Below are 56,335 nucleotides of genomic sequence, written 5' to 3' on the forward strand. Positions count from 1 at the left end.
CGCGACGGGCTTGTCGGTTTGCGTCCCCTGCGTGCGGCAGGCGCAGAACCAGCAGAGCCGCCGGCAGAAGGGCACATGGACATATAGCGATATCCTCGCCCCCGGCGCGATGGCGCCGATCCAGCTTGCGAACCGATCCGATCCCACGTCCCGCCCGAAATGGGGGGCGGTGGGATAGCTTGTGTAGCGTGGCACCTTAGCGTCAAAAAGACCCAGTCTGCCCAGTTGAGATTTCGTAACCATGGAATTACCCTTAGAGGAGGTCAACGAGACGATCTTTGACGCAGATCAACCTTCTGGCGCGTGTGAGCACCCATGCTGAATGAAACCTTGAAAGCTGTCCCGCGGGAGTGCGGGGATTGCCCGATCAGGCATCGGGCGGTCTGTGCGCGCTGCGAGGCGGATGAGCTGGAGCAGCTCGACCGGATCAAGTATTACCGCAGCTTCGAGGCCGGCCAGACGGTGATCTGGGCCGGGGACAAGATGGATTTCGTGGGCTCGGTCGTCACCGGCATCGCCACGCTGACGCAGGCGATGGAGGACGGGCGCACGCAGATGGTTGGCCTGTTGCTGCCGAGCGATTTCGTCGGGCGGCCGGGGCGCGAGACAGCGGCTTATGACGTGGTCGCGACCACCGACATGGTGATGTGCTGTTTCCGCCGGAAGCCGTTCGAGGAGATGATGGCGGTGACGCCGCACATCGCCCAGCGGTTGCTGGAGATGACGCTCGACGAGCTGGACGCGGCGCGGGAGTGGATGCTGGTGCTGGGCCGCAAGACGGCGCGGGAGAAGATCGCCTCGCTTTTGGCGATCATCGCGCGGCGCAATGCCTCGCTGACGGTCGGCAAGACGTCGGGGCCGATGGTGTTCGACCTGCCGCTGACGCGGGAGGCGATGGCCGATTACCTCGGGCTGACGCTGGAGACGGTGAGCCGGCAGATCTCGGCGCTGCGCAAGGACGGGGTGATCGTGCTGGAAGGCAAGCGGCACGTGACGGTGCCGGACTTCAACCGCCTGATGGAAGAGGCGGGCGACGACAGCGATGGCGGATTGCTGGCCTGAACCGGGCCGCGACCGGGTTGATCCGAACAGGGTTGAACGTGGCGCCCGCCCCGGGGATTGGGGCGGGATGTGTTGCGTCAGTGGGCCATCAGCACCGGTAGCGTGGCCTCTTCCAGCATCGAGCGGGTGGCGCCGCCGAAGATCGCCTCGCGGAAGCGGGAATGGCCGTAGGCCCCCATCACCATCAGGTCGGCATCCATGTCGGTGGCGTGGCGGACGAGGATGTCCGAGACCTTGGGCAGGGTCTTCGACAGCACGTCGATCTCGACCTTCACGCCGTGGCGGGACAGGTATTGCGACAGCATGCCGCCGGGGTCCGAGCGGGTCGGCCCGTGGGTGGGCGGATCGATGATGGCGAGGTTGACGTCTTCGGCCGCCGCCAGGAGCGGCATCGCGGCGCGCACCGCCGCCAGCGCCTCGGCGCTTTCGTTCCAGGCCACGACGATCCGCCGGGGCGTGGCGACGGGCGCGGCCGAAGGCGGCACGACCAGCGCCGGCGTGCGACCGTCGAAGAGCACCGATTCGGTGGCCGGCTCGAGCTCGGCGCCGCGACCTTCGCCGTAGGGTTGCGGCAGGATCGCAAGGTCCGAGAACCGGGCCCGGGTGGCCACGTGGCGGGCGAGATCGGCAAGCTGGCAGACGCCCTTCTCGCTGGCCCAGAGGACGCCCTCGCGGCCAAGCCGCTGGCGCACCCGGGCGTCGATTTCCTCGGCTTCCTCCTGGGCACGGGTGATGGTGTCCTGCAGCACGACGGCGCTGGCGCCGGCGTAGTAATAGCCGGTCTGGCTGCGGTCGACGCCGAGGCAGAGCAGGTCGAGATGCGCGTCATGCGCGGCCGCCATGGCGATGGCGTGGTCGAGGGTTTCGTCGACCAGCGCGGTATCCGTCAGGACGGAAAACAGGCAGTTGTAGGACATATCACCTCTCCTTCACAGAGCTTTCCTGATCCGATGCTAGGGCGGACCGGGCGGCCCTGCCTTGATGCGTGTCAAATGGGCCGGACGTTTGGGGCGAATGTCGGCGGGGCAGGTTTCATTGATGTAGATCAAGGCGGGTAATCGGCGGGCGCAGCATTACGGCACCAGTACAACGCGCCTGCGCGGTGATTCCATTTCCCCGCAGACGAGGACGAAGGGACGTAGAGTTATGGCGAACTACATCAAGCTGATCGCGCTTGGCGTCATCGTGCTTCTGGCATTGATGGCGGCGAACTTTGCGCGCGATCTGGCCTATCTGGTCAATGCGCTGACCGTGGCGCTGGCCGCCGGGGGGCTGTTCATATGGGTGCTGCGAAACACCGACGAACCGGTGATCCGGCGGGACCTGTCCGGGGAATACATGGACGAGGTGATCCGCTATGGCGTGATCGCGACGGCGCTCTGGGGGGTCGTCGGTTTCCTGGTGGGGACGTTCATCGCCTTTCAGCTGGCCTTTCCGCAGCTGAACTTCGAGTGGTCGCAGGGATTGCTCAACTTCGGCCGGCTGCGGCCGCTGCATACCAGCGCGGTGATCTTCGCCTTTGGCGGCAACGCCCTGATCTGCACGTCCTTCTACGTGGTCCAGCGCACCAGCGCGGCGCGGCTTTGGGGCGGTAACCTGGCGTGGTTCGTGTTCTGGGGCTACCAGCTTGTCATCGTGCTGGCCGCGGTGGGCTACCTGCTGGGCGCGACGCAGGGCAAGGAATATGCCGAGCCGGAATGGTATGTCGACTGGTGGCTGACCGTCGTCTGGGTCGCCTACCTGCTGGTCTTCGCCGGTACGCTGATGAAGCGGAAAGAGCCGCATATCTACGTGGCGAACTGGTTCTACCTGTCGTTCATCCTGACCGTGGCGATGCTGCATATCGTCAACAACCTGAGCATCCCGGTGTCGATCTTCGGGTCGAAATCGGTGCAGGTCTTCTCGGGCGTGCAGGATGCGATGACGCAGTGGTGGTACGGTCATAACGCCGTGGGCTTCTTCCTGACCGCCGGCTTCCTGGGCATGATGTACTATTTCGTGCCGAAACAGGCCGAGCGGCCGGTCTTCAGCTACAAGCTGTCGATCGTCCACTTCTGGGCGCTGATCTTCATCTATATCTGGGCCGGCCCGCACCACCTGCACTATACCGCGCTGCCCGACTGGGCCTCGACGCTGGGCATGGTGTTCTCGGTCATCCTGTGGATGCCGTCCTGGGGTGGCATGATCAACGGCCTGATGACGCTGTCGGGCGCGTGGGACAAGCTGCGCACCGACCCGGTGATCCGGATGATGGTGATCTCGATCGGCTTCTACGGGATGTCGACCTTCGAGGGGCCGATGATGTCGATCCGCGCCGTCAACTCGCTGTCGCACTATACCGACTGGACGATCGGGCACGTGCATTCCGGCGCGCTTGGCTGGAACGGCATGATCACCTTCGGCGCGCTCTACTTCCTTGTGCCCAAGCTGTGGAACAAGGAGCGGCTTTACAGCCTGAGCATGGTGAGCTGGCACTTCTGGCTCGCGACGATCGGGATCATCCTCTACGCCGCCGCCATGTGGGTGACGGGCATCATGGAGGGCCTGATGTGGCGCGAAGTCGATGCCAACGGTTTCCTCGTGAACTCGTTCGCCGACACCGTGGCCGCCAAGTTCCCCATGTACGTGGTGCGTGGCCTGGGAGGGGTGCTCTACATCAGCGGCGCAATCATCATGTGCTACAACCTTTACATGACCATTCGGCGGAGCCCGGCCACCCAAGCGGCTGCAAGTTCCGCGGTCCCGGCTGAATAAGGAGGGCCGGACAATGGCAAACGAAACCAACAAGAAACCCCCTATGCCGGCCTCGGCCACGGGTGTCGGCGACCGGCCGAAGAAGAAGACCTTCCTCGACCGTCACCAGATCCTCGAACGGAACGTCACGCTGCTGGCGGTGCTGTCGCTGATCGTGGTGTCGATCGGCGGGATCGTCCAGATCGCCCCGCTGTTCTGGCTTGAGAACACGATCGAGGATGTGGAGGGCATGCGCCCCTATACCCCGCTCGAGATGGCCGGGCGCAACATCTACATCCGCGAAGGGTGCTACGTGTGCCACAGCCAGATGATCCGGCCGATGCGGGACGAGGTGGAGCGCTATGGCCATTACAGCCTTGCCGCGGAAAGCCAGTATGACCACCCGTTCCAGTGGGGCTCGAAGCGGACGGGGCCCGACCTTGCCCGCGTCGGCGGCCGGTACTCGGACGAGTGGCATGTCGACCACCTGCGCGACCCGCAGGCCGTGGTGCCGGAATCGGTGATGCCCAAGTACGGCTATCTCGAGGATCGGCTGATCGAGGGTGAGCATATCGGCGACGTGCTGGCTACGAACGCGATGGTGGGCGTGCCCTATACCGAGGAGATGATCGAGAACGCGCAGGCGGATTTCGTGGCGCAGACCGATCCTTTCGGTGACATCGACGGGCTGATGGAGCGCTATGGCGAGACGGTCAACGTGCGCAACTTCGACGGGGCGGCCGGCATATCCGAGGCCGACGCGCTGATCGCCTATCTGCAGATGCTGGGCACGCTGGTCGACTTCTCGACCTTCACGCCCGTGGCCAGCCGGTAAGGGAGGATATCATGGAAACCTATTCCCTGCTCCGCGAGTTCGCCGACAGCTGGATGCTTCTGTTCCTGTTCCTCTTCTTCATGGGGGTCGTTGTCTGGGTGTTCCGGCCCGGCGCCTCGAAGACCTACAGCGACACGGCCAGCATTCCCTTCCGGCATGAAGACAAGCCCGCGCCCGACAGCGCGGAGAGCGCCAAGGAGGCGTGAGGACAATGGCAAAAGAACCGCAAATCCAGGACAACGATCCGGAAACCACCGGTCACGAGTGGGACGGCATCCGCGAGTTCAACAACCCGCTGCCGCGCTGGTGGGTGTGGGTGTTCTACCTCACCATCATCTGGGGCATCTGGTACTCTGTCGCCTACCCGGCATGGCCCGGTATCAAGGAGGCCACCGCCGGCTACATGGGCTGGTCGACCCGCGCCAACGTGGCCGAGGAGATTGCCGCGGCTGAGGCGGCCAATGCCGGGATCAACGAGAAGCTGGCCTCGGTCGAGCTGGCGGCGATCCAGGGCGATGACGAGTTGCAGGGCTATGCCACCTCGGCCGGGGCCGCCGTGTTCCGCACGTGGTGCGCGCAGTGCCACGGATCGGGCGCCGCCGGGGCCAAGGGCTATCCCAACCTGCAGGACGATGCATGGCTCTGGGGCGGCACGATGGAGGAGATCCACACGACCGTCACCCACGGGATCCGCAACGAGGAAGACCCCGACGCGCGGTATTCGCAGATGCCCGCCTTTGGCGAGCTCCTCGAAAAGGAAGAGATCGGCCAGGTGGTCAACTATGTCATGGCCCTGTCGGGCCAGGAGCCACGCAATGCCGAGGCTGCCACGGCCGGGGAGCAGGTGTTCGTCGACAATTGTGCGGCCTGCCACGGCGACGACGGCACCGGCGACCGGACGCAGGGAGCGCCGAACCTGACCGACGCGATCTGGCTGTATGGCGGGGATTACGACACCCTGCACGACACCGTGACCTACAGCCGGTTCGGCGTGATGCCGCCGTGGAACCAGCGCCTCTCCGAGGCCGAGATCCGCGCCGTCACGACCTATGTCCACCAGTTGGGCGGCGGCGAGTAGGCCGCAGACGAGAAACTCGCGGGCGGAGTGAGTGCTGCCCGCGAGCCCTGGCACCGGCCGTTCCGTCCTGTTCGCGCGTTTCCTGGAACGGTCGGTGCCTTTTTACCAGAGATCGAGGTGAACGGAAGTCCGGCCGGTGGCCGGGCCTGTGCCGTTTCAGGGGTCGAGATACCCGGTGAGCGCTTGCAGCACGGCCTCGGGCGCTTCGAGCTGGGGCAGGTGGCCGATGCCGGGCAGGGTCGTGAACCCGGCCCCGGGCATCAGCCCGTGCAGGGCGCGGCCGCGGGCGAGCGGGATCCACGGATCGGCCTCGCCCCAGAGGATTTGCACCGGACAGCGGACATCACCGAACATCGGCTCGACCTCGGCGGTGAAGATTTCGTCGGCCTGGGCGAACTGCCGGTAGAAGCTGGTGCGCCCGGCCTCGTCGAGCCACGGGGCGACCAGCGCCTCGGTATCCTCGGGGGGCAGGGCCGTGACCAGCGCGCCGCCGATATAGGCGCGGACGATGGCCTCGTGGATATGCGGGGGCAGGGCGGTGAAGGCGTCGACATGGCGGCCGACATGGTCGAAGAACGCCGACCCCCAGGGCCGCATCGCCACCACGTTCATAAGAACCAGGCGGTCGAATTCCGCCCCGTGGAGGAGATGCGCGCGCAGCGTGGTCGCGCCACCGAAATCATGTGCCACCACGCGTGGACGGTCGAGGTTCCAGTGGGTCAGCATGTGGGCGAAGATCTCGCCCTGTATGTCGAGGCCGGTGGGCTGGTCGGGGCGCTTTTCGGAGCGGCCATAGCCCGGCATGTCGTACCAGTAGACGGTATGGCTGCGGGCGAGGGCGGGGATGATCCGGTGCCACGAGACGGACGACCACGGCCAGCCATGCGCGAGCACCAGCGGCGGGCCGTCGCCGGCGCTGCCCCAGGCGACGGTGCCGGCGGGGGTGTCGGCGGTGTGGGTCAGGTGCCATTCCATGAGGGGCCTTTCGGTACGGTCAAAAAAAGCCCGTGGCGCGGCGATGATGCCGGGGCCACGGGCCAGTCAGGGGAGAGACCGGGGCGTGCGGGGCGCGCGCCCCTATTCGGGATCAGCGAAGGCGGTGCGGCCGACGCCGCCCGCGCCACGGCCAGCGCTGGGTCTGGCGTTCGCGAGCGGCGAGGCCGGGGTGGAACAGGAGCGTGTCCATCAGAAGCGGCGGCCGGCGAGATGGGCCTCGATCTCGGCGTTGCGGCGGTTGTCGAAGCGTTCGCCGCGGATCCAGTGCGACGGGGCGCTCCAGTGATCGCGGGGTTCATTACGGGTGGCAGTTCTGAAAGTATTTGCGAAGATATGGAACATGGCGTTTCCTTTCTTTAGTCTGCTGCATGCCTTGGAATATGGGGTAATCCGGGTCATGATGCGACTCAGGAAAAATTGGTTTATGTAAGGTGGGATTACATGATTGACTGGATCGCCCTGCCGCCCCTTTCGGCGCTGCGCGCCTTTGCTGCCCTGGCGGAAAGCCGGTCGGTGACGAAGGCGGGCGAGCGGCTGAACGTGAGCCACGCCGCCGTCAGCCAGCAGATCCGTACGCTCGAGACGCATCTGGGCCTGTCGCTGGTCGACCGGTCGGGCCGGCGGCTGGAACTGACACCGGAGGGCGCGCAGCTGGCCGAGGCGCTGACCGAGGGGTTCGGCACGATCCATCGCACCGTCCAGCTGCTGACCGGGGCCGATGCAGCGCGGCCGCTGCAGATTTCCACGACCCAGCTTTTCGCGAGCACCTGGCTGATGCCCCGGCTGCTGGATTTCCAGACCCTGCATCCGGGCGTCGACCTGATGGTGCATCCCACTGCCGAGATCAGTGACCCGGCGCCGGGCGGGATCGACCTTTGCCTGCGGTTCGGCGACGGTAACTGGCCGGGGCTGGAGGCCGAGATGCTGGTGCCGGCGGATATCGTCATCACCGCAGCGCCGTCGCTGGTGGGGGAATGCGACGTGGTTGAGCCGGCGGACCTCTTGCGGTTTCCGTGGCTGCAGGAGCTGGGCACCAACGAATCGATGGACTGGCTGCGCTCGCACGGGGTGACGGAGGGGTGCGTGAAAAGCCTGACCCATGTGCCCGGCAACCTGATGCTGGAAGGTGCAAGGGCCGGGCAGGGGGTGATCTGCACCGCGATGTCGTCGGTCGAGGAGGACGTGCGGACCGGGCGCCTTCGCATCCTGTTCCGGGATGCGGGCGAAACGGGCTATCACGTCGTGACCCGCCCCGGCATCCTGCGCCCGCCGGCGAAGGCGTTCGTTCAGTGGCTGAGGCGGCAGGGCAAGGAGGCGGTGGCGCTGGCGGAGGTGTAGCCGGGCGGGGTGCCGTGGGCGGGAATTGATCACTTTCAGAGTCAGAAATTGATGCAGGTCAAAGCCCGGCCCCGGCCGGTCTGGGAGAAGAGTGGAAAACCCGCCACAACCAGTGGAGTGATTCCCCTTGGCAGACTCCCAGCCGAGCGCACCGCCCAGCCTTTATGCCGCGCGCGAGCCGATCTTTCCCAAACGGGTCTACGGCAAGTTCCGCAACCTGAAATGGGTGATCATGATCGTCACCCTGGGCATCTATTACCTGACCCCGTGGATTCGCTGGGATCGCGGGCCGGAACTGCCCGACCAGGCGGTCCTGGTCGATCTGGCGCATCGGCGGTTCTTTTTCTTCTGGATCGAGATCTGGCCGCACGAGTTCTATTTCGTGGCCGGCCTGCTGGTGATGGCGGGGCTGGGGCTTTTCCTGTTCACCTCGGCACTGGGCCGGGTGTGGTGCGGCTATGCCTGCCCGCAGACGGTGTGGACCGACCTTTTCATCCTTGTCGAACGCTGGATCGAGGGCGACCGCAACGCCCGCCTGCGCCTGCATCGGCAGAAGAAGCTGGACGGGCGCAAGGTGCGGCTGCGGCTGACCAAGTGGGCGGTGTGGCTGCTGATCGCGGTGGCGACCGGCGGGGCCTGGGTGTTCTATTTCACCGACGCGCCGACGCTGCTGGTCGATCTGTTCACGCTTCAGGCGCATCCGATCGCCTATACGACCATCGCCATCCTGACCGGCACCACCTTCTTCTTCGGCGGCTTCGCGCGGGAGCAGATCTGTATCTACGCCTGCCCGTGGCCGCGCATCCAGGCGGCGATGATGGACGAGGACACGCTGACCGTGGGCTACCGCGAATGGCGGGGCGAGCCGCGCAAGCATTCCGAGGCGGTGAAGGCGGGCGAGCCGCAGGGCGACTGCATCGACTGCATGGCCTGCGTGAATGTCTGCCCGATGGGGATCGACATTCGCGACGGGCAGCAGATGGAATGCATCACCTGCGCGCTGTGCATCGACGCCTGCGACGACATCATGGCCAAGATCGGCAAGCCGCGCGGGCTGATCGACTACATGGCGCTGACCGACGAGCAGCGCGAGCGCGAGGGTCAGCCGCCCAAGCCGGTGATCAAGCACATCCTGCGGCCGCGCACGATCCTTTACACGTCGCTGTGGTCGCTGGTGGGCGTGGGGCTTCTGTTCGCGCTGTTCATCCGGGCCGAAATCGATATGACCGTGGCGCCGGTGCGCAACCCGACCTTCGTGATGCTGTCGGACGGTTCGGTGCGGAATACCTACGAGGTGCGGCTGCGCAACAAGCATGGCGAAACGCGGCCATTCACCCTTTCGGTGCGGGGGGAGGAGCCGATCCGGCTGGAGCTTGAAGGGACGGAGGATACAACGGTGGACGTGGGCGCGAACGCCCAGCGGCTTCAGCGTGTCTACCTGATCGCGCCCGCCGGATCGGAGGCGGCCCAGGCCGAGCGCAGCGACGTGCGCCTGTGGGTCGAGGACGAGATCAACGGCGACCGGGTCTACAAGGACACCATCTTCAACGGAAAGGCGAACCAGTGATGGCTGAAAGACAGATCACGGGGAAACACGTGCTGATCGGCTTCGTCATGGCCTTCGGCGTGATCATCGGGGTGAACATCCTGCTGGCGGTGTCGGCGGTTCGGACCTTTCCGGGGCTGGAGGTGAAGAACTCCTACATCGCCAGCCAGACGTTCGACGATCGCAAGGCGGCGCAGGAGGCGCTGGGCTGGACGATCGGGGCGCACCACCACGAGGGTGTCCTGACCCTGTCGATCACCGACGAGACCGGCGCGCCGGTGCGCGTGGCCAAGCTGGATGCGACGGTGGGCCGGGCCACGAGCGTGGCGCAGGACGTGACGCCGGAATTCCGGTTCGACGGCAACGCCTATGTGGCGCCGGTCGAACTGGGTGGCGGCAACTGGAATATACGGATGGAGGCGATTGCCGGCGACGGCACGCCGTTTCAACAGCGCGTCGTGCTGATCAAGGACTGACGGGGATGACTGGAATATCGGCAATGCTGGTAATACGCGCTCCGGGCATGACCCGGGGCCTTGCGGCTGGCGGGGAGGGCCCGGCGCGGGGGCCGGGACGGGTGGCACCATGACCGCCACGATGCGCCCCTCCGCCTCGGCCTGTCCGGCCTGTTCGGCCGCGCCCGCCGCCGAGGCGCTCGCCCGGGCGGGGGCAGACGAGGCGCAGATCGCGCTGAGCCTGCCGACGATCCATTGTTCGGCCTGTATCACCAAGATCGAGAAGGCGCTGAACGCCGATCCGCGGGTCCATTCGGCGCGGGTGAACCTGACGCTGAAACGGGCCAGCATCGCGGCCGACGAGGACGTGACCGCGCAGGAGATGCAGGCGCTGGTCGAGGGGCTGGGTTACGAGGCACACGAGCTGGACCCCGGCACGCTGAACGCCACGGCCAATGACCGGGTCGGGCGCAACCTCTTGATGCGGCTGGCGGTTTCGGGATTCGCCTCGATGAACGTGATGCTGCTGTCGGTGTCGGTCTGGTCGGGGGCGGAGGATGCGACGCGGGACATGTTCCACTGGATCTCGGCCGCGATCGCCCTTCCGACGATTGCGTTCGCGGCCCAGCCGTTCTTTGCCAATGCCTGGGCTGCGCTGAAGAATTGGCAGCTCAACATGGACGTGCCGATCACGCTGGCGATCCTGTTGGCGGTGGTGACATCGCTGTGGGAGACGTCGCTGTCAGGGGAGCACGCCTATTTCGACGCGGCGGTGGCGCTGACGTTCTTTTTGCTGGCGGGGCGGTATCTCGATCATCGGACGCGGGCGATTGCGCGCTCGGCGGCCGAGGAGCTGACGGCGCTGGAGGTGCCGCGTGCGGTGCGGTTGAGTGACGGGGCCGAGCAGACGGTGGCGGTGGCCGAGCTCGCCGTGGGAGACATGGTGCTGGTGCGCCCCGGCGGGCGGATGCCGGTCGATGGCGAGATTGTCGAAGGCACGTCGGAGATCGACCGGTCCCTGCTGACGGGCGAGACGGTGCCGGTGTTCGCGGACACGGGGCAGGCCGTGTCGGCGGGGGAGGTGAACCTGACCGGGCCGCTGACGGTGCGGGCGACGGCGGTGGGTGGCGATACCTCGCTGCACCGGATGGCGGACCTTGTGGCCATCGCCGAGTCGGGGCGGTCGCGTTATACGTCGCTGGCCGACAAGGCGGCGAAGCTCTACGCGCCGGGGGTGCATATCCTGTCGGCCTTCGCCTTCCTCGGCTGGTACCTCTACACATTGGACGTGCGCACGGCGATCAACATCGCGGCGGCGGTGCTGATCATCACCTGCCCCTGTGCGCTGGGGCTGGCCGTGCCGGCGGTGACCACGGCGGCAAGCGGGCGTTTGTTCCGGCGCGGCATGCTGATCAAGCACGAGACGGCGCTGGAGCGGCTGGCCGAGGTCGACGCGGTGGTGTTCGACAAGACCGGGACGCTGACGGAGGGGACGCCGGAGCTGACCAATATGGCCGACCTGAAACGGGCGGATGTGGAGCTTGCGCTGGCGCTGGCACAGGGCTCGTCGCACCCGCTTGCGCAGGCGATCACGCGGGCGGCGCGGGCCGGGGGCTATGCGCCGGCGCATGTGAGCGCGATAGCCGAGGTGCCGGGCTACGGCACGCGGGCCACGGTCGACGGGCAGGAGGTGCGGCTGGGCCGGGCAAGCTGGACCGGGGCAGAGGGGCTCGCGGTGACGGCGACCTTCCTTCGGCGAGGCGATGCCGCGCCGGTGTGTTTCGTCTTTGCCGACCGGCTGCGCGCCGGGGCAGAGGCAGCCGTGGCGGAGCTGCAGGCGGCGGGCAAGCAGGTTTACCTGATATCGGGCGACACCACCGCGGCGGTCGAATCGTTGGCGCAGAGGCTGGGCATCGAACGCTGGATGGCCGAGGCGCTTCCGGCGGACAAGGCCGCGCGGGTGCGGGCGTTGACCGAAGAGGGCCGCAAGGTTCTGATGGTGGGCGACGGGCTCAACGACACCGCGGCGCTGGCGGCAGCGCATGTGTCGATATCGCCCGCCTCGGCACTGGATGCCGCGCGGGTGGCCAGCGACATCGTGCTGTTGGGTCGTGACCTTTCGCCCATCCCGGCGGCCTGTGGCACGGCGATTTCCGCGACCCGGCGGATTAGGGAGAACTTCCGCATCGCCACGGTCTACAACATCGTCGCGGTGCCACTGGCGGTGGCGGGGCTCTGCTCGCCCTTGATCGCGGCCTTGGCCATGTCGGTCTCGTCGATTACCGTTTCCCTGAACGCATTGCGCCTGAGGTAGCCATGACCATTCTCGCCTATCTCATTCCGATCTCGCTGATCATGGGCGGGCTGGGGCTGGCCTTTTTCGTGTGGACGGTGAAGACCAACCAGTATGACGACCCCGAAGGCGACGCCCGGCGCATCCTGTCGGACGAGTATGACGACAAGCCGAAGCAGTAGGGGAAGGCCATGACCGTCAAGCGGATCGTCGCCAACATCGCCACGGAGCGGGTGGCGGAGGTGCGCGCGTTCTATGCCGAGCTGCTGGGGCTGGAGACGGCGATGGACATGGGCTGGATCGCGACGCTGGCCTCGGGCGAGAATGCGCTGACGCAGGTGAGCATCATGTCGGAGGGCGGGTCGGGGACGCCGGTGCCGGATATCTCGATCGAGGTGGAGGATGTGGACGCCATCCATGCAAGGGCGCGGGGCATGGGGTGCGATATCGCCTATGACCTGACCGACGAGCCGTGGGGTGTACGGCGGTTCTACCTGCGCGACCCGGCGGGGAAGCTGGTCAACATCCTGTCGCACAAGGGGTAGGGCCACGGGTCACTTGCAGGAGGTGATCGCCTCGTCATGCGCCTCGCGCGCGGCGTTCATCCGCTCGAGCAGGTCGGCCTGGTCGGTATCGTTCTGGCCCGCGACCGTTTCGATCGCCGCGTCCCACGCGGCCTCCTCTTCCTGACCGTTGGCCTTTCCGTCGAGGTAGAGCACGCCGACCGCGTTGTAGATGTCGGCGTCTTCCTCGCCGATCTTCTCGGCCAGGGTGTCGGTCGCGCATTGGCACTGGGTGTCTTCCGTGCCGCTCTGGTCGAGGCACATGCTCGTCGTGTCGGCGGCGGCGACCTGGCCGGATGCGGCGATGGTGAAGATGAGAAAAAGCGGAAAACGTGTCGGCATGGCAACCTCCCAGCGGCATACAGCTAAGAGATAGAACGCCGGGGGGATAAGCAAAGTTCCCGGACGCGGCGGTGGGGGCCGCGTCCGGGAGGTGCACATCCCGGTTAGGGGAGGTGTGGTCGTCACCCGGCCCTTCGTATGGGGGACCGGCGCGACCGACGGAGGGTTATCCCGTCGGTTCGATCATGAAACAGGTGATCTTCTTGGCCTGAAGCCGGCGGCAGGCCAGTTCGGCCGTCTCGCGGGTCATGCCCATGAAATTGGCGTCGTAGCCGCTGCTGCGCTTGAGCACCTTGCGCAGGCTGCCGTCGAGCGTGGACATCTCGTTCAGCGCGATCTGCAGCAATACCTTGCGCGCCTTGTACTGGCTCGGATAGCGGCCCACGGTGATGCCCCAGTGCCGCCCGCCGGAGGTCGAGACGCGCTCGACGATCTCCTGCTCGGGGTCGCCCTTGGGCGCGCCGATCTCGCGCGAGGCGAGGACGATGCTTTCGGGGCGCAGTTCCGGCGTGATGTCGGGGTTCACGTCGAGCGCGGCTGTCAGCACATCGGCCTCAGGCACCAGTTCGGCCTCCTCGGCCTCGGCGGTGTTGCGCTCGGGGTCGTCCAGCGCCACCTCCTGCGCCGCGAGGATCGCGTTCTCGATATCCGCCTTGTCGGCGACCAGCACGGGCACCGGTTCCTTCACGGGGCGAAGCACCGGCCGCAGGCTGCTTTTCACCGCCGCGGCGCTGGCGAGGCGGACCACCTTGCCGACGCCACCCGGCGTGTCGTCGCCATTGATCTTGCCCATGTAGGGGGGCTTGGAGGGCTTGTTCACGGCCACCCGGGTCTTCGACCGGGCGAACCCGAGGTCGAGCAGTTCAGCCACCTTGGCATTGCGCGAGGCGGTCGAGCGGCCGCCGTAGACGGTGGCGATGATGCGCTTGCCGTCCCGCTCGGCGCTGGCGGTCAGGTTGAAGCCGGCGGCGCGGGTATAGCCCGTCTTGATGCCGTCGGCGCCCCGGTAGCTGCTCAGCAGCTTGCGGTTGGTGTGGTAGACCTTGCGCACGCCGGCATCCGCGGTGATCCGCGAGAACAGGTTGTAGTACTCCGGGTAGTCGTAGAACAGGTGCCGCCCGAGGATCGTCATGTCGCGGGCGGTCGACTGGTGCCCGGATTCGGTCAGCCCGTGGGCGTTCTTGAAGGTGGTGTTTGTCATGCCGAGCGCCTTGGCGGTGCGGTTCATCCGCGCCGCGAAGCGCGCCTCGGACCCCTCGATCGCCTCGCCGAGCGCGGTGGCCGCGTCATTGGCCGACTTCACCGCGGCCGCGCGGATCAGGTAGCGCAGGCGGATGTTCTGCCCGGCGCGCAGGCCCAGCTTGCTGGGCGGCTCGCTGGCGGCATGGCTGGATATCTTGACCTGGTCGTCGAGCCCGATCTCGCCGTTCTCGACGGCCTCGAACACGATGTAGAGGGTCATCATCTTGGTGAGGGAGGCCGGGTGAAGCCGCGTGTCCGCGTTGCGGGCATGCAGCACTTCGCCCGAACGGGCATCCATCACGAAGGCGGCGTAGGGGGCCGCCGCGGCGCTTAGGGGGACTATGACCATCATCCAGAGGGCGGCCAACGCCACAAGCCCCCACCGGACCGGCTGTTTGTTCCGGGCTCTCATGAACCTGCTCTTCTCTGCCTCGTCCCGCACTTTTGGCGGGTTTTTTGCTTTATGAGACAATTGGTAACACAAGGCAGAATTCGAATAAAGCCGTCATTTAAAAGAGTTAGGCGGCTGTGAGAGTGCTGCGACACAACATATGGTGTAGTTGATGGCGCGTGTCGCAATCCGTGCCATTGTGGCGGGAATGTGACGGGCCGGCGCCGCACAAAAAACGGGCCCTGAGCCGTTTCCGGCCAGGGCCCGTCATGGTCATGGCGGAATCACGCTTTAGTTGAGCGCCTCGTCGGTGATGGCGTGGGTCCAGGCGTCATCGCCCGGGTGCTCGGTGATCACCGGAGCCGAGCCGCCCGACAGCAGCGATTCGACGGTCCGCTCGAAATCGGCCGGATCGAGCGCACCGTTAGAGCCGGCGGTCAGCTTGGCGACCTCTTCCATCATCCGCTTCTGGTGTTCTTCGGTCTGGGCGCCGGTGGCATCGTTGTCGAGCACGATCATTGCCGCCTCGTCGGGGTTCTCCTCGGCCCATTTCCAGCCCTTCATCGAGGCGCGGACGAAGCGCACCATCTTGTCGGCGAATTCCGGATCCTCGAGGTTCTCGCCCAGCACGTAGAGCCCGTCTTCCAGCGTGGCGACACCCTGGTCCTCGTACTTGAAGACGACCAGCTCCTCGGGGGTGAGGCCCGCGTCGATGACCTGCCAGTACTCGTTATAGGTCATGGTCGAGATGCACGCCGCCTGGCCCTGAAGCAGCGGGTCGACGTTGAAGCCCTGCTTGAGCACGGTCACCCCGTCATCGCCGCCCTCGGTGGGAATGCCGAGCTGGCTCATCCAGCTCAGGAACGGGTATTCGTTGCCGAAGAACCAGACGCCCAGCGTCTTGCCCTTGAAGTCTTCCGGGCCTTCGACGCCGGTATCCTTGCGGCAGGTCAGCATCATGCCCGAGCTCTTGAACGGCTGGGCAATGTTGACGAGGTCGAGCCCCTTCTCGCGGCTGGCCAGCGCCGAGGGCATCCAGTCGACGATCACGTCGGCACCGCCGCCGGCGATCACCTGCGCGGGGGCGATATCGGGGCCGCCCGGCTTGATCGTGACATCGAGGTCTTCCTCTTCATAGAAGCCCTGGTCCTGGGCCACGTAATAGCCCGCGAACTGGGCCTGGGTGACCCATTTGAGCTGGATCGTGACCTCGTCGGCGGCCTGCGCCATCCCGGCGACAAGCCCCGCGGCCGCGAGGCCGATTGTGGTGGCAAGTTTCTTCATTGTTGTCGTCTCCCTTGTTGTGGTTTCCGGTTATGCCCGGCCCCTTTGTGATGGGTGCCAGAATGTCATTGCCTTCTCGATCAGCGCAACCCCGCCGTAGAAGCCCGAGCCCGCCAGAGCGGCGACCACGATCTCGGCCCAGACGAGATCCATCGAGAGCTGCCCGACCGAGGTCGAGATGCGAAAGCCCATGCCCTTGATCGGCGAGCCGAAGAACTCGGCCACGATGGCCCCGATCAGCGCCAGCGTGGTGGCGATCTTGAGCCCGTTGAAGATGAACGGCATGGCGGCGGGCAGGCGCAGCTTGAACAGCGTCTGCCAGTAGCTTGCGGCATAGGTGCGCATCAGGTCCCGCTGCATCGCGTCGGTGTCCTGCAGGCCCTGCACGGTGTTCACCAGCATCGGGAAGAACACCATGACCACGACGACCGCCGCTTTCGACTGCCAGTCGAAGCCGAACCACATCACCAGGATCGGCGCGGTGCCGACGATGGGCAGGGCGGCCACGAAATTGCCCACCGGCAGCAGGCCGCGCTTGAGGAAGGGCGAGCGGTCGATGGCGATGGCCAGCAGCACGGCGGCGCCACAGCCCAGGATATAGCCGGTCAGCGCGCCCTTGATGGCGGTCTGCACGAAATCCTGCCACAGAATGCCGGTGGAGGCGGCGAAACGCGCGGCGATCTGCGTCGGCGCGGGCAGCAGCACGGTCGGGATGTCGAACCCCCGCACGATGCATTCCCAGACCACGATCACGGTCACCCCGAAGATCACCGGCACCGCCAGCCGGGTGAAGCGGGTGCGCGGCCGGTGCGACAGCACGTGGTTGAGCCACCACCCCAGTGCCCACGCGGCGAGACCTGCGATCACCCACATCATTCAGCCATCCCCATCCGTTTGAGCGTGAACCGCTGCATCAGCCCGATCAGCCCCACCAGCACGGCCGCCAGCGTCGCCGCCATGATCAGCGCGCTCCAGATCTGGATGGTCTGGCCGTAATAGCTGCCGGTCAGCAGCCGCGCGCCGAGGCCGGCCACCGCGCCGGTGGGCAGCTCGCCCACGATGGCGCCGACGAGGCTCGCTGCCATGGCGATCTTGAGCGAGGTGAACAGGTAGGGCATCGACGAGGGCAGGCGCAGCTTCCAGAAGGTTTGCGACGACGAGGCGTTCCACGTGCGCATCTGGTCAAGCTGCATCGGCCCGGGGCTGCGCAGGCCCTTCACCATGCCGACCACGACGGGGAAGAAGCTGAGATACATCGAGATCATCGCCTTGGGCAGCAGCCCCGAGATGCCAATGGCGTTCAGCACCACGATGATCATCGGTGCGATGGCGAGGATCGGGATGGTCTGGCTGGCGATGACCCAGGGCATGACGCTCATGTCCATCGTCCGGTTGTAGACGATCCCCACCGCCAGAGCGATGCCGAGGCCGGTGCCCAGCAGGAACCCCAGCATGGTCGAGGAGAAGGTGACCCAGGCATGATAGATCAGCGACCGCTTGGAGAAGGCGCGGCCGTCCTTGATCATTTCGCCGGTGGTGTTCCAGATTTCCACCGCCACCTGGTGCGGCGCGGGCAGCTTGGGCTTGTCCTGGCTCCAGGTGTCGACCACGAGTTCCGAGAATCCCAGCGTCACGTCGGCGCGCTTGGCCTTGTCATAGGCCCATGGCGCGTTCAGCACGACCGCCGCCCCGTACCACAGGGCGAAGATCACGGCGACCACGGTCAGGACGGGCACGGCATTCCGCATCAGGTTGCCTCCGCCCGGTGTTTCATCTTTCCACAAATACTCGAATTGCTCCGCCTGCCGAGAGCGCGGATTTTGAGTATTTTTAGAAAGATGAAAGGATTGGGTGCTTTTCTGACAAAGCGGTACAGGCTGGAGAGCCGATGACCGCGAAAGGTGAAAGTCCTCCGCCCTGTCACAGGGGCGGGGGCACTGCCGCGAATGGAGGAGCGGGCGCTACACATCATAGCTGTGCCCCGCGCGCAGCCCCTCGCGGACGCGATGGGCGACTTCGAGGAATTCCGGTGTGTCGCGAATGTCGAGCGGGCGTTCTTTCGGCAGCGGGCTTTCGATCACGTCGCTGATCCGGCCCGGCCGGGGCGACATGACGACGATGCGCGTGGAAAGATAGACCGCTTCGGGGATCGAGTGGGTGACGAAGCAGATCGTCTTTTCCGTTCGGGCCCAGAGCTGCAGAAGCTGTTCGTTGAGGTGGTCGCGCACGATCTCGTCCAGCGCGCCGAAGGGCTCATCCATCAGCAGGATGTCGGCATCGAAGGCCAGGGCACGCGCGATCGAGGCGCGCTGCTGCATCCCGCCCGACAATTGCCAGGGGTATTTCTTCTCGAACCCCGCGAGGTCGACCAGTTCCAGCACGTCCTTCACGCGCCGGTCCTGCTCGGATTTGCCGTAGCCCATGATCTCGAGCGGCAGGCGGATATTGCCGCCGATGGTGCGCCACGGGTAGAGCCCCGCCGCCTGGAAGACATAGCCATAGGCCCGCGCCATCCGCGCCTCGGCGGCGCTCACGCCGTTGACGGTGATGGTGCCGCCGGTGGGATGCTCGAGATCGGCCATGCATCGCAGGAAGGTGGTCTTGCCGCAGCCCGAGGGCCCGATGAAGGACACGAAATCGCCCTTCCGGACGTCCAGCGTCACATCCTTGAGCGCGTGAACCGGCCCGTCATTCGTTTCGAAGGTCAGCGAGAGGTCGTTCGCGCTGATGACCGAATTTCCCGTCAAGTGTCTTCCCCCGCTTGCACCGCGCAGATTGCGCCCATGCTGGCCCGGTGTTGTCAATGGGCTGTGCCCGCCTGTTGGCGGGAACGGCCGGTTCGTCTCAGATACCCGCCGGAATGTTCATCGGGTCCCGGTGGATCTGTTTCGGCGCCGTCAACTCCTTCCACTTCGACAGCGCGGCATGCGCCGAGGGGAAGGCCGGGCGGGGCACGAAACGGCCGCGGCCGGGCTGCGGCTGCGAGTTTTGGCCCCAGGCCCAGATCACCTCGCCGCGCGAGATGGTGTAGCGGGCGTTGGCCGTGACCTCGAACCCCTCGAAGACGTTGTAATCGAGGATCGAATGATGGTTGGCCGCCGAGATCGTCTTGGAAATCTTCGGATCCCAGACCACGATATCGGCATCGGCCCCTTCCACGATCGCCCCCTTCTTGGGGTAGATGTTGAGGATCTTGGCGACGTTGGTCGAGGTCACCGCCACGAATTCCTGCGGCGTCAGGCGCCCGGTTTCCACGCCCTTGGTCCAGAGCACCGAAAGCCGTTCCTCCAGCCCGTTCGAGCCGTTGGGGATCTTGGTGAAGTCGTTCACGCCCATCCGCTTCTGCTCGGTCGAAAAGGCGGCGTGGTCGGTGGCCACGACCTGAAGCGACCCGGCGGAAAGCCCGTTCCACAGCCCGTCCTGGTTCTCCTTGTCACGGAACGGGGGCGACATGACGCGGCGGGCGGCGTGATCCCAGTCCTTGTTGAAATACTCGCTCTCGTCCAGTGTCAGGAACTGGATCAGCGGCTCGCCATAGACCCGCATCCCCTTCTGCCGGGCACGGCGGATGGCTTCATGCGCCTGCTCGCAGCTCACGTGCACGATATAGAGCGGCACACCCGCGGCATCGGCGATCATGATCGCGCGGTTGGCGGCCTCGCCCTCCACTTCCGGGGGGCGCGAATAGGCGTGGCCTTCGGGCCCGGTGATGCCCTGTTCCAGCATCTGCTGCTGCAGGTCGGCGACGATATCGCCGTTCTCGGCATGCACCATCGGCAGCGCGCCCAGCTCGCGGCAGCGCTTGAACGAGGCGAACATCTCGTCATCCTCGATCATCAGCGCGCCCTTGTAGGCCATGAAGTGCTTGAACGAGTTGACGCCCATCTCCACGGCGTCCTTCATCTCGTTGAAGATGGTCTCGTTCCATCCGGTCACGGCGATGTGGTAGCCGATGTCGGAGCAAATTTGCGGCCCCGACTTGCGGTGCCACTCGTTGATCGCGTTCTTGAGCGAGCCGTCGGCGCCCGGCAGGCAGAAATCCACCAGCATGGTGGTCCCGCCACAGGCCGCGGCCCAGGTGCCCGTCTCGAAGGTCTCGGCGGCGGTGGTGCCCATGAAGGGCATTTCCAGATGCGTATGCGGGTCGATGCCGCCGGGGATGACATAGGCGCCCTCGGCGTCGATATACTCGTCGCCCGAGAGGTCCTCGCCGATCTGCTTGATCGTCTCACCCTCGATCAGGACGTCGGCCTTCCACGTCCGGTCTGCCGTGCAGACGGTGCCGTTCTTGATGACTTTGGTGGTCATAGGGGGTCCTCCTGTCGTCACCCGTCCCGGCCTTGAGCCGGGACCTTGCGGCGGCTCAGGACGGGATCAGGTATGTTAAGTCTTGCCAGTTCGGATTGTGCTCGGTGACCAGTGCAAGTTTCCAGTCGCGCCGCCACCGTTTGATCGATCTTTCGCGGCGAAGGGACGTTTCGAAAACCTCGTGTTCCTCGAACCAGACCAGCTTTCTGATGTTGTATTTCGCTGTATGCTCCGAGAGCCCGGCCTGATGCGCGACCACCCGGTTTCGCAGATCGTGCGTCCGGCCGGTATAGAGCGCACCGGCGGGGCGCGAGGCCATGATATAGACGAAATGTGGCACGCCCCGACCTTGCTGCGCCAAGGTTAGCGAAACGTGAATCCCGCCCCGGACCTGATCCGGGGCCTTGCTTCAGGCCTGCCCAGAGGTCCCGGGTCAAGCCCGGGACGGGGAGAGCGTGGGGCAAGCTCACTCCACGATCTCCGCCGTCTCGACCACGGCATGCATCAGCACGTCCGTCCCCGCCGTGGCCCATTCCTTGGAAATCTCCTCGGCCTCGTTATGCGACAGCCCGTCGACGCAGGGGCACATCACCATGGCGGTGGGGGCCACGCGGTTGATCCAGCAGGCGTCGTGCCCGGCGCCCGAGACGAGGTTGCGGTGGGAATAACCCAGCCGTTCGGCCGCGTTGCGGATGGCGGTGACGCAGCCCTCGTCGAATTCCACCGGGTCGAACCCGCCGGCCTTCTCGAACTCCACCTCGCAGCCCATGTCGGCGCAGATTTTCTTGGCGCCCTCTTTCATCCGGGCCACCATGTCCTCGATCACGTCAAGCTGGGGCGAGCGGAAATCGACGGTGAAGACCGCCTTGCCGGGGATCACGTTGCGCGAGTTGGGGTAGATGTCGATATGGCCCGCCGCGCCAACCGCGTCGGGCGCGTGCGACAGGGCGATCTCCTCGACCAGTTCCAGCACGCGGGCCATCGCCAGCCCGGCGTTCTTGCGCATCGGCATCGGGGTCGAGCCGGTATGGGCATCCTTGCCGGTGATCGTCACCTGCGTCCACGACAGGCCCTGCCCGTGGGTGACGACGCCGATATCCTTCTCCTCGGCCTCGAGGATCGGGCCCTGTTCGATATGCAGCTCGAAGAAGGCGTGCATCTTGCGGTCGCCGACCTTTTCCTCGCCCTTCCAGCCGATCCGTTCCAGCTCGTCGCCGAAGCTCTTGCCCTCGGCATCCTTGCGCTCGTAGGCAAACTCCTGCGTGTGCATGCCCGCGAAGACGCCCGAGGACAGCATGGCGGGGGCAAAGCGGGTGCCTTCCTCGTTGGTCCAGTTGGTCACTACGATCGGGTGTTTCGTCTTGATGTTGAGGTCGTTCAGGGTGCGGACCAGTTCCAGCCCGGCCAGCACGCCCAGCACGCCGTCATACTTGCCGCCCGTCGGCTGGGTGTCGAGGTGAGAGCCCACGTAGACCGGCAGCGCGTCGGGGTCGGTCCCCTCGCGCCGGGCGAACATGTTGCCCATCTGGTCGAGCCCCATGGAACAGCCCGCCGCCTCGCACCATTTCTGGAACAGGGCGCGCCCCTCGGCATCTTCGTCGGTCAGGGTCTGGCGGTTGTTGCCGCCCGCCACGCCGGGGCCGATTTTGGCCATCTCCATCAGGCTGTCCCAGAGCCGGTCGCCGTTGATCTTCAGGTTTTCGCCCGGTGCCGCCATGGCATCATCCCCCTTGCTATTGACCGCTCCAAGGTGCCCGAGTCGCGCCGGATGCGCAAATTCGGCGGCGGGCTCTTGCGGTCATGGCTTTTTTACCATTTGGTCAAGTTACGATTGCGGAGGAGGCTTGCCCTGTCAAGGCGTGAGTGCGGCGCCCGGCCGATCTGGCCAGCGGCAAGCCAATGATGCTAGAGATTCAGGCAGAGGACGAAAGGAGCCCTGATGCAGGACAGCTCGCCGGCGGCGACCCCCAAACCGAGCCGGATTCAGCGCCGGAACCGCAAGCGCATTCTCGACGCGGCGCTGGAGGTGTTCTCGCAACATGGATTCCGCGGAGCGACGCTTGACCAGATCGCGGCGGAGGCCGGGCTGTCGAAGCCGAACATCCTGTACTACTTCTCGGGCAAGGAGGAGATTCACGTCACGCTGCTGAATGCGCTGATGGATACGTGGCTTGACCCGCTGCGCGAGATCGACCCTGATGGCGACCCGCTGGAGGAGTTGCTTCAATACGTGCATCGCAAGCTCGAGATGAGCCGCGAGTATCCGCGCGAAAGCCGGCTTTTCGCCAACGAGATCATCCACGGCGCCCCGCGCATGGGCCCCGATCTGGAGACTGTGCTGAAGCCGTTGCTGGAAGACTCCGCCGCGATGATCGACGGTTGGGTGGCCGAGGGCCGGATCGCGCCGGTCGACCCGCGGCATCTGATCTTCTCGATCTGGGCGACGACGCAGCATTATGCCGATTTCGACGCGCAATTGCAGGTTCTGATGGAAGGCCGGGATGTGCATGACGGCGCCAGCGCCTATCTCGACACGCTTTACCGGCGGCTGCTGACACCCTGACGCGACAGTGGACAGGCAGGACCGCCGCCCTATGTTTGAGCCTCACTGAACGGAGATTCCGACATGCCTGACACCCGTCCGAAACTCGTCGGCATCAACCATGTGGCCCTCGAAGTGGGCGATATCGAGGCGGCGCTCGCGTTCTACGGCCAATGGTTCGCGTTCGAGCTGCGCGGACGCGGCGAAGGGGCGGCCTTTCTCGACATGGGGGACCAGTTCCTGGCGCTGATGGAGGTGGAGGAGATCACCACCGACAACCTGCGCCATTTCGGCCTCGTGGTGGATGACCGAGAGGGGCTGCGTGCCCGGATGGAGGAGGCGGGTATCACATTCGTTTCCGACAAGCGGTTCGATTTTCTCGATCCGTGGGGCAACCGGGTGGAGGTGGTGGCCTACCCGGATATCCAGTTCCTCAAGTCTCGCGAGGTGCTCGACGCCTCGGGGCACGAGGGGTTGCGCAAGTCGGAGGAGGTGCTGGAGGAGCTGCGCGAGAAGGGGATCGACCCGCCAGCCGGTGCCTGACCCCGCTTGCCGGGTCATGGGCCCGCTGCTAGGCTCTTTCCAGCATGTTCAGGACCTTATCCTATCCGGCGGCCGCGTTGCTGGCGCTGTTTTGTGCGCCGCTATCCACCGCGGCGGAGGGCCTGTCGGACACGGCCGCGATCCTGGCCGATTTCGGGGTGGATGTCAGCCATGGCGACGCGCCCGGCTACGTGCCCGACGCCACCTGCGCGGAGTGCCACGCCGACAAGGCAGACAGCTTTGCCGAGATGGGCATGGCCCGCAGTTTCTACCGCCCCGCCGCGGACAAGGTGATCGAGGATTTCGACCCCGGCACCTATTTCCACGCCCCATCGAACCGGCATTACAGGATGGAATGGCGCGACGGCACCTACTGGTTCCACCGTCACCGGATTGCCCCGGACGGGACGGAGATCGACCGGTTCTCGGTCGCCGTCGACTGGGTTCTGGGGTCGGGCAACCATTCCCGGGTCTACCTGTACCAGACGCCCGACGGCGCCCTGCACCAGTTGCCGCTGGCATGGTATTCGCAGGACCGCAAATGGGCCATGGCGCCGGGATACGAGTTCGCCGATCACGGCGGTGTCCTGCGCGAGGTCAGCCCGCGTTGCATGGGCTGCCACAATGCCCATGCCGATTATCCGGAGGGCAGCGGGCGCGAAGGGATGGCCTCGCTCTATCCCGCGGACCTGCCCGAGGGGATCGGCTGTCAGCGCTGTCACGGACCGGGGGCAGAGCATGTGCGTCATGCCCTGACCGGCGATACCGATATCGAAACGCTGCGGGCCGCCATCGTCCAGCCGGGCGAGCTTGACCGCGATCGGCTCTACTCGATCTGCTACGGCTGTCACATGCAGCCCACCGTGGCGGTGAACGGTCCGCTGCGGCTGGGCCGGGGGCATTACTCCTTCCGTCCGGGGCAGGACCTGAGGGATTTCATCCTGCAACTCGACATCGTCGACGGGCACCGCGAACAGGGGGAACGGTTCGACATCAACCACCACCCCTACCGGATGGAGCAGAGCACGTGTTTCACCGCCAGCGAGGGTGCACTGGGCTGCCTGACCTGCCACGACCCGCATGTGAAGATCAAACCCGAGGAGCGGGCGGCGCATTACAGAAAGGCCTGCCTGAGCTGCCACGAAACCGATGCCGACGGCCTGCCCGAAATGGTGCTGGCGGAGGGGCCGCACCCCGACATTACCGCGACGGAGGATTGCACCACCTGCCACATGCCCGAGCGGCGTACGCAGGATGTGATCGAGGTCTGGATGACCGATCACCGCATCGTGCGGCGCCCTGGTACCGGGCTGCTGGACCCGATCGAGAAGCTGCCGGCGCAGGTGCTGGAGGTCTACCTTGCCGATCCCGATGCGGCCGTGCCCGAGGAGGAGGCGCTGGCATTGAAGATCGGAGCCGTCCTGCAGCACACGGGCTATCTGGCGGGATACGCGGCAAACGCGTTGCGTGATTTGCTGGCCGAAAACCCGATTGCCGCGCATGAGCCGTGGATGCACCTGTTACGTGCTTACGTGACCCAGAACCGTTTCGTCGAGGCAGCCCGCATCGCCGAGCACACCCTGTCGCTCGACCCGGTCAATCACACCAGCGTCAACCTCGCCGCCTCGGCCTTTTTCAAGACCGGTCAGCAGGGACGCGCCATCCGCCTGCAACAGGATCGGCTGGAAGCGGACCCCGGCGTTGCAAGCGGCCATGTGAACCTTGCCGGGATGCTCTATGACAGCGGCGATATCGAGGGTGCCCGGGCGGCGGCGGAACAGGCGCTGGCCCTGCGCCCGGTGTCGTGGCGGGCGATGGCGCTGCTTGGCCGGATCGCCGCCGATGCCGGAGAGACCGAGGCCGCCATCGGGCACCTGACCCGCGCGCTCGACCTCGTGCCCGAGGCCGACGATCTGCGCCGCGACCTGATCGTACTGCTGGAAGCTGCGGGCCGTGCCGATGAGGCCGCCCGCCATGCGGCGATGCTCGACTGAGCCGGGTTACCCCAGTAGCCGTCGCGCGATCACCTGCGCCTGGATCTCGGCGGCACCCTCGAAGATGTTCAGGATCCGCGCATCGCACAGCACCCGGCTGATCGCATATTCCAGCGCGAAGCCGTTGCCGCCATGGATCTGCAGCCCGTTATCGGCCGCCGCCCACGCCACCCGGGCACCCAGCAGCTTGGCCATCCCGGCCTCGAGGTCGCAGCGGTGGCCGTTATCCTTCTCCCACGCGCTGTAATAGGTCAGTTGCCGGGCGATCATGATCTCGACCGCCATCATCGCCAGCTTGCCCGACACGCGTGGAAACTCGATCAGCGACTTGCCGAACTGCTTGCGGTCGATGGCATAGCGCATGGCGATGTCGAGCGCCGACTGCGCCACGCCGATGGCGCGGGCGGCGGTCTGGATGCGGGCGCTCTCGAAGGTTTCCATGAGCTGCTTGAAGCCCTTGCCCTCTTCGCCGCCCAGAAGGTTCTCGCCCTTGACCTTGAAGTTGTCGAAGCCAAGCTCGTATTCCTTCATGCCGCGATAGCCCAGCACCTCGATCTCGCCGCCGGTCATGCCCTCGGTGGGGAAGGGGTCTTCGTCGGTGCCCGGCGTCTTCTCGGCCAGGAACATCGACAGGCCCTTGTAGTCGGTCGTCGACGGATCGGTCCGCGCCAGAAGGGTCATCACGTGGGTGCGCGCGGCGTGGGTGATCCAGGTCTTGTTGCCGGTCACGCTGTAATCGCCGTTCTCGTCCTTCACCGCGCGGGTGCGCAGGCTGCCGAGGTCCGAGCCGGTGTTGGGCTCGGTGAAGACGGCGGTGGGCAGGATTTCCCCGCTCGCGATCTTCGGCAGCCAGTGTTCCTTCTGCGCGTCCGTACCGCCGGCCAGGATCAGCTCAGCCGCGATCTCCGACCGGGTGCCGAGCGAGCCCACACCGATATACCCGCGCGACAGCTCTTCCGAGACCACCACCATCGACGCCTTAGACAGGCCCAGCCCGCCGAGGTTCTCGGGAATGGTCAGGCCGAAGACACCCATCTCGGCCAGCTCCTCGATGATCTCCATCGGGATGAGTTCGTCCTTGAGGTGCCAGTCGTGGGCATGGGGTTCCACCTTGTCGAGCGCGAAGCGGCGGAACTGTTCGCGGATCATCTCCAGCTCTTCATCGAGGCCGGTGGCGCCCACCGTGATCTCGGCGCTGCGCTCCTGCATCAGCTCGACGAGCCGGGTGCGCGCGGCCTGGCTGTTACCGCTGGCCATCAGGGTCTGCACTTCGCTGCACTGGAAGCCCGAGAGTGCATCCCAGCCAAGGCCCATCTCCTGCAGGCGCACGACTTCGCCCTGGTTCATGGCGATGCCGCCGGCGATCTGGTGAAGGTACTCGCCGAAGGCGATCTGGTGGATGAGCTGCTCGACCTCGCCGAACTTGCCGGCCTGCGTCAGCCCCTCGGCCCATTTCTGCATCTGCCGCAGCGCTTCGACGTAGGTCGCCAGCCATGCCAGCCCGTGCGCCGCGCTCTGGTGCGCCTCGACGGCGCGCGACGAGACGCGGCCATCGACCACGACCATGGCGCGCACGGCCTCCTTCGCGGCTTCCAGCACGGTTTCGGCGGGCGCCACGGCGGCGCCGGTGAGGGTCAGAAGATCGTCCAGCACGACCGGGTCCGCGGTGACGCTGTCCTGTCCGTCATGAGCCATGAATCAGTTCCCCTTCTCGAAGTCGCCCCGTCCTAGCCACTTTGCAGGTGCAGCGCAACTATTATGCCGAATACTCGCTGGTTTTGTTCTAATCTTGCGCCTTCATGCCGCAGGTGCAGCACGCCCCGCGGCCGCAAACCTGAATTAGCCCGTGCGCCTGGCCGGGAAAGTGCTAGGAGGGGCCGATGGACGCATTAACGCCTGAACTGGTGGTTATCGCTTGCGCGGTGGCCCTGCTGGCCGGCCTCGTCAAGGGGCTGGTGGGGTTCGCCATGCCGATGATCCTGATTTCCGGGCTCAGCATGATGGTGCCGCCCGACGTAGCGCTGGGCTGGCTGATCCTGCCGACGCTGGTCACCAATCTCTGGCAGGCGCTGCGGCAGGGGGCGGGGGCGGCCTGGGCCTCGGTCCGCCGCTTCCGGCGGTTCCTGCTGGCAGGGTTCGTGCTGATGGTCTGCGCGGCCCAGCTTGTCACCTCGATCCCCAGCGGCCTGCTGTTCCTGGTGATCGGCGTGCCGATGACGCTGTATGCCGGGCTCACCCTGGCCGGCCGCCCGCTGCGCCTGCCCAGCCCGCCGGGGGCGCGGGTGGAGTACGGTGCCGGCGCGGTGGCGGGGTTCTTCGGCGGCATCTCGGGTGTCTGGGGACCGCCCACCGTGGCGCTGCTGACCGCGCTCGACACCGAGAAATCCGAGCATCTGCGGGTGCAGGGCGTGATCTATGGCGCGGGCGCCGTGGTGCTGATGGGGGCGCACATGGCCTCGGGCGTGCTCAATGCCGAGACGTTCAAGGTCTCCGCTCTGCTGGTGCCGCCGGCGCTGCTGGGCATCTGAGCGGGCTTTGCCATCAACGACCGGATCGACCAGGCCGCCTTTCGCCGGCTGACCCTGATCCTTTTGCTGCTGGCGGGCCTCAACCTTCTGCGCCGTGCCCTCTTCGCGGGGTGACATGGCCCTGCGTCTTTCAACGGCGAGCCATAAAAAAACGGAGGCCGCTTGCTGCGGCCTCCGTCTCGGTAAGGATGGGTCGTTTCAGGTGTGGCGGATTTCCGTGCCGAGTACCTTCAGGCATTCCCGCATGAAAGCGGCCAGCGCGGTCCAGCCTTTGGCAGAGACCATGGTGCCGTCGACATAGGCCTCCTTGGGATCGGCATCGTAATAGGTTCCGCCGACAGCCGTGACCTCGGGCGCACAGGCGCCGAGCCCGGCGACGGTCTTGCCCTTGAGAACCCCCGGCACCGCCATCAGGATCTGAACGCCGTGGCAGATGGTGAAGATCGGCTTCCCGGCGTCGTGGAAGTGCTTGACCATCGCCTGGATGCGCGGATCGGTGCGGATGTATTCCGGGCCGCGACCGCCGGCCGCATAGACCGCGTCGTAGCTGTCGAGCTCGGCTTCGGCCTCGGAAAAGGTCTTGTTGATCTCGGCGTTGTGGCCGGGCTTTTCGGTATAGGTCTGGTGGCCCTCGAAATCGTGCAGCGAGGTGGCGATCATGTCGCCTGCCTTCTTGTCGGGGCAGACCACGTGGACCGTGTGGCCGACGGCCTCCATGCCCTGCTGGTAGACGTAGATCTCGTATTCTTCGGTGAACTCACCGGTGAGCATGAGGATTTTCTTGCCGCTCATCTGTGCCTCCTGGCGTCTTGGGTGTATCCGCCCGGCCCCAATCGGGCCGGACGGTGTTCGGGATGATCAGAACGGGGAGTCCGGGAAATAGAACTGGTCCGCGTTCTCGGGGGTGATCAGCGGCGCGTCGAGCTTGAACGAGCCGCGCATCGGCGCCTGGCCCGCGAACTGTGCCGCGGTCATGTACATCGCCGAGGCGATCATCGACGGCGGGTAGGGGGTCGAGATCGGCGTACGTTCGTCGCCGGCCTTCACCATCTCGATCACCTGCTTCATGCCGTTGCCGCCGAGCATGTATTTCACGTCGTCACGGCCCGCCTGGTCGACGGCCTCGATCACCCCGAGCAGCATGTCGTCGTCGTTCGCCCAGACCGCGTCGATCCGGGGGTACTTGCCGAGGTAGTCCTGCATCAGGGTGAACGCCTCGTCCTGGTTCCAGTTGGCGTACTGGATGTCGAGGATCTTGATGTCGGACTGGTCGATGACGTCCTGGAAGCCCTTGATGCGCTCATCGTCGATCACGGTCGGGATGCCGCGCAGCACGACGATCTCGCCTTCGCCGCCCAGTTTCTCGACGAGCCACTTGGCGGTGTTCGCACCGACGGCGATGTTGTCACCGGCGACGTAGAGATCCTGAATCGACGGGTCGGCGAGCCCGCGGTCCACGACGGTGATGAAGGTGCCGTTCGAGGCGACCTGTTCCACCGGGCCGGTCAGCTCTTCGGAGGTAAAGGGCAGGATCACCAGCGCGTCGAGCTCGTTGGTGGCCGAAAGGTCCTCGAGCGAGGACACCTGCGCCGTGGCCGAGGAGGCCGTCGACACGATCACGTCGATGTTGGGATAGGCGGCTTCGAGCTGCTTCTCCGCCTCCTCGGCGTGGTAGACCACGCCGCCGGTCCAGCCGTGGGTCGCGGCCGGGATCGAGACCGCGATGGTGAATTCCTTGTCCTGGGCCTGCGCGGCTGCGCCGGTCAGCGCCCCCGCAAACACCGCGGCTGACAAGAGTGCCGCACCTTTCGTCCTCAGTTTCATTGTTCCCTCCTCCGTTGGGTAAGTTTCGCCCCGGCCCGTTCAGCGGGAGCTTGTGAAGCGGTGAGCCAGCATGGCGATGATGATGAACGCCCCCTGGACCGCGGCCACGAGGTATTCCGACACCATGTCCGACAGGACCATGACGTTGGCGATGACCTCGAGAATGAGTGCGCCGGCGACGGTGCCCCAGATATGGGCCTTGCCGCCGCGCAGGAGTGTGCCGCCGATGACGACGGCGGTGATGACCTGCAGCTCCCAGAGCTGGCCCGTGGTGGGTGTCGCGGCGCCGAGACGCGGCACGTAGCAGATCGCGGCGACCGCGACGCAGAAGCCCTGGATCACGAAGGCCATGGTCCGCACCCGGCCGACATGCACGCCCGAGAAGCGGGCGACGTCGGCGTTGGAACCGACGGCGGTGACCCGGCGGCCGTACTTCGTCCGGTAGAGGATGAAGGCGCCGAGAAGCGATATGATCAGCGTAATGATGACAGGGTAGGGCACGCCGAGAAATTCGCCGAAATAGACCGGACGGTAGGCGCTGCGCAGGCTGCGGTCGATCGAGAGTGAGCCGCCATCGGTCATGTAGGTAATAAGCGCCCGGAAGATGCCCATCGTGCCCAGGGTCACGATGAAGGGCTCTATTCGCCCAACGGTGACGATCAACCCGTTCATCAACCCGCAGAGGGACCCCACGACCAAGGCCACGAGTGCGCCCACCGGGATTGCCCAGGGTCCGAGCGCGGGCACCAGCGCGTTCATCGCCATGACCATGATGCCCACGACGAAGGCCAGCATTGAGCCGATCAACAGGTCCAGCCCGCCGGTCGCGATGACGAAGGTGGCGCCGACGCCGATGATCGCGATGAACGCGCTGCGCGTGATCACGTTCAGCATGTTGTTTGCCGACATGAAGTTGGAGTTGATCATCGTGCCCAGCAGGATGATCACGCCCAGGGCAATGAACGGGGCGAGGTCGCCCCAGCGGATCTTGAAGCCCTCGTTCTCCGGAAGCGTTCCGATCTCGGCACTGCTCATGCGCGTTTCCTCCCCTCGGTGTCGTGGCCGCTGCTTGCGGCGGCGTAGACGACGTTCTGCTCGGTGATGTCTTCGCCTGTCAGCTCGGCCACGAAGCGCCCGCCGCGCATCACCAGCACGCGGTCGGACAGGCCGACGAGTTCAGGCAGTTCGGACGAGATCACGACACAGGCCTTCCCGGCCCGGACGAGATCGTCGATGAAGCGGTAGATCTGGCTCTTGTTGCCGATGTCGATGCCGCGCGTCGGCTCGTCGATGATGACGACCGTTGGATCAGCCTGCATCACTTTCGCAAGCAGCAGCTTCTGCTGGTTGCCGCCCGAAAGCTGCCCGGCCTCGACCGACAGGGACCGGACGCGGATGTCGTATTCCGTCACGGCGTCCCTGACGGCGCCGGCCTCCTTCTTCCGGTCGAGGCGCAGCCCCGGATTGATCATGTCGAGCGCCTGGAGGATCAGGTTCGGCCCCAGCCCCTCGTTCAGCAGCAGGCCCTTTCCCTTGCGGTCTTCCGTCAGGTAGACGACGCCCGCCGCCATCAGGGTTTGCACATCGGGCTTCGTGACAGGTTGGCCATTGACCCGGATCGCGCGGGCCTGTGCGGGGCGCAGGCCCATCAGGCCCTCGATCAGTTCGGTGCGGCCGGCGCCGATCATGCCGCCGATGCCCAGCACCTCGCCGGGCCTGACGTCGAAGGAACCGGTGATCTTGCCATGGTCGACGCTGAGCTCCTCGACGGAAAGCGCCGCCCGGGTCGTCGGGGCCTCGCGTTTCGGGGGATAGAGCATCGAGAGTTCGCGGCCCACCATGAGTTCGGCCATCTGGCGCTGATCGAGATCCTCGGCCGGCCAGGTGCCGATCATCTTGCCATCGCGCAGCACGGTGACGCGGTCGGCCAGCGCCTCGACTTCTTCCAGCCTGTGCGAGATGTACAGGACGGCCACGCCCTGTGCGCGCAGGTTGCGGACGATGCCGAGCAGCGCGTCGACCTCGTCGTTGGCGAGCATCGCGGTCGGCTCGTCGAGGATGATGACCTTGCGGTCGTCGAGCAGCGCGCGGGCAATCTGGACGAGCTGGCGCTGTGCCAGGGGCAGGTCGCGCACGACGGTCTTGGGGCGCGCCGTCGAACCGACCCGCGCCAGCACCTCGGCGGTGCGCCGGTTCATCTGCCTGTCGTCGACGGCGAAGAAGCGTGACAGCTCTCGACCGAGGAAGAGGTTCTGGGCCACGGTGAGATCGGGTGCGAGCAGGATCTCCTGGTGTACCAGAACGATTCCCGCATCCTCGGCCTGGACGGCGTTGGCGAACGTGACATCCGTGCCCTCCATTGCCATCGTGCCGCCGGTCGGTTCGGCGTGGCCGGATAGAAGCTTCATCAGCGTCGACTTCCCGGCCCCGTTCTCGCCGATGATCGCGTGGACTTCGCCTGCGCGGATGTCGAGCGTCACGTCGCTGAGCACGGTGATCGGGCCATAGGCCTTCGACAGGGCCCCGGCGTGAAGGACCGGCGGTCCGGATGCTGTCCGAACGTCAGCGTTATCGGACATTGTCAGACTCATTCAAAGGCCGCTGCCAGCCGGTCCCGGGACCGCTCTATGTGATCGTGCATGGCCGCGTATGCCCCGTCTGCGTCCCCCGCGCGGAAGGCGGCGAGCAGTCGTTCGTGTTCTTCCAGCGCCTCCTGCGTGACGCGGCTGTGGAACATCAGGCGGAAGATGTGCAGGTGAATGTGCCGGTCGTTGAGCGCCTGCCGCACGAAGTTGTTGTCGGCGATGCGCAGGATCTCGTCATGGAAATGCGCGTCTGCCCGGGCGAAGCGGGAATACCGGCTGTTGCGGTCCACCGGGGGCTCGCCCTTCTCCATGTCGGCCGCGGCCGCCTCGAGACGTGCGAGCGTGGTTGGCGTCAGCTTGAGGCAGGCCTGGCGGGCGCTCTCGGGTTCCAGCATCAGCCGGAACTTGTAGAGATCGTCGAACTCCTTGTGCGTGAGCTGGGGCGAGGCGGAGTAGCCGATCAGGTGCGCCTTCCGCACCAGGCCCTCGCGCTCGAGCCGGGTGAGGGCTTCCCGTACGGGAGTTTGCGACACGTTCAACTCTCGCGCCAACCCGTCGATGGGGATTCGCGCCCCGGGGGGAATCTCCAGCGACATGATGCGCTCGTAGATTCGTTCGTGAACGCTTTCGGCAATGCTCGAAGGTCGCACGAACGCGCCTTTCTGGTCGCGATCCGTCGTGACTGCCATGCGTTCCTCCCAGTTCAGCATTCTTGACAAGCCCGAACTTAACACTGATAGGATGTCGTATGTCAAATACAATATCATATACGATCTGATTTAGGAGATTGTGCTTGCTGGTGCCGGCGGGAAAAATACGCAAAATGGCGGAAAATGCCCTTCTTGCGCAGGGTGTTACCCCGGCCAACGCGCATCTTCAGGCGGACCTGCTGATCGAGGCTGAGCTGCGGGGCCTGCCCTCCCACGGTGTGCAGCGGCTGCCGCGACTCGTCGCGCGGCTGCGGGCCGGCCTTGCCGATCCGGTCGCTTCCGGCGTGGCCCGTGAAACCCGGCCGGCCGTCTTCACGGTGGACGGGGCCAGGGGCCTCGGCCCGGTCGTCATGATGCAGGCGATGGAGTGCCTTGCCAGTGCGGTCTTCACCCAGGGAATCGCCCTGGCCGCGATCCGGAACGCCAATCACATGGGGATGCTGGCCTATTACGCCGAGGCCGCCGCCGCGCGGAACCTGATCGGCATCGTGCTGACCACCAGCGAGGCATTGGTCCATCCATTCGGCGGGACCGATGCGATGCTGGGGACGAACCCGATCGCGATCAGCATCCCGACCGGGACCGAGCCCTACATCCTCGACCTCGCCACCAGCCAGGTCTCGATGGGCAAGATTCACCACCACGCGCTGACCGGCACTCCGATCCCCGAGGAATGGGCGGTCGATGCCGGGGGGCGGAGGACCACCGATCCAGAGGCGGCGAAGTCCGGGGCCATCGCTCCTTTCGGAGAGGCGAAGGGCTATGGCCTCGGTCTCGGGGTGGAGCTGCTTGTCGCCGCGCTGGCCGGTTCGGCCTTCGCGCCGGAGGTGGGTGGCACGCTCGACGCGACCGAGGTGGCGAACAAGGGCGACGTCCTCATCCTGATCGACCCGGCATCGGGGGAGGGCAGCGCCGCCGGCCTGGCGGCCTACCTCGACCGGTTGCGCGCCTCGCGGCCTGCGGACCCTGCGCGGCCAGTGGCCGTACCCGGCGACGGGATGCGGGCCCGGCGGGCGCGAGCGCTCCGCGACGGCATCGATCTGCCCGACGCGCTGCACGACGAACTGAAGGCCCTCGCCGAGGGCTGAGACCCCATGACAGGAGACGAAATGACCCTATTCGGCACACTCAGAGCCCCGCGAGAATTGATTTTCGGCAGCGGCCAGCGCGATACCCTCGGCAAGGTCGCGGCGAAACTCGGCAAGCGGGCGCTGGTGGTGACCGACGAACGGCTTGCCGGGGACGCCGATTTCCGGGCCATGGTCGCGCAGGTCGAGGCGGCGGGGCTGTCGGTTCGGGTGGATGGCTCGACCTTGCCGGACGTGCCCGTGGAGTCTGCCGTGGCCAGCACCGAGGCGGCGCGGGACTTCGCGCCCGACGTGGTGGTCGGGGTCGGCGGCGGCTCCTGCCTCGACATGGCGAAATGCGTGGCGGTGCTGCTGAGCCATGGCGGCAAGCCGCAGGACTATTATGGAGAGTTCATGGTGCCCGGCCCGGTCATGCCGCTGATCGCGGTGCCGACCACGGCGGGCACGGGCTCGGAGGTGACGCCGGTGGCGGTGCTGTCGGATGCAGGCCGGCAGCTGAAGGTCGGTATTTCCTCGCCCCACATCATCCCCACCGTCTCGATCTGCGATCCGGACCTGACGCTGACCTGCCCGCCGACGCTGACCGCGATCGCCGGGGCGGACGCGCTGACCCACGCAATCGAGGCCTTCAGCGCGATCCGCCGCGCACCAACGCCGGGGCTGGCACAGGAGCGGGTCTTCGTCGGCAAGAACGCGACCTCGGACCATTTCGCGCTGACCGCCATCGGCCTGCTGTGGGAGGGGCTCGAGCTGGCCTGTACGGACGGCGGCAACGCCGAGGCGCGGGCCAGGGTCATGATGGGCGCGACCATGGCGGGCCTCGCCTTCGGGGTGGCCGGCACGGCCGCCGCCCACGCGATCCAGTATCCGGTCGGCGCCCTGACCCACACCGCGCACGGCGCGGGGGTGGCCTGCCTGATTCCCTACGTCATGGCCTGGAACGCCACCGAAATCGGGCCGGAGCTGGACCAGATCGCCACGGCCATCGGCCTGCAGTCTGGCGCGGAGGTCATCCCGGCCATCTCGGCGCTCTTCGGACGGATCGGCATTCCCCGCACACTCCGGGATCTCGGGCTGGCCGAAGACAGGCTCGGCTGGGTGGCCGAGCAGTCCTGCGGCATCGCCCGGCTGATCCAGAACAACCCGCGCCCGCTGCCGCCAGAGGAAATGCGGCGGCTGGTCGGCGCGGCCTTCCACGGCGAGCTCGCCGAACTCGAAAGCAATTGAGGGAGATTACAGGATGACACTCGACACCGCGTTCACAGGCTACGCAGAGCCCTCTCTGCACAGCGAAGGACTGTATATCGGGGGCAAATGGGAGGCCGGAAGCGGCATCCCCGTGATCGACCCGTCGACCGGGACCACCCTTGCCGAGGTGCCCGATGCCGGGATCGAGGACGCGATGCGGGCGGTGGATGCCGCCGAGGCCGCCGCGGCCGACTGGCGCCGCACCCCGCCGCGCCAGCGCTCCGAGATCCTGCGCCGCTGGTTCACGCTGATGACCGAGCACGCCGAGGAGCTGGCTCTGCTGATCAGTCTCGAGAATGGCAAGGCGCTGGCCGATGCGCGCGGCGAGGTCGCCTATGCCGCCGAGTTCTTCCGCTGGTACGCCGAGGAGGCGACGCGGATCGGCGGCGAATTCCGGCACACGCCATCGGGTGCGCACAACATTCTGGTCGACCACGAGCCGATCGGGATCGCCGTCCTCGTCACGCCGTGGAACTTCCCGGCAGCGATGGCCACGCGCAAGATCGGCCCGGCGCTGGCCGCGGGCTGCACCGTGATCCTCAAGCCCGCCTCGGAAACCCCGCTGACGGCCTATGCCATGGCGCGGCTCGGCGCGGAGGCCGGTGTGCCGCCGGGTGTCGTGAACGTGCTGACCACCTCCGATCCGGGGCCGGTGACGGCGGCGATGCTGGCCGATCCGCGGGTGCGGAAGCTGTCCTTCACAGGCTCCACGGGCGTCGGGCGCATCCTGCTTTCCGAGGCGGCGAAGTCGGTTGTGAACTGTTCGATGGAACTGGGTGGTAACGCGCCCTACGTGGTTTTCGACGATGCCGACCTGTCCGCCGCGCTGGACGGGGCGATGGTGGCCAAGATGCGCAACGGCGGCGAGGCCTGTACGGCGGCGAACCGGTTCTACGTTCAGGCGGGTATCCACGACGCCTTCGTCGAGGGGCTGACACGGCGCATGGCCGCGCTGAAACTGGGCGCGGGGTATGACCCGGAAACCCAGTGCGGGCCGATGATCACCACGAGAGCGGTGGACAAGATCGACCGGCTGGTGAGGGAGGCCATATCGCGCGGGGCGCGGGCCACCACCGGCGGGGCGCCGGTGGACGGCAGCGGCTATTACTACCCGCCGACGGTTCTGGAGAACGTGCCGACGGACGCTGCGCTTGCGCATGAGGAGATCTTCGGCCCGGTCGCCGCCGTCTACCGCTTCGAGACGGAAGAAGAGGCGATCCGGCTGGCCAATGACACCGAGTACGGGCTTGCGGCCTATGTCTATTCGCGGGACATCATGCGGGCGATGCGCGTCGGGCGCGGGATCGAGACCGGGATGGTCGGCCTCAACCGCGGGTTGATGTCGGACCCGGCAGCCCCGTTCGGCGGCGCGAAACAGAGCGGACTGGGACGCGAGGGCGGAGTGACCGGCATCCTCGAGTTCATGGAGCCGAAGTATTTCGCCGTCGAGTTCTGACGGCGGGAAAGGATGGAAGATGGCGGAGCGCGACCTCTACCGCAACCGGGACTTCATCCCCGATTTCGACGCGATCATGGCCGAGACCGAGGCGCGCAGCCGCGCCTTCGCCGAGACCGCGCGCGTCGAGCGGAGCGTGAGTTACGGCGAGACGCCGCGGCAAAGCTTCGACCTGGTCTTTCCGCCGGACCCGGCCCCCGGGGCGCCGCTGCACATGTTCATCCATGGCGGCTATTGGCGTGCGGGCAGCAAGGAGGCGCATACCCTCGTTGCGGCGCCTGTGCTCGGGGCCGGGGGGATCGCGGCGCTGGTCGGCTACGACCTGATGCCCGGCACCCGGCTGGCCGGGATCGTCGCGCAGATCCGTTGTGCCGCGCGGCACCTTGTCGCGATGGCGCCCGAACTCGGCGCCGACCCGGCCCGCTTTACCGTGAGCGGCCATTCGGCCGGGGCGCATCTGGCCTCGCTCCTCGCCTCCGAGGCACCGGGCGACGCGGGGCCGGTCGATCTGCCGGAGGTGCGTGGCATGCTGCTGGTCAGCGGGATTTACGACCTGTCCGGCATCCCGGGGTCGTTCCTGAAGGACGAGGCGAAGATGACCCACGAAGAGGCGCGCGACTGGTCGCCCCTGCTGGCGGGGCATCGGCGCGGCTCGCTGCGGATCATCACCCGCGGTGGGGAAGAGACCCTGCCGTTCCAGCACCAGGCCGTCGCCCTGAACGCCCTGCTTGAGCGAGACGCGCAGTCGACCGAGCTCAGGAGCGAGCGGGGCCTGAACCACCTTTCGATCGTCTTCGATCTGGCTGATCCCGGAGCACCGCTTGGCCGAAGGCTGCGTGACCTCGTCGCGTCCTCCTGAAGAATTTCGGCCGTAGTGCCAATGGTTGGCGGCGGCTGTTCGGCGGCGCGATCCGGCAAAACCGGGGCCACACGGGTGTCTTTCGGCAGCTTTGCGGAGACCAAAGCGCATATGCTGTGGTATCCGGGCCAGAAACCGCAGAAAAAACCGTGACGATTGGTCGATACTGTGTAGGAAGTTGTACCCGACCCTGCGCGGTCCGGGCTGACGTGCCTTCGCAGCGGAAGAACAGGGATGTGCGCGCACATGGTGAGACAGTTTGGCGAGCCCGACAATGACGCGTTGCCCACGGACAAAACGGCGGGCGACAGCTTTCGCGTGGACAAGTTCGTCGCGACCGCCCACCGGATCAGCCTCGCTGACCGGGCGCTGCTGCATGAACTGACGGTTGGGGTTTTCTGGCCGCATCGCTGGCGCGACCTGGACGTGTTCATTTCGCTGGGCGAGGGATACCTGGCGGTGGACGAGATCGGCCGCGCCATGGGATCGGCGATGTGTTTCCGGGCGGAGCCGGATTTCGCCATGCTGGGCATGATGGTCACCGCGCCGCGGCTTCAGACCATGGGCACGGGCCGCTGGCTGTTGCGGCGGGTGATGAACGAGTGCCGGAAGATGGATCTGCGGCTCAGCGCCACCCGCCAGGGCTATCGGCTTTACAAGGAGGCGGGCTTCGTGCCCCTGGCGACGATCTGGCAACACCAGGGGACGACCCGGCGGGTTCAGTTGCCCGATGCGGTGCCGGGCGTGACGGTGCGCGGGATGGAGCCGGACGATGCGGCCGGGATCCTGGCGCTGGATACGCAGGCGTACGGGGCCGCGCGGGACAGGGCCATGCGGGAGATGCTGCGCCTTTCCGACGGTATGGTCGTGGAGCGGGACGGCGCCCTGTGCGGCTTCGCGCTGCGCCGCCGATTCGGACGCGGCTGGGTCGTGGGGCCCGTTGTCGCCGAGACCGAGGACATCGCGATGATGCTGGCCGCCCCGCTGATCAAGCGGAGCGAGGGCGAATTCGTGCGCCTCGACACGCCGGTGGAAAGCGAGAAGTTCAGCGCCTTCCTGTCTGCCGTGGGCATGGGCCTCTACGACACGGTCACCGAGATGTACCTGGGCCGCCAGCGCCGCCCGCTGGACGGCGCGCGCATGTTCGGGCTGACCTCCCATTCGCTGGGCTGAGCGCGGCTGCGGTCACGACAGCCGGTCCTTGAGCGCAAACCACATGCCCACGAATGGCAGGAACCAGGGACGACCCGAATAGCCGGGCACCGTCGGCCAGTCGAGCCCGGCCAGCGGATTGGTGTCCTCGCGCCCCATGGCGATGTCGGCGAGCGATGCGCCCACCAGGGTCGACATTTGCGCCCCGTGGCCGGAATAGCCCATGCCGTAGATCATGCCGTCCATCTCTCCGGCGCGGGGCAGCCTGTCCTTGGTCATGCCAACGAGCCCGCCCCAGCAATAGTCGATCTTCACATCGGCAAGATGCGGAAAGATCCCGGCCATGCCGGCGCGCAGGATGGCGCCCGATTTGGCGTCCGAGCGCTGGTCGGAGGTGGCGGAGAACCGCGCCCGTCCGCCGAAGATCAGGCGGTTGTCGGGCGACAGGCGGAAATAATTGCCAATGTTGAGGGAGGTGACGCAGGTGCGGTTGCCGGGCATCGTCGCCTTGACCTCGGTATCGTCGAGCGGGCGTGTGGCGACGATGAAGGAGCCGACCGCGATGATGCGTTTGCGGAACGGCTTGAGCGGGGCGCCGGGATGGGCGCCGGAATAGGCGTCGGTCGCGGCGATGACGCGGTCGGCCTGGAGGTGGCCGCGCGGAGTGTCGAGGCGCCAGCCACCGTTCTGCTTGCGCCGGCCCGTCACCGGTGCCCCTTCCCAGATCCGTGCGCCGTGGCCGGTGGCGGCGCGGGCCAGACCCGCAACATAGCGGCCCATGTGCATCATCGCGGATTTGGGTTGCAGCGTGGCGCCGTGGAAGGCGCGCGAGCCGATCTCGTTACCTAGCTCGGACGGTTCGAGCCACCGCGCCTCGGGGTCGACCTCGCGCGCAATCAGCTCGCAATTGGCGCGCAGGCCGGCGACATGCCCCGGTTTCGAGGCGAGTTTGAGCTTGCCCGAGCGGCGGAAATCGCAGGCGATGCGTTCCTCGGCGATGATCTCCTCGATCATGTCGATCGACCGGTCATAGGCCTTGTAGAGGGCGTGGGCGCGCGTGGCGCCCAGATGCGCCTTGGCCGCGGCATAGCCATGTGACAGGCCATTGTTGAGATGCCCGCCATTGCGACCCGACCCGCCGGCCCCGACATGCTGCGCCTCGAGCAGGGCCACCGACACGCCCGCGCGCGCCAGCCGCAGCGCCGCGCTGAGCCCGGTGAAACCGCCGCCGATGATGGCGACGTCAAACCGCCCCTCGACCGGGCCTTCCTGCCCGCCCTCGAACCGCGGGGCGGTGTCGAGCCAGTAGGAGGTGTATTTCATATCCGTCTCCGCGTGCATCAGAGCCCGACCAGCGCGGGCAATCCGGAGATGTCGGGTATCTCGGTATAGCCGTAATAGGGATTCGCGGGTTCGTGGCCGCGATTGACCCACGCCTTGTGGGTGATGCCGAGATCATGCGCCGTCATCAGGTCGTAGCGGAAGCTCGAAGAGACGTGCAGCACGTCTTCGGGTCCGCAACCCAACTGGTCGAACATGTACTCGAACGCCTGCATCCGCGGCTTGTAGGCCTGGGCGTCTTCGGCGGTGAAGACATGCGTGATGGGCACGCCGAGATTGGCGATGTTGTGCGGGATCTGGCTGTTCATCGCGTTGGTGAGGGCAACCAGCGGGATCTTTCCCGCGATCTTCGAGAGGCCGGCGGTGACATCGGGATGCGGCCCCCATGTGGGCACCCGCTCATAGATTTCGGTGGCGACATCCGGGTCGAACGCCACGCCGTTGCGCTTGCAGGTGCGCTCGAGCGCGTTGTGCACGACCTCGGCATAGGGTTTCCATGCGCCCAGCACCTCGTCCAGGCGGTAGGCGGCGAAATCGCGGATGAAGACCTCCATCGCGTCGGGGGACAGCACCTTTTCAAAGTGGTCGCGCGCGGCCTGGCCCATGTCGAAGAAGATCATGGTGCCGTGGCAGTCGAAGGTTATGAACTTGGGGGTGAAGGGCATGGGAGTCTCCGAAGGGTCCTAGATATCTTCATCCTGGCCGTATCCGGACGGAATGGATTGCCGGGTTTCCCGTGCTTGCCGCAGGATATCGCGTTGATCGGGCGGGAGGCGGCAAAAGGTGCCGCGGGACGCCATGGATGCGACGCCCCGCACCTATCGTTGTCGGGCAGGATCGGCCCATGCAGGATCCTACGCCAGTATAAAGGGGCACGACATCATGACATTCTCACGCATACCCGAGGAGATGCTGGGCACGCTGGTCGGTTTCGAGACGGTCGTGGGGCGTTCAAACCTGTCCCTGATCGACGCGGTGGCGGATTGGCTGGACGGTCACGGCATATCCTGCCGCGTCCTTGTGGGGCCGGAGGGCGACCGGGCCAACCTTTTCGCCACGATCGGGGATGCCGACCGGCCGGGATACATCTTGTCGGGGCATGTGGATGTCGTGCCGGCGGGAGAGCCGGAGTGGCAGGCCGATCCGTTCCACCTGCGCCGTGAGGGGGATCGGCTGATCGGGCGGGGCGCGTGCGACATGAAGGGGTTCGTCGCCGCTGTCCTGGCCGCGGCGCCTGACCTGGCGGCGATGAACCCGGCCATCCCGATCCATATCGCGCTGTCCTATGACGAGGAGGCCGGGTGCAAGGGGGTGCCGCACATGATCGCGGCAATGCCGGAGCTTTGCGCGCCGCCACTTGGCTGTATCGTGGGCGAGCCCACGGGGCTGGTGCCGGTGCTGGCGCACAAGGGCAAGGCCGCGCTTCGGCTGCGGGCGACGGGGATGGCGGGCCACTCTTCGCGCCCCGATCTCGGGGTGAACGCGATCCATGCGATGCTGCCGGTGCTGGTGGCGGCGCAGGGGCAGGCGCGTGCGCTGGAGGCCGAAGGCCCACGGGACGCCCGCTTTGCGCCGCCATGGTCCAGCCTGCAGGTCGGGACGGTCACGGGCGGCCAGGCGCTCAACATCATTCCCGAGCGCGCCGAGGCGGAGATCGAGGCGCGTGCCATCGCGGGTGTCGAGCCCCGGGCGCTGCTGGCGCCGGTGATCGAGGCGGCCGAAAAGGCGGATGTCGGCGTCGAATGGCTGTCCAGCTACCCGCCACTGGCGCTGGATGGAAACGACCCGCTGGTCACACTCGTGAGAGAGCTGACGGGCAAAGCGCCCATCGGTGCGGTGAGCTTCGGGACGGAGGCGGGGCTCTTTCAGCAGGCGGGCATTCCCGCGATCATCTGCGGGCCGGGCGACATCGCTCGGGCACACCGGCCCGAGGAATACCTGACGCTGCCCGAGCTGCACGCCTGCCACGCGATGATTCTGAACCTGGGCCGCCGCTGCGCTGGTTAGGCGCGGCATTTCCTGCGGCGGCGCCCTGCGAGCGCAACAGAAAACTGCCGGACGGATTTCGCATCAGGCGGAACATGCCGGGCCGCGGGGCCTAGGCTTCGGAAAAATCAGCAAGAGTGAGTTCATGTCAGAGGCACACGCGCAGACCCAGCCCGAAGAAAGACTGGAAATTCGTCCGTTTGGTCCCGAACACATGGCTGCGGCGCTGACCTTGTCGCGCCAGGTCGGTTGGCCGCACCGGAAAGAGGACTGGGAGCTGGCCATGGCCGTTTCGGACGGTGTCGTCGCCACACAGGGCGATCGGGTGGTCGGCACCGCCTGTTGCAGCCGGTTCGGCGCCGTCACGTTCTACAACATGATCATCGTCGACGCGGCGCTGCGCGGGCAGGGGCTTGGCCGGCGGTTAATGGAGGCGGTGATGGAGCCTGGCGCCGGGAGCGAGATGCGTCTCACGGCGACGCGCGAAGGGTTGCCGCTTTACGAGAAGCTCGGGTTCGCGGCCACGCACGAGATCCTGCAGCACCAGGGGATCGCCCGCACGACCTCGCCGGACCTGCCCGTTCGTGACGGCAGCGTGGCCGATATCGGCCGTCTTGCGGAAATGGACCGGAACGCCAGCGGGTTGGAGCGGCGTGACCTGCTGGAACGGATCGCCGTGCAGGGCCAGGTGCTTCTGGCCGATGGCGGCTTTGCGCTTGTGCGTGAGTTCGGGCGCGGGCATGTGATCGGGCCCGTGGTGGCCGAGGATGCGGCCGTGGCACGCGCACTGATTGCCGAGGGCGCGCGCAGGATCGCCGGCCGATTCCTTCGCATCGACCTGCCCGAAGCTGCCGGCCTGTCGGAATTCGTCGAGTCGCTGGTGCTCGAACACGTGGGCGGAGGGACCGCGATGGTCCGCGCGCCCGGCCCCGCGGTGGACGGGGACTATCAGACATACGCGCTTGTTTCCCAGGCGCTTGGATAATCGGAGATGAAAATGCTGGCAAATTCCCTTGTCGAACTCGACCGTCGGCACCTCGTGCACCCGCTGTCTTCGTTCCGCGGCCACGAGGCACGCGGCGTGCGCGTGCTGCGCTCGGCCCAAGGGGCGCGCGTGACGGACAGCGAGGGCCACGAGCTGATCGACGGGTTCGCCGGGCTCTGGTGCGTCAACGCGGGCTATGGCCAGGAGACCGTGGTCGAAGCCGCCGCGCAGCAGATGCGCGAGTTGCCCTACGCCACCGGGTATTTCGACCTGGGTGCCGAGGCGCCGATCCGGCTGGCCGCGGAGCTGGCCGAACGTGCGCCGGGCGACCTGGAGCACGTCTATTTCAGCCTTGGCGGGTCAGACGCGGTGGACAGCGCGATCCGCTTCATCCGCTATTACTGGCACGCGCAGGGCAAGCCGGAGCGGGATCAGTTCATCTCGCTCGCGCAGGGGTTTCACGGCTCGACCTCGGGGGGATCGGGGCTGACGGCGCTGCCGGTCTTTCACGAGGGTTTCGGCGTTCCCTATGACTGGCAGCACAAGATCCCGTCGCACTATGCCTATCGCAATCCCGTCGGACCGGACGACGCGGCCATCATCTCCGCCTCGGTAGCGGCGCTTCGGGCCAAGGCGGAAGAGCTGGGGCCCGAGCGTGTCGCCGCCTTCTTCGTCGAGCCGATCCAGGGATCGGGCGGCGTCCTGGTGCCGCCCAAGGGCTGGATCAAGGCGATGCGCGAGGTGTGCACGGAACTCGGGATCCTGTTCGTGGCCGACGAGGTGATCACCGCGTTCGGCCGGACCGGACCGCTTTTCGCGAGCGAGGAGGAGGGGATCGTGCCCGACCTCATGACCGTCGCGAAGGGCCTGACCTCGGGCTATGCGCCGATGGGGGCGGTCCTGATGCGAGATCATGTCTACCAGACGATCGCCGAGGGCGCCGGCCAGAAACTGATCGGGCACGGGTTCACCTACTCGGCGCACCCCGTGTCGGCGGCGGTGGGGCTGGAGGTGCTGAGGCTTTACGAGGGCGGGCTGCTGGAAAACGGGCGCCGCCAAGGCGCGCGCCTGCAGGCGGGGCTGGCCGGGCTTGCGGATCATCCGCTGGTGGGCGACGTGCGCGGGCGCGGGATGCTGGCGGCGGTGGAGCTTGTCACCGACAAGGAAAAGAAGACGCCGCTGCCCGCCGCGTTGGAAGCCGGCACCCGGCTGTTCGACCGTGCCTACGAGAACGGGCTGATCCTGCGGGCCTTTGCGCAGGGTATCCTTGGCTTTGCCCCGCCGCTTTGCTGCACCGATGCCGAGATCGACCAGATCGTCGAGCGCACGCGCCGGATTTTGGACCTGACGCTGGAAGATCCCGAGATCCGCGAGGTGCTGCGCGCATGACCCTGCTGTTGCTTGGACCACCGGAACGGGGGCAGGTCTGGGGCCAGGTTTTCGAGGAGGCCGGGGAGGCAATGGTGTTTGGCGAGGATGCCGTGGACGACCCGGCAGCCATTGTGCACCTGGCCTGCTGGAACCCGCCGGACGATCTCGGGCGATATCCAAACCTGAAAACCGTGATCAGCACGGGCGCCGGTGTCGACCAGATGCCGCCCCTGCCGGAGGGGGTCGCCCTTGTGCGGACCCTGGCACCCAGCGTCGACGAGATGGTGCGGGACTGGGTGCTGATGGCCAGCCTGATGCTGTACCGGGACATGCCGCGCTATCTTGCGCAAGCGGCGGAGGGCGAATGGCTGGCCCATCCGCCGCAACGGGCCAGCGCCGGCCGCGTGGGGATCTTGGGCCTGGGACGGATCGGACGCGCGGTCGGGGAGGTCATGGCATCGCTGGGCTTCGAGGTTGCGGGCTGGAGCCGATCGGGCGCGCCTGTTCCCGGCATCGAGGTTTACGGGCAGGACGAACTGGAGCCTTTCCTGGCGCGGACCGACCTGCTGATCTGCCTGCTGCCGCTGACCGGGCAGACGCGGGGGCTGCTTTCGGCCTCGCTGTTCGGAATGCTGCCCCGGGGTGCTGCGCTGATCCATGCCGGACGCGGCGCGCAACTGGACATGGAGGCGATGCGTGCCGCGCTGGACGACGGACACCTGCGGGCAGCGATGCTTGACGTGACAGAGCCTGAACCCCTGCCGCAAGACCATTGGGCATGGCGCGACCCTAGGGTCATCGTCACGCCCCATATCGGCGGGCAGACGGACGCGGAAGAAGGCGCGGGCCATGCGCTGGCCGTCATTCGCGCCAGCCGGGAAGGCCATGATCTGCCTGGTCTCGTCGATCAAAACAACGGGTATTGAGGCAAGTGAACGCTGCGGCATTTCGCGCTGCGCTATCCGACAAAACGAAAGATTCTGCCGCCCCGCACGCACATTTCGACCCCACACCGCACGCCGATCCGGCGAGTATCGAAAAATCGGGAGCGCCATATCCGCAAGTCCCCCGATGGCAAGGAAGGTAAGGTTCACATGACCCAGAAAACAGCGACAAAGCCGTTGACCGCTTTCAACTACGTGAGTTTCGACGTCGTCGGCACGCTGATCGATTTCGAAGCCGCGATCACCGGCGCTGTTGAGGGGATCGCCGCAGAAAATGGCCTGGCGATCGACCGCGAAGAGGTTCTGGTGCATTACCGCGGCGCGCGTCGCGAGCCGGAGGCGGGCCTTTTCCCGGACGACTTGGGCCGGTGCTATGCCGGCATGGCGGCCGCGTTCGGGCTGCCGGACACGCCCGAGCTGCGCAGCCGGGTCGTCGAGGCCGTGGGCGAGGCCGCGCCGTTCCCCGACAGCGCCGAAGCGCTGGCGCGGCTTGGGGGGCGCTACAGGCTGATCGCCATGACCAACGCCCGCCGCTGGGCGTTCGAGAAATACGAGGCCAAGCTGGGCTTTCCGTTCTGGGCGAGCTTCACCACCGACGATACCGGCACGGAAAAACCCGATCCGGCGTTCTTCCGGAAGGTCTTTGCCCATGTCGAAGCGAATGGCGGAGCGCAGGGCGAGATCCTGCACACGGCGCAAAGCCAGTACCACGATATCGGCATCTCTCGCCAGCTCGGCATGACGAATGCCTGGATCGAGCGCCGTCACGGGCAAGCAGGCTATGGCGGCTCGATCGAGCCCGAGTCCTTCACCGAGCCGGATTACCACTTCAGATCGCTTGCGGAACTGGCCGATGCGGCCGACCGCGCCGCCGGAGCCTGATCCCGGCAACCCGCCTCGAACCGGCCACCAGAGCCGGGCGGGGCCTCACCTGAACCAGAAACCGAAAAGCAACAGGGAACACACGACATGACCCACACGAAACCCACCAACTGGACCGGGCGCGACGACGCCATGGTCGAGAACGCCATCCGCCGCGGGGCGTCGCGCCGCGACCTTCTGAAAATGCTCATGGGGTCAGGCGTCGCCGTCGGCGTCGGTGGCAGCCTGCTGATGAGCGCAAGCCGCGCCATGGCGGAGACGCCCAAGACCGGCGGTCACCTCAAGGCCGCGGGCTGGTCCGCCTCGACCGCCGATACGCTCGACCCCGCGAAGGCGTCGCTGTCGACGGACTACACGCGCTGCTGCGCGATCTACAATCGCCTGACCTTCCTGAACGAAGCGGGCGAGGTCGAGATGGAGCTGGCCGAGGCGGTCGAGTCGGATGACGCGAAGACCTGGAACATCAAGCTAAGGCCCGGCGTCACCTTCCATGACGGCAAGACGCTCAGCGCGGCGGACGTGGTGTTCACGCTGAAACGCCACCTGGACCCGGATGTCGGTTCCAAGGTCAACTCGATCGCGTCGCAGATGGCGGAGATTTCGGCTGTCGACGATCTGAACGTGAAGATCGTCCTGGCCGAGCCCAACGCCGACCTGCCGACGATCCTGTCGCTGCATCACTTCATGATCGTGGCCGACGGGACCACGGATTTCGCCAAGGGCAACGGCACCGGCGCGTTCAAGGTAGAGGAGTTCGAGCCGGGGGTCCGGTCGATCCTGGTGCGCAATCCCGACTACTTCAAGGAGAGCGGGCCTTACCTGGACAGTTTCGAGTACTTCGCCATCCCGGACAACAACGCGCGGGTGAATGCGCTTTTGTCTGGCGACATCCACCTTGCCGCGGCGGTCAACGCACGGTCGCTGCGGATGATGGAAGGCCAGCCCGGCGTCGAGACCATGATCAGCACCTCGGGCAACTATACCAACCTCAACATCCGGCTGGACCTGGAACCGGGCGCCAAGGCCGGGTTCATCGAAGGCATGAAGCACCTCGTGCGCCGGGAGCAGATCCAGAAATCCGTTCTGCGCGGCCTGGCCGAGATCGGCAACGACCAGCCCGTCTCTCCCGCGAACCGCTATTACAACAGCGAGTTGCAGCCCAAGGCCTATGACCCCGAGAAGGCCAAAGCGCTGTTCGAGAAGGCCGGGCTTCTGGGTCAGACGATCCCGATCATCGCGTCCGACGCCGCCAACGCCTCGATCGACATGGCGACCGTGGTCCAGCAGGCCGGGGCGGAAATCGGCATGACCTTCGACGTGCAGCGCGTTCCCTCGGATGGCTACTGGTCCAACTACTGGCTGAAGTCGCCGGTCCATTTCGGCAACATCAACCCGCGACCAACGCCCGACATCCTGTTCTCGCTTCTGTATCATTCCGAGGCCCCCTGGAACGAGAGCCAGTACAAGTCCGAGAAGTTCGACAGCATGCTGGTCGAAGCCCGTGGGCTGCTGGACGAGACCAAGCGGACCGACATGTACTGGGAGATGCAGGAGATGGTCGCCAACGAGGCCGGCACGATCATCCCGACCTACATCTCGAACGTCGACGGCATGGCGAAGGAAGTGAAGGGGATGCGCCCGAACCCGCTGGGCGGGCAGATGGGCTATGCCTTCGCGGAATACGTCTGGCTGGACGCCTAGGCCGCGACTGCGCCGAGCGCCCGCGCGTGGTATCATGCGCGGGCCACATTCATTCCTGACGCGCGAGGCGTTCCATGCTCCGATCCTTCACCACATGGAAACTAGTCGGCAAACGGCTGGGAATCGCGTTCCTGACGCTGATCATCGTGTCCTTCGCGGTTTTCTTCGCCACCGAGATGCTGCCGGGTGACGTCGCCCAGATCCTGCTGGGGCAGGCGGCAACCCCCGAGGCGGTGGCCGGCCTGCGCGAGGCGATGGGCCTCGACGAGCCGGCGCTGCAGCGGTTCCTCGGCTGGATGGCGGGGCTTGCCACGGGCGACATGGGGCGCTCTTACGTCAACGGGATCGACGTGGCCGACCTTTTGGGCGGCCGCCTGCAGAACTCCCTGCGGCTGGCCGGGATCGTGACGGCGATCTGCGTGCCCGTGGCCCTGACCCTCGGGATCATCGCCGCGATGTATCGCGGCTCCTGGCTCGACCGGGCCGTGTCGGTGGCGACGATCTCGGTCATCTCGGTGCCCGAGTTCATGGTCGCGACGCTGGCCGTGCTGGTCTTTGCCGTTTGGCTCGACTGGCTTCCGGCGCTGAGCTATGGCGTCAACGTCGACAGTATCGGCGCGATGCTGCGGGCCTACGCGATGCCGGTCATCACGCTGAGCTTCGTCGTGTCGGCACAGATGATCCGCATGACCCGCGCCGCCGTGATCGAGACGATCGAGACGCCGTATGTCGAGATGGCCTTGCTCAAGGGCGCCTCGCGCCAGCGGATGGTTCTGGTTCACGCTCTGCCGAACGCGTTGGGCCCGATTGCCAACGCGGTGGCGCTGTCGCTGTCCTACCTCGTGGGCGGGGTGATCATCGTCGAGACCGTCTTCAACTATCCCGGTGTCGCCAAGTTGATGGTGGATGCCGTCGCGACGCGGGACCTCCCACTGATCCAGTCCTGCGCGATGGTTTTCTGCGTCAGCTACCTGACGCTGATCACGCTGGCGGACATGGTCGCAATTCTCTCGAACCCAAGGCTACGCCAGTGATGACGACAACCAACGGCTCTTCCCGCAAGCTTCGCCTGCCGACGCCCGGCAACATGGGCTATACCTTTAGCTGGGTCGGCCGGATCGGCGCCGCGATCATCGCCTTCTGGGCGGTCGTCGCGCTGATCGGCAACTGGATCACCCCCTATCCCGTGGGCGAGATCGTCGATTGGGACTATTTCAGCGGTGTCAGCGCGGCCCACTGGATGGGCACGGATTACCTGGGTCGCGACATACTCTCGCGCGTCCTGATGGGCGCACGCTATACCGTGGGCATCGCCCTGGCATCGGTCGCGCTGGCCTGTTCGATCGGGGTGATCCTGGGGATGATCGCGGCGGTGATCGGCGGCTGGTTCGACACGCTTCTGTCGCGCCTGCTGGATGCGTTCAACGGCATTCCCTCGCTGCTCTTCGGCCTCGTGGTCGTGGCGGCGGTGGGCTCTTCCATCCCGGTGCTTATCCTCACTCTGGCGGCGATATACATGCCCGGCTCCTACCGGTTCGCGCGGGCGCTTGCGGTCAACATCAACACGATGGATTTCGTGACCGTGGCCCGCGCCCGGGGGGAGGGCACACCCTACATGATCGCGCGTGAGATCTTTCCCAACATCCTGGGCCCCGTGCTGGCCGATCTGGGGCTGCGTTTCGTCTTCATCGTGCTTGTCCTTTCCGGCCTGTCGTTCCTGGGGCTTGGCGTGCAGCCGCCCTATGCGGACTGGGGCGCGCTCGTGCGGGAGAACATCGAGGGGCTGAGCCTTGGCGCGCCGGCGGTGATCTTTCCCTGCATCGCGATCGCGTCGCTGACGATCTCGGTCAACATGTTCATCGACAACCTTCCCACCAAGATCAGAGACAGGGCAGACTGATGGCAGACACACCACTCGTTTCCGTCCGCGACCTGCGCATCGGCGCGGTGACCGACTCGGGCCGCAACGTCGAGATCATCCGCGGCGTCGATTTCGATATCGCGCCTGGCGAGATGCTTGCCCTGATCGGTGAATCCGGGTCGGGCAAGACGACGATCGCGCTTTCGCTCATGGGCCATACGCGCCGGGGCTGCGCCATCAACGGCGGCACCATCCGCGTGGGCAAACATGACATCACCGGGATGAGCGAACGCAAGAGGGCGCGGCTGCGCGGGTCCGACGTGTCCTATGTGCCGCAATCCGCGGCGGCGGCGTTCAACCCGTCGAAAAGGATCATGGACCAGGTGGTGGAAGCCACGCGAATCCACGACCTGATGCCGGTGGAGAAGGCGCGCGAGCGCGCGAGGTCGCTGTTTCGGGCGCTCGCGCTGCCCGATCCCGACACGATCGGCGAGCGGTATCCGCACCAGGTGTCGGGCGGGCAGCTTCAGCGCCTCTCGGCGGCCATGGCCCTGATCGGCGATCCGGAGCTGGTCATTTTCGACGAACCGACGACGGCGCTGGATGTCACGACGCAGATCGAGGTCCTGCGCGCGTTCAAGCGGGTGATGGCGGATGGCGGGATTTCCGGGGTCTATGTGAGCCACGACCTGGCCGTGGTCGCGCAGATCGCGGATCGGATCGTGGTGCTCAAGAATGGCGAGATCCAGGAACAGGGCACGACCGAGCAGATACTGAAAGAACCGAAACACCCCTATACCAAGGAATTGCTCGCAGCCTTCGACCCGGTTCCGCACGAGCCCGTCGCCCAGGTCGAGCCCGAGAAGGAAACGCCGATCCTTGAGGTGCGGAACCTTTGCGCGGGCTACGGCCCGATGAAAGACGGGGAGCCGTTTGCCAAGGTGATGCGCGACGTGAGTTTCGAGCTTTATCGCGGCCGGAACCTCGGTGTGATCGGCGAGTCGGGATCCGGCAAGTCGACGCTCGCGCGGGCGGTCGCCGGTATCCTGCCGGCCTATCGCGGCGAGGTGCTGCTGGACGGCAAGACGCTGGCCCCGTCACTGGCGCAGCGCAGCAAGGCGGAATTGCGCCGTGCGCAGATCGTCTTTCAGCTGGCCGATACGGCGCTCAACCCGGCACATTCGGTCGGCGCGATCATCGCGCGGCCCCTGAAGTTCTACAAGGGCCTGCGGGGCGAGGCCTGCGAGAAGCGCGTGATCGAGCTTTTGAACATGGTCCATCTTCCGCCCGCGCTGAGGCACCGCCTGCCGTCGGAACTGTCGGGCGGGCAGAAACAGCGCGTGAACCTGGCCCGCGCGCTTGCGGCCGAGCCCGAGCTGATCCTGTGCGACGAGATAACATCGGCCCTCGATACGGTCGTGGCCGCCGCGATCCTGGACCTGCTGAAGGAACTGCAACAGGAGCTTTCGCTCAGCTACATGTTCATCAGCCATGACCTTTCCACGGTCGAGGCGATCTGTGATGACGTGCTGGTCATGTACAAGGGGGAGGTCGTCGAGGCCCTGCCGGCCGCGCGGATGTCCGAGGAGGCGACCCACGCCTATTCGCGCCTGCTTGTATCCTCGGTGCCGCAGCTCGATACCGGCTGGTTGGCCGGGCTGGAGCAGGATCCGGAACTGCTGGCCGCCTTCTCGGACCGCTGACGCGCGGGCGCAGAGCGTCAATCGGTGTCTGCGAAGAGCCTCGTCAGGGGCAGCTGGCGCTTGACGAACGGGGTTTTCATCACGACGAAGCTGAAATAGCGGTCGATGACATCGCAGCGGTCGATGAGGTCTTCCATGATCTCCTGGTAGTCGCTAATGCCCGCGGTGACGAATTTCGCCAGATAGTCGTAGCCGCCGGAGATCAGGTGGCATTCGACGCAGTTGTCAATCTTTTCAAGGGCTTCCTGGAAGCGGGCAAAATCGATCTGCCGGTGGTTCTTGAGCGTGAACTCGGTGAAGACGGTCAGCGTTTCGCCCAGCTTGGCCACGTTGATCAGCGCGGAATATCCGGTGATGTAGCCCGATTTCTGCAGTTTCTTCACCCGGGTCAGGCAGGGCGAGGGCGACAGGTGGACAAGATCGGCCAGTTCGACATTTGTGATCCGGCCGTTGCGCTGCAGCTCGGCCAGGATCCTGACGTCGATGCGGTCCAGCTTCTGCGAATTGCTCATCGGTCCTGTCCTTGCATGAAACGGCGCGACACGCGCCGTGGTCCGCGCGCCCATGATACCCGGAAAATACGCAATGATCTGCCGGTCACTTTCCCGTATGCGGCACAATCCGCCGGAACTCTACAGCTAGGTTTCGAGAAACAACTGGAATAATCATGCCTGCACCTTTGCTTGAAATCGAAACGCACACCGACCTTCCCGAACAGGCCGACTGCGTGGTCATCGGCGGTGGAATCGTCGGCGTCAGCGCCGCCTACTGGCTGGCCCGCGCGGGCCAGCGCGTCGTGCTGCTGGAGAAAGGCCGGATCGGCGCCGAACAGTCGAGTCGCAACTGGGGCTGGTGCCGCCAGCAGAACCGCGATGCTCGGGAATTGCCCCTGTCGACCCGGAGCCTCGGGCTTTGGGAAGAGATGGGCGCCGATATCGGCGAAGATCTCGGGTTTCGCCGATGCGGGCTGCTTTACCTGTCCAATGACGCCGCGGAAATCGAGACCTGGGCGCGCTGGGGCCGTTTTGCCCGCGGTGAAGGTGTGGATACGAGGATGCTGACCCCGCGGGAGGCGACGGAACGCGGCGCGGCCACGGGCCGAAGCTGGCAGGGCGGGGTCTGGTCGCCCAGCGATGGCGTGGCGGACCCGTCCCGGGCCGCGCCGCTGATCGCGAAGGGCATCATGCAAAATGGCGGTATTGTCGTGCAGGGCTGCGCCGCGCGCGGGCTCGAGACCGAGGCCGGGGCGGTCTCCGCCGTGATCACCGAGCGCGGCACGATCCGCACCCGAATGGCCGTGATGGCCGGCGGGGCTTGGGCCGGAAGTTTCATGCATCGGCACGGTATCGGTTTTCCGCAGGCCTCGGTACGAAGCTCGATCCTGTCCGTGGCGCCGGGCGCCGAGGGCTTGCCGGATGCGATGCATACCGCCGCGGTCTCCGCCACCCGGCGCAGGGACGGCGCCTATACCCTGGCGGTTTCGGGGCTGGCCAATCTCGACCCCACGCCGCGGGCCATCGCCGGGGCGCGCCATTTCCTGCCGATGTTCGCCAGACGCTGGCGCGTCCTGCGCCCCGGCGGCGCGCAGGCGTGGCGCGCCGGTTTCGAGACGCGCAAGGCCTGGGACTATGATCGCGAGACGCCAATGGAGCGTGTGCGCATCCTTGACCCCAAGCCCAGCAAGGCGCTGGTCGAACTGACGCTGAAACGTGCCCGCACCCTCTTGCCCGCGCTGGCCGAGCTGCCGGTGCAGGCGCAGTGGGCCGGCTATATCGACAGCACACCCGACGGCGTGCCGGTGATCGACGCCGATATCGGAACGCCCGGTCTGGTGCTGGCCGCCGGGCTCTCGGGGCATGGGTTCGGCATCGGCCCCGGGGTCGGGCATCTGGTGGCCGACATGGTGCTGGGACGCACGCCGATCACCGAGACCCGGCAATACAGGCTTGACCGGTTCGGCATGGGGCAATGGGGCAAGGTTGCGGAGTTCTGAATTCATGCCGCGAACCGGGTGATGGCGAAATCTTCGAGCGGTGTCTCGCACTGTCCGGTCGCGATCAGCTCTGCCATGGCGGCGCCGACGCCGGGCCCCAGTTGAAATCCATGCCCGCAGAACCCGAAAGCGTGGAACAGCCCCGGTGTCGTGCCCGAGGCCCCCATGACGGGCAGCGCATCGGCAACGTAGCCTTCGCAGCCCGACCACTGGCGGATCACGGCCACATTCGCCAGCGCCGGGACCAGTTTGAGAACCGCGGCGACCTGCGCGGGCAGGCGGGCCGGATCGGGGCTGGCGAAGCCTGGCTCGGCATCGACGCGCACGCGGTCGACCGCCCCGCCGAAGACCACGTTGCCCCGTTCGACCTGGCGCAGATAGGGCCCGTGCGCCCGGGACCAGACGCCGACCACGGGCGCAATGCGATGGGGCAGGGGCTCGGTCACCGCCATCTGGGGGCCCCAGGTTTCCAGCGGCACGTCCTCGCCGAAGCGCGCGGCCACGGCGCGACCCCACGCGCCGGCACAATTCAGCAGGGTGGCGGCCCGGAAGGTGCCCTTGGCCGTATCGACCTCGAAGCCGGCATTGGTGGTGCGGATGTCGGAGACCGGCGCCTCCTCGACCACCGACGCCCCGGCGCGCGCTGCCGCATCCGCGAAGGCGGGGGAGATAAGCCGGGGATTCGCCGAGCCGTCGCGCGGCGAAAACGAGGCGGCGATGGCGTCCGGCCCAAGCCCGGGAAACCGGGTGCGCAGCTCCGCCGGGGCCAGTTCTTCAAGGCTCAGGCCCTGTGCCCGCGCTGCCTCGGCATAGGCGCGCATGTCGTTCAGGCTGTCGATGTCGAAGATCAGGCGCAGGTGGCCGGTCGGCCGGAATTCGACGTCTCGCCCCAAGAGCGTCTCCGCTTGGTTCCAGATCGCCAGGGACCGGGCGGCAAGGGGAAGCTGCGCGAGGTGGCGCCCGCTGCGGCGGATATTGCCGAAAGAGGCCACGGTGGCGCCGGCCCCGATCCGGCCGCGTTCGATCAGGGTGACGCGGATGCCGCGACGGGCCAGGAAAAAGGCCGAGGCCGTTCCCATCAGACCGCCACCGAGAACGATTGCATCCATGTCGTCCTGACCTTTCGCCAAAGGAATTTCCACAATCAGACGCCGTGCGGCCCCTTGTGTCAAAGACCGGATACGTGGCACGCTATAAGTCGCACCTATGGGGTATGAACGATGCGGGCACGCCAACTCGAGGTCTTCACCGCAGTCATGCGGGCCGGAACCGTCACCGGTGCTGCGCGGCTGCTCAACATTTCGCAGCCGGCGCTGAGCCAGATCCTGATCCACACCGAGGCGCAGCTGGGCTTCGACCTTTTCGACCGCGAGAAGGGCCGCTTGCGGCCCACGCCGGAAGCGTTCGAGATCTATCCCGAGGCAGAGCGTTTGTTTGCCGGGCTAGAAGGGTTGCGGCGCAAGACGTCGGACCTGCGGCTGGGGCGGGCCGGGCTGGTCCGGATCGCGGCCTCGCCGCCGCCGGGGATGTCGTTGCTGCCGCGGGCCCTGAAAGCCTTTCGCGCGGATCATCCCGAGGTGGTGCTGCGGACCCATGTTGCGCCGCTGGCGGCGATGGTCGACCTGCTTCGGACGGGCGATGCATCGATGGCGCTGGCGCTGGATGACGACCTGCCGCCCGACATCACGGTGGAACATATCGGAACGACGCAATTCTGCTGCCTGCTGCCCGAAGATCATGCGCTGGCCGGGGTGGAGGCGCTCGATTACGCCGATCTGAAGGACGAGACGATCATCTCGTACCGCAGCCAGACCCGGCCGCATGAAGAGTTGGACATGGCCATGCGCAGGCGGGGCGAAAGCTTTGCGCCGCAGATCGAGATCGACAGTTCGATCTCGGCGGCAGGGTTCGTCCGCGCGGGGCTGGGGGTGGCGCTGGTCGATTCGCTTTTGCCCTGGGCGCAGTTTCCCGGCATCGTGACGCGACCGTTGAACGACACGCCAAGCCTGCCGGTTTCGTTGCTGGTTGCGCGGGACAGAAGCCTGTCGCGTGCCGAGGAGGCGATGCGCAAGCTGTTGCACGCCACGCCCCTGACAGAGGCATAAGCTCCCCTTATACGCCGCCGCGCGATCGGTCTTGGACGGCGCGCGGCTTATCTGGTCCTCTCCGGGCAAATGACCGAAAGGACCAGGCAAGATGGATGGCACACCCGCCCCGGCGGACTGGAAGGTCGGCGTCGATATCGGCGGCACCTTCATGGATTTCTGCGCGCTCGACACTCGCAGCGGACGCATCGCGTCGCTCAAGGTTCTGACCACTCCGGATGATCCGGGGGCCGAGTTGCTGACCGGACTCGACCTTCTGGCCGAGCGCGAGGGGCTGGACCCGGCCAGCGTGACGCGGTTCGTGCACGGGACGACGGTGGGCATCAACACCATCCTTCAGCGCAAGGGCGCGCGGCTGGCCCTGATCACCAACGAGGGTTTCGAGGACGTGATCGAACTGGCGCGGCTTGCCATGCCGGACATGTACTCGCTCTTCTGCCACCGGGCCGAGCCGCTGGTGCCGCGCGA

The 56,335-nt window shown here is 66.3% G+C and carries 54 protein-coding genes and 1 pseudogene (2 of these 55 only partly in view); 32 read left to right on the top strand and 23 right to left on the bottom strand.

The genetic code is table 11. The annotated features are described in order from the left end of the window. On the bottom strand, positions 1–243 hold the 5' end (the start) of the coding sequence (gene hemN, locus ACO07J_RS15135; protein ID WP_422030430.1) for an oxygen-independent coproporphyrinogen III oxidase. The gene continues 1,113 nt to the left of window position 1, outside the view; only the first 243 of its 1,356 coding nucleotides appear in the window; the start codon lies at positions 241–243; the stop codon falls past the left edge of the window. 72 nt (positions 244–315) lie between these two features. On the opposite strand from hemN, the gene fnrL reads away from it, so the two are divergent. Then, positions 316–1,062 carry a transcriptional regulator FnrL gene (gene fnrL, locus ACO07J_RS15140; RefSeq protein ID WP_422030432.1) on the top strand — a complete coding sequence of 249 codons (747 nt, stop codon included), beginning with the start codon at positions 316–318 and terminating at the stop codon, positions 1,060–1,062. 77 nt (positions 1,063–1,139) lie between these two features. Here fnrL and ACO07J_RS15145 read toward each other — a convergent pair whose 3' ends face one another. Continuing rightward, entirely contained in the window at positions 1,140–1,979 is an 840-nt protein-coding gene (locus ACO07J_RS15145) for a universal stress protein (RefSeq protein ID WP_422030434.1), read from the bottom strand. A gap of 229 nt (positions 1,980–2,208) precedes the next feature. Here ACO07J_RS15145 and ccoN point away from each other — a divergent pair, with 229 nt between their 5' ends. The 4 genes from ccoN to ccoP are packed head-to-tail and all read left to right on the top strand — an operon-like array spanning position 2,209 to position 5,708. Next, positions 2,209–3,816, top strand: coding sequence for a cytochrome-c oxidase, cbb3-type subunit I (gene ccoN / locus ACO07J_RS15150; RefSeq protein WP_422030436.1), 1,608 nt, complete (start codon positions 2,209–2,211; stop codon positions 3,814–3,816). A gap of 43 nt (positions 3,817–3,859) precedes the next feature. Next, positions 3,860–4,630 carry a cytochrome-c oxidase, cbb3-type subunit II gene (ccoO, locus tag ACO07J_RS15155; protein WP_422030897.1) on the top strand — a complete coding sequence of 257 codons (771 nt, stop codon included), beginning with the start codon at positions 3,860–3,862 and terminating at the stop codon, positions 4,628–4,630. An 11-nt stretch (positions 4,631–4,641) separates the two neighbouring features. Continuing rightward, a complete protein-coding gene (locus tag ACO07J_RS15160) occupies positions 4,642–4,836 on the top strand; it encodes a cbb3-type cytochrome c oxidase subunit 3 (protein ID WP_422030438.1) in 195 nt (64 codons plus the stop codon). A gap of 5 nt (positions 4,837–4,841) precedes the next feature. Beyond that, a complete protein-coding gene (gene ccoP / locus ACO07J_RS15165) occupies positions 4,842–5,708 on the top strand; it encodes a cytochrome-c oxidase, cbb3-type subunit III (protein ID WP_422030440.1) in 867 nt (288 codons plus the stop codon). Positions 5,709–5,864: 156 nt separating this feature from the next. Here the strand turns inward: ccoP and ACO07J_RS15170 are convergent, their stop codons facing one another. Together ACO07J_RS15170 and ACO07J_RS15175 are read right to left on the bottom strand one after the other, a co-directional pair. Next, a complete protein-coding gene (locus ACO07J_RS15170) occupies positions 5,865–6,683 on the bottom strand; it encodes an alpha/beta fold hydrolase (RefSeq protein ID WP_422030442.1) in 819 nt (272 codons plus the stop codon). A gap of 210 nt (positions 6,684–6,893) precedes the next feature. Next, on the bottom strand, positions 6,894–7,046 hold the full coding sequence (locus tag ACO07J_RS15175) for a hypothetical protein (protein WP_422030444.1): 153 nt from the start codon (positions 7,044–7,046) through the stop codon (positions 6,894–6,896). A gap of 99 nt (positions 7,047–7,145) precedes the next feature. On the opposite strand from ACO07J_RS15175, the gene ACO07J_RS15180 reads away from it, so the two are divergent. From ACO07J_RS15180 to ACO07J_RS15205, 6 genes are all read left to right on the top strand, one after another. Further along, on the top strand, positions 7,146–8,042 hold the full coding sequence (locus tag ACO07J_RS15180) for a LysR family transcriptional regulator (RefSeq protein WP_422030446.1): 897 nt from the start codon (positions 7,146–7,148) through the stop codon (positions 8,040–8,042). A 127-nt stretch (positions 8,043–8,169) separates the two neighbouring features. After that, on the top strand, positions 8,170–9,609 hold the full coding sequence (gene ccoG / locus ACO07J_RS15185; protein ID WP_422030448.1) for a cytochrome c oxidase accessory protein CcoG: 1,440 nt from the start codon (positions 8,170–8,172) through the stop codon (positions 9,607–9,609). Then, positions 9,609–10,064: a FixH family protein gene (locus tag ACO07J_RS15190; RefSeq protein WP_422030450.1), complete on the top strand. Its 456-nt coding sequence runs from the start codon at positions 9,609–9,611 to the stop codon at positions 10,062–10,064. The genes ccoG and ACO07J_RS15190 overlap by 1 nt, the downstream gene beginning before the upstream one ends. Positions 10,065–10,173: 109 nt before the next feature. After that, positions 10,174–12,357: a heavy metal translocating P-type ATPase gene (locus tag ACO07J_RS15195; RefSeq protein WP_422030452.1), complete on the top strand. Its 2,184-nt coding sequence runs from the start codon at positions 10,174–10,176 to the stop codon at positions 12,355–12,357. 2 nt (positions 12,358–12,359) lie between these two features. After that, a complete protein-coding gene (gene ccoS, locus ACO07J_RS15200) occupies positions 12,360–12,518 on the top strand; it encodes a cbb3-type cytochrome oxidase assembly protein (protein WP_422030454.1) in 159 nt (52 codons plus the stop codon). Between the two features lie 9 nt (positions 12,519–12,527). Further along, on the top strand, positions 12,528–12,881 hold the full coding sequence (locus ACO07J_RS15205) for a VOC family protein (RefSeq protein ID WP_422030456.1): 354 nt from the start codon (positions 12,528–12,530) through the stop codon (positions 12,879–12,881). A gap of 9 nt (positions 12,882–12,890) precedes the next feature. Here the strand turns inward: ACO07J_RS15205 and ACO07J_RS15210 are convergent, their stop codons facing one another. The 9 genes from ACO07J_RS15210 to ACO07J_RS15250 form a co-directional block, all read right to left on the bottom strand. Further along, positions 12,891–13,241: a hypothetical protein gene (locus ACO07J_RS15210; protein ID WP_422030458.1), complete on the bottom strand. Its 351-nt coding sequence runs from the start codon at positions 13,239–13,241 to the stop codon at positions 12,891–12,893. A 166-nt stretch (positions 13,242–13,407) separates the two neighbouring features. After that, on the bottom strand, positions 13,408–14,895 hold the full coding sequence (locus tag ACO07J_RS15215; RefSeq protein WP_422030460.1) for a D-alanyl-D-alanine carboxypeptidase family protein: 1,488 nt from the start codon (positions 14,893–14,895) through the stop codon (positions 13,408–13,410). Between the two features lie 270 nt (positions 14,896–15,165). Beyond that, positions 15,166–16,158 (bottom strand): ABC transporter substrate-binding protein, encoded by a 993-nt coding sequence (locus ACO07J_RS15220; protein ID WP_422030462.1) that lies wholly within the window; start codon positions 16,156–16,158, stop codon positions 15,166–15,168. Between the two features lie 30 nt (positions 16,159–16,188). Then, on the bottom strand, positions 16,189–17,034 hold the full coding sequence (locus ACO07J_RS15225) for an ABC transporter permease (RefSeq protein ID WP_422030464.1): 846 nt from the start codon (positions 17,032–17,034) through the stop codon (positions 16,189–16,191). Beyond that, complete coding sequence (locus ACO07J_RS15230; RefSeq protein ID WP_422030466.1) at positions 17,031–17,906, bottom strand: ABC transporter permease; 876 nt, start codon at positions 17,904–17,906, stop codon at positions 17,031–17,033. The genes ACO07J_RS15225 and ACO07J_RS15230 overlap by 4 nt, the downstream gene beginning before the upstream one ends. Before the next feature lie 213 nt (positions 17,907–18,119). Next, on the bottom strand, positions 18,120–18,905 hold the full coding sequence (locus tag ACO07J_RS15235) for an ABC transporter ATP-binding protein (protein WP_422030468.1): 786 nt from the start codon (positions 18,903–18,905) through the stop codon (positions 18,120–18,122). 97 nt (positions 18,906–19,002) lie between these two features. After that, a complete protein-coding gene (hydA, locus tag ACO07J_RS15240; RefSeq protein ID WP_300893754.1) occupies positions 19,003–20,466 on the bottom strand; it encodes a dihydropyrimidinase in 1,464 nt (487 codons plus the stop codon). A 55-nt stretch (positions 20,467–20,521) separates the two neighbouring features. Continuing rightward, on the bottom strand, positions 20,522–20,806 hold the full coding sequence (locus ACO07J_RS15245; protein ID WP_422030471.1) for a GIY-YIG nuclease family protein: 285 nt from the start codon (positions 20,804–20,806) through the stop codon (positions 20,522–20,524). Positions 20,807–20,932: 126 nt separating this feature from the next. Beyond that, on the bottom strand, positions 20,933–22,183 hold the full coding sequence (locus ACO07J_RS15250) for a Zn-dependent hydrolase (protein WP_422030473.1): 1,251 nt from the start codon (positions 22,181–22,183) through the stop codon (positions 20,933–20,935). 222 nt (positions 22,184–22,405) lie between these two features. On the opposite strand from ACO07J_RS15250, the gene ACO07J_RS15255 reads away from it, so the two are divergent. From ACO07J_RS15255 to ACO07J_RS15265, 3 genes are all read left to right on the top strand, one after another. Beyond that, positions 22,406–23,029 (top strand): TetR family transcriptional regulator C-terminal domain-containing protein, encoded by a 624-nt coding sequence (locus ACO07J_RS15255; RefSeq protein WP_422030475.1) that lies wholly within the window; start codon positions 22,406–22,408, stop codon positions 23,027–23,029. A 63-nt stretch (positions 23,030–23,092) separates the two neighbouring features. Beyond that, entirely contained in the window at positions 23,093–23,551 is a 459-nt protein-coding gene (locus ACO07J_RS15260) for a VOC family protein (RefSeq protein WP_422030477.1), read from the top strand. A 44-nt stretch (positions 23,552–23,595) separates the two neighbouring features. Beyond that, positions 23,596–25,545 (top strand): tetratricopeptide repeat protein, encoded by a 1,950-nt coding sequence (locus ACO07J_RS15265; RefSeq protein ID WP_422030479.1) that lies wholly within the window; start codon positions 23,596–23,598, stop codon positions 25,543–25,545. Positions 25,546–25,551: 6 nt separating this feature from the next. On the opposite strand, the gene ACO07J_RS15270 is transcribed toward ACO07J_RS15265, so the two are convergent. Then, a complete protein-coding gene (locus tag ACO07J_RS15270; RefSeq protein WP_422030481.1) occupies positions 25,552–27,240 on the bottom strand; it encodes an acyl-CoA dehydrogenase family protein in 1,689 nt (562 codons plus the stop codon). Between the two features lie 185 nt (positions 27,241–27,425). On the opposite strand from ACO07J_RS15270, the pseudogene ACO07J_RS15275 reads away from it, so the two are divergent. Next, positions 27,426–28,187 (top strand): annotated as a pseudogene (locus ACO07J_RS15275) (sulfite exporter TauE/SafE family protein). Positions 28,188–28,271: 84 nt separating this feature from the next. On the opposite strand, the gene ACO07J_RS15280 reads toward ACO07J_RS15275, so the two are convergent. The 5 genes from ACO07J_RS15280 to ACO07J_RS15300 all read right to left on the bottom strand — a co-directional run bounded on the left by ACO07J_RS15280 (position 28,272) and on the right by ACO07J_RS15300 (position 33,171). Beyond that, complete coding sequence (locus ACO07J_RS15280) at positions 28,272–28,865, bottom strand: DJ-1/PfpI family protein (RefSeq protein ID WP_422030483.1); 594 nt, start codon at positions 28,863–28,865, stop codon at positions 28,272–28,274. 66 nt (positions 28,866–28,931) lie between these two features. Further along, positions 28,932–29,897: a substrate-binding domain-containing protein gene (locus tag ACO07J_RS15285; protein WP_422030485.1), complete on the bottom strand. Its 966-nt coding sequence runs from the start codon at positions 29,895–29,897 to the stop codon at positions 28,932–28,934. 39 nt (positions 29,898–29,936) lie between these two features. Beyond that, positions 29,937–30,932, bottom strand: a complete 996-nt coding sequence (locus ACO07J_RS15290; RefSeq protein WP_422030487.1) for an ABC transporter permease — start codon at positions 30,930–30,932, stop codon at positions 29,937–29,939. Continuing rightward, positions 30,929–32,476 (bottom strand): sugar ABC transporter ATP-binding protein, encoded by a 1,548-nt coding sequence (locus tag ACO07J_RS15295; protein ID WP_422030489.1) that lies wholly within the window; start codon positions 32,474–32,476, stop codon positions 30,929–30,931. Before ACO07J_RS15295 ends, ACO07J_RS15290 begins: the two co-directional genes overlap by 4 nt. Positions 32,477–32,484: 8 nt before the next feature. Further along, on the bottom strand, positions 32,485–33,171 hold the full coding sequence (locus tag ACO07J_RS15300; protein ID WP_422030491.1) for a GntR family transcriptional regulator: 687 nt from the start codon (positions 33,169–33,171) through the stop codon (positions 32,485–32,487). A 110-nt stretch (positions 33,172–33,281) separates the two neighbouring features. Here ACO07J_RS15300 and ACO07J_RS15305 point away from each other — a divergent pair, with 110 nt between their 5' ends. The 5 genes from ACO07J_RS15305 (at position 33,282) to ACO07J_RS15325 (ending at position 39,016) form a co-directional block, all read left to right on the top strand. Beyond that, positions 33,282–34,280, top strand: coding sequence for an Ldh family oxidoreductase (locus ACO07J_RS15305; protein WP_422030899.1), 999 nt, complete (start codon positions 33,282–33,284; stop codon positions 34,278–34,280). A gap of 21 nt (positions 34,281–34,301) precedes the next feature. Continuing rightward, entirely contained in the window at positions 34,302–35,507 is a 1,206-nt protein-coding gene (locus ACO07J_RS15310) for an iron-containing alcohol dehydrogenase (protein ID WP_422030493.1), read from the top strand. Positions 35,508–35,520: 13 nt separating this feature from the next. Continuing rightward, positions 35,521–36,984, top strand: coding sequence for an NAD-dependent succinate-semialdehyde dehydrogenase (locus tag ACO07J_RS15315; RefSeq protein ID WP_422030495.1), 1,464 nt, complete (start codon positions 35,521–35,523; stop codon positions 36,982–36,984). Between the two features lie 19 nt (positions 36,985–37,003). After that, positions 37,004–37,843 (top strand): alpha/beta hydrolase, encoded by an 840-nt coding sequence (locus ACO07J_RS15320; RefSeq protein ID WP_422030497.1) that lies wholly within the window; start codon positions 37,004–37,006, stop codon positions 37,841–37,843. 246 nt (positions 37,844–38,089) lie between these two features. Next, positions 38,090–39,016: a GNAT family N-acetyltransferase gene (locus tag ACO07J_RS15325; RefSeq protein ID WP_422030499.1), complete on the top strand. Its 927-nt coding sequence runs from the start codon at positions 38,090–38,092 to the stop codon at positions 39,014–39,016. A 12-nt stretch (positions 39,017–39,028) separates the two neighbouring features. Here the strand turns inward: ACO07J_RS15325 and ACO07J_RS15330 are convergent, their stop codons facing one another. Next, positions 39,029–40,318, bottom strand: a complete 1,290-nt coding sequence (locus ACO07J_RS15330) for an NAD(P)/FAD-dependent oxidoreductase (protein ID WP_422030501.1) — start codon at positions 40,316–40,318, stop codon at positions 39,029–39,031. Positions 40,319–40,335: 17 nt separating this feature from the next. After that, positions 40,336–41,001, bottom strand: coding sequence for a haloacid dehalogenase type II (locus ACO07J_RS15335; protein ID WP_422030503.1), 666 nt, complete (start codon positions 40,999–41,001; stop codon positions 40,336–40,338). 217 nt (positions 41,002–41,218) lie between these two features. Here ACO07J_RS15335 and argE point away from each other — a divergent pair, with 217 nt between their 5' ends. The 9 genes from argE (at position 41,219) to ACO07J_RS15380 (ending at position 51,769) form a co-directional block, all read left to right on the top strand. Continuing rightward, positions 41,219–42,343: an acetylornithine deacetylase gene (argE, locus tag ACO07J_RS15340; protein ID WP_422030505.1), complete on the top strand. Its 1,125-nt coding sequence runs from the start codon at positions 41,219–41,221 to the stop codon at positions 42,341–42,343. Between the two features lie 124 nt (positions 42,344–42,467). Then, positions 42,468–43,307, top strand: coding sequence for a GNAT family N-acetyltransferase (locus ACO07J_RS15345; protein WP_422030507.1), 840 nt, complete (start codon positions 42,468–42,470; stop codon positions 43,305–43,307). Positions 43,308–43,319: 12 nt separating this feature from the next. After that, entirely contained in the window at positions 43,320–44,696 is a 1,377-nt protein-coding gene (locus ACO07J_RS15350; RefSeq protein WP_422030509.1) for an aspartate aminotransferase family protein, read from the top strand. Further along, the gene (locus tag ACO07J_RS15355; protein WP_422030511.1) at positions 44,693–45,604 is read left to right on the top strand and encodes a 2-hydroxyacid dehydrogenase; all 912 of its coding nucleotides are present in this window, start codon (positions 44,693–44,695) and stop codon (positions 45,602–45,604) included. Before ACO07J_RS15350 ends, ACO07J_RS15355 begins: the two co-directional genes overlap by 4 nt. Positions 45,605–45,772: 168 nt before the next feature. Then, positions 45,773–46,504 carry an HAD-IA family hydrolase gene (locus tag ACO07J_RS15360; RefSeq protein ID WP_422030513.1) on the top strand — a complete coding sequence of 244 codons (732 nt, stop codon included), beginning with the start codon at positions 45,773–45,775 and terminating at the stop codon, positions 46,502–46,504. Positions 46,505–46,591: 87 nt separating this feature from the next. Further along, on the top strand, positions 46,592–48,205 hold the full coding sequence (locus ACO07J_RS15365; protein ID WP_422030515.1) for an ABC transporter substrate-binding protein: 1,614 nt from the start codon (positions 46,592–46,594) through the stop codon (positions 48,203–48,205). Positions 48,206–48,279: 74 nt separating this feature from the next. Further along, entirely contained in the window at positions 48,280–49,239 is a 960-nt protein-coding gene (locus tag ACO07J_RS15370; RefSeq protein WP_422030517.1) for an ABC transporter permease, read from the top strand. Next, on the top strand, positions 49,239–50,105 hold the full coding sequence (locus ACO07J_RS15375) for an ABC transporter permease (RefSeq protein ID WP_422030519.1): 867 nt from the start codon (positions 49,239–49,241) through the stop codon (positions 50,103–50,105). Before ACO07J_RS15370 ends, ACO07J_RS15375 begins: the two co-directional genes overlap by 1 nt. Beyond that, positions 50,105–51,769 (top strand): ABC transporter ATP-binding protein, encoded by a 1,665-nt coding sequence (locus tag ACO07J_RS15380; protein ID WP_422030522.1) that lies wholly within the window; start codon positions 50,105–50,107, stop codon positions 51,767–51,769. Before ACO07J_RS15375 ends, ACO07J_RS15380 begins: the two co-directional genes overlap by 1 nt. Before the next feature lie 17 nt (positions 51,770–51,786). Here the strand turns inward: ACO07J_RS15380 and ACO07J_RS15385 are convergent, their stop codons facing one another. Continuing rightward, positions 51,787–52,281: an Lrp/AsnC family transcriptional regulator gene (locus tag ACO07J_RS15385; RefSeq protein WP_422030524.1), complete on the bottom strand. Its 495-nt coding sequence runs from the start codon at positions 52,279–52,281 to the stop codon at positions 51,787–51,789. 155 nt (positions 52,282–52,436) lie between these two features. On the opposite strand from ACO07J_RS15385, the gene ACO07J_RS15390 reads away from it, so the two are divergent. Beyond that, entirely contained in the window at positions 52,437–53,762 is a 1,326-nt protein-coding gene (locus ACO07J_RS15390; RefSeq protein ID WP_422030526.1) for an NAD(P)/FAD-dependent oxidoreductase, read from the top strand. Between the two features lie 2 nt (positions 53,763–53,764). Here ACO07J_RS15390 and ACO07J_RS15395 read toward each other — a convergent pair whose 3' ends face one another. Continuing rightward, complete coding sequence (locus ACO07J_RS15395) at positions 53,765–54,871, bottom strand: NAD(P)/FAD-dependent oxidoreductase (RefSeq protein ID WP_422030528.1); 1,107 nt, start codon at positions 54,869–54,871, stop codon at positions 53,765–53,767. Between the two features lie 111 nt (positions 54,872–54,982). Here ACO07J_RS15395 and ACO07J_RS15400 point away from each other — a divergent pair, with 111 nt between their 5' ends. Continuing rightward, positions 54,983–55,867, top strand: coding sequence for a LysR family transcriptional regulator (locus tag ACO07J_RS15400; RefSeq protein WP_422030530.1), 885 nt, complete (start codon positions 54,983–54,985; stop codon positions 55,865–55,867). Positions 55,868–55,958: 91 nt separating this feature from the next. Next, positions 55,959–56,335: the start of a hydantoinase/oxoprolinase family protein gene (locus ACO07J_RS15405; protein WP_422030532.1), read on the top strand. Its footprint extends 1,678 nt past the window's final position; the window shows 377 of its 2,055 coding nt (coding positions 1–377); the start codon lies at positions 55,959–55,961; its stop codon lies off the right edge, out of view.

Source organism: Roseovarius sp., assembly GCF_965228755.1.
Taxonomy (GTDB): domain Bacteria; phylum Pseudomonadota; class Alphaproteobacteria; order Rhodobacterales; family Rhodobacteraceae; genus Roseovarius.

Bases quoted from the DNA above. Each gene is read 5' to 3' on its own strand.
- fnrL (WP_422030432.1), top strand. From the start codon at position 316: ATGCTGAATGAAACCTTGAAAGCTGTCCCGCGGGAGTGCGGGGATTGC.
- ACO07J_RS15145 (WP_422030434.1), bottom strand. From the start codon at position 1,979: ATGTCCTACAACTGCCTGTTTTCCGTCCTGACGGATACCGCGCTGGTC.
- ccoN (WP_422030436.1), top strand. From the start codon at position 2,209: ATGGCGAACTACATCAAGCTGATCGCGCTTGGCGTCATCGTGCTTCTG.
- ccoO (WP_422030897.1), top strand. From the start codon at position 3,860: ATGCCGGCCTCGGCCACGGGTGTCGGCGACCGGCCGAAGAAGAAGACC.
- ACO07J_RS15160 (WP_422030438.1), top strand. From the start codon at position 4,642: ATGGAAACCTATTCCCTGCTCCGCGAGTTCGCCGACAGCTGGATGCTT.
- ccoP (WP_422030440.1), top strand. From the start codon at position 4,842: ATGGCAAAAGAACCGCAAATCCAGGACAACGATCCGGAAACCACCGGT.
- ACO07J_RS15170 (WP_422030442.1), bottom strand. From the start codon at position 6,683: ATGGAATGGCACCTGACCCACACCGCCGACACCCCCGCCGGCACCGTC.
- ACO07J_RS15175 (WP_422030444.1), bottom strand. From the start codon at position 7,046: ATGTTCCATATCTTCGCAAATACTTTCAGAACTGCCACCCGTAATGAA.
- ACO07J_RS15180 (WP_422030446.1), top strand. From the start codon at position 7,146: ATGATTGACTGGATCGCCCTGCCGCCCCTTTCGGCGCTGCGCGCCTTT.
- ACO07J_RS15190 (WP_422030450.1), top strand. From the start codon at position 9,609: ATGGCTGAAAGACAGATCACGGGGAAACACGTGCTGATCGGCTTCGTC.
- ACO07J_RS15195 (WP_422030452.1), top strand. From the start codon at position 10,174: ATGACCGCCACGATGCGCCCCTCCGCCTCGGCCTGTCCGGCCTGTTCG.
- ccoS (WP_422030454.1), top strand. From the start codon at position 12,360: ATGACCATTCTCGCCTATCTCATTCCGATCTCGCTGATCATGGGCGGG.
- ACO07J_RS15205 (WP_422030456.1), top strand. From the start codon at position 12,528: ATGACCGTCAAGCGGATCGTCGCCAACATCGCCACGGAGCGGGTGGCG.
- ACO07J_RS15210 (WP_422030458.1), bottom strand. From the start codon at position 13,241: ATGCCGACACGTTTTCCGCTTTTTCTCATCTTCACCATCGCCGCATCC.
- ACO07J_RS15215 (WP_422030460.1), bottom strand. From the start codon at position 14,895: ATGAGAGCCCGGAACAAACAGCCGGTCCGGTGGGGGCTTGTGGCGTTG.
- ACO07J_RS15220 (WP_422030462.1), bottom strand. From the start codon at position 16,158: ATGAAGAAACTTGCCACCACAATCGGCCTCGCGGCCGCGGGGCTTGTC.
- ACO07J_RS15225 (WP_422030464.1), bottom strand. From the start codon at position 17,034: ATGATGTGGGTGATCGCAGGTCTCGCCGCGTGGGCACTGGGGTGGTGG.
- ACO07J_RS15230 (WP_422030466.1), bottom strand. From the start codon at position 17,906: ATGCGGAATGCCGTGCCCGTCCTGACCGTGGTCGCCGTGATCTTCGCC.
- hydA (WP_300893754.1), bottom strand. From the start codon at position 20,466: ATGACCACCAAAGTCATCAAGAACGGCACCGTCTGCACGGCAGACCGG.
- ACO07J_RS15250 (WP_422030473.1), bottom strand. From the start codon at position 22,183: ATGGCGGCACCGGGCGAAAACCTGAAGATCAACGGCGACCGGCTCTGG.
- ACO07J_RS15255 (WP_422030475.1), top strand. From the start codon at position 22,406: ATGCAGGACAGCTCGCCGGCGGCGACCCCCAAACCGAGCCGGATTCAG.
- ACO07J_RS15260 (WP_422030477.1), top strand. From the start codon at position 23,093: ATGCCTGACACCCGTCCGAAACTCGTCGGCATCAACCATGTGGCCCTC.
- ACO07J_RS15265 (WP_422030479.1), top strand. From the start codon at position 23,596: ATGTTCAGGACCTTATCCTATCCGGCGGCCGCGTTGCTGGCGCTGTTT.
- ACO07J_RS15270 (WP_422030481.1), bottom strand. From the start codon at position 27,240: ATGGCTCATGACGGACAGGACAGCGTCACCGCGGACCCGGTCGTGCTG.
- ACO07J_RS15280 (WP_422030483.1), bottom strand. From the start codon at position 28,865: ATGAGCGGCAAGAAAATCCTCATGCTCACCGGTGAGTTCACCGAAGAA.
- ACO07J_RS15285 (WP_422030485.1), bottom strand. From the start codon at position 29,897: ATGAAACTGAGGACGAAAGGTGCGGCACTCTTGTCAGCCGCGGTGTTT.
- ACO07J_RS15290 (WP_422030487.1), bottom strand. From the start codon at position 30,932: ATGAGCAGTGCCGAGATCGGAACGCTTCCGGAGAACGAGGGCTTCAAG.
- ACO07J_RS15295 (WP_422030489.1), bottom strand. From the start codon at position 32,476: ATGTCCGATAACGCTGACGTTCGGACAGCATCCGGACCGCCGGTCCTT.
- ACO07J_RS15300 (WP_422030491.1), bottom strand. From the start codon at position 33,171: ATGGCAGTCACGACGGATCGCGACCAGAAAGGCGCGTTCGTGCGACCT.
- ACO07J_RS15310 (WP_422030493.1), top strand. From the start codon at position 34,302: ATGACCCTATTCGGCACACTCAGAGCCCCGCGAGAATTGATTTTCGGC.
- ACO07J_RS15315 (WP_422030495.1), top strand. From the start codon at position 35,521: ATGACACTCGACACCGCGTTCACAGGCTACGCAGAGCCCTCTCTGCAC.
- ACO07J_RS15320 (WP_422030497.1), top strand. From the start codon at position 37,004: ATGGCGGAGCGCGACCTCTACCGCAACCGGGACTTCATCCCCGATTTC.
- ACO07J_RS15325 (WP_422030499.1), top strand. From the start codon at position 38,090: ATGGTGAGACAGTTTGGCGAGCCCGACAATGACGCGTTGCCCACGGAC.
- ACO07J_RS15330 (WP_422030501.1), bottom strand. From the start codon at position 40,318: ATGAAATACACCTCCTACTGGCTCGACACCGCCCCGCGGTTCGAGGGC.
- ACO07J_RS15335 (WP_422030503.1), bottom strand. From the start codon at position 41,001: ATGCCCTTCACCCCCAAGTTCATAACCTTCGACTGCCACGGCACCATG.
- argE (WP_422030505.1), top strand. From the start codon at position 41,219: ATGACATTCTCACGCATACCCGAGGAGATGCTGGGCACGCTGGTCGGT.
- ACO07J_RS15345 (WP_422030507.1), top strand. From the start codon at position 42,468: ATGTCAGAGGCACACGCGCAGACCCAGCCCGAAGAAAGACTGGAAATT.
- ACO07J_RS15350 (WP_422030509.1), top strand. From the start codon at position 43,320: ATGCTGGCAAATTCCCTTGTCGAACTCGACCGTCGGCACCTCGTGCAC.
- ACO07J_RS15355 (WP_422030511.1), top strand. From the start codon at position 44,693: ATGACCCTGCTGTTGCTTGGACCACCGGAACGGGGGCAGGTCTGGGGC.
- ACO07J_RS15360 (WP_422030513.1), top strand. From the start codon at position 45,773: ATGACCCAGAAAACAGCGACAAAGCCGTTGACCGCTTTCAACTACGTG.
- ACO07J_RS15365 (WP_422030515.1), top strand. From the start codon at position 46,592: ATGACCCACACGAAACCCACCAACTGGACCGGGCGCGACGACGCCATG.
- ACO07J_RS15370 (WP_422030517.1), top strand. From the start codon at position 48,280: ATGCTCCGATCCTTCACCACATGGAAACTAGTCGGCAAACGGCTGGGA.
- ACO07J_RS15375 (WP_422030519.1), top strand. From the start codon at position 49,239: ATGACGACAACCAACGGCTCTTCCCGCAAGCTTCGCCTGCCGACGCCC.
- ACO07J_RS15380 (WP_422030522.1), top strand. From the start codon at position 50,105: ATGGCAGACACACCACTCGTTTCCGTCCGCGACCTGCGCATCGGCGCG.
- ACO07J_RS15385 (WP_422030524.1), bottom strand. From the start codon at position 52,281: ATGAGCAATTCGCAGAAGCTGGACCGCATCGACGTCAGGATCCTGGCC.
- ACO07J_RS15390 (WP_422030526.1), top strand. From the start codon at position 52,437: ATGCCTGCACCTTTGCTTGAAATCGAAACGCACACCGACCTTCCCGAA.
- ACO07J_RS15395 (WP_422030528.1), bottom strand. From the start codon at position 54,871: ATGGATGCAATCGTTCTCGGTGGCGGTCTGATGGGAACGGCCTCGGCC.
- ACO07J_RS15400 (WP_422030530.1), top strand. From the start codon at position 54,983: ATGCGGGCACGCCAACTCGAGGTCTTCACCGCAGTCATGCGGGCCGGA.